At 49.6% G+C, this 53,249-nt stretch carries 47 protein-coding genes, 2 tRNA genes, 1 rRNA gene and 1 other RNA gene (1 of these 51 running past the window's edge); 18 read left to right on the forward strand and 33 right to left on the reverse strand.

The genetic code is table 11. The features are described from left to right. Positions 1-350, reverse strand: partial view of a diaminopimelate epimerase gene (gene dapF, locus ACESOH_RS10005; RefSeq protein ID WP_032093791.1) — the 5' portion only. Its footprint begins 475 nt before the window's first position; 350 of the gene's 825 nt are visible here — the first part of the coding sequence; its start codon is at positions 348-350; the stop codon falls past the left edge of the window. 231 nt (positions 351-581) lie between these two features. Here dapF and clpB point away from each other — a divergent pair, with 231 nt between their 5' ends. Then, positions 582-3,152, forward strand: coding sequence for an ATP-dependent chaperone ClpB (clpB, locus tag ACESOH_RS10010; RefSeq protein ID WP_373100993.1), 2,571 nt, complete (start codon positions 582-584; stop codon positions 3,150-3,152). A gap of 189 nt (positions 3,153-3,341) precedes the next feature. Here the strand turns inward: clpB and ACESOH_RS10015 are convergent, their stop codons facing one another. The 8 genes from ACESOH_RS10015 to kduD form a co-directional block, all read right to left on the reverse strand. Then, complete coding sequence (locus tag ACESOH_RS10015; protein ID WP_373100994.1) at positions 3,342-4,505, reverse strand: oligogalacturonate lyase family protein; 1,164 nt, start codon at positions 4,503-4,505, stop codon at positions 3,342-3,344. A gap of 76 nt (positions 4,506-4,581) precedes the next feature. Then, positions 4,582-6,318, reverse strand: coding sequence for a sodium:solute symporter family protein (locus tag ACESOH_RS10020; RefSeq protein WP_373100995.1), 1,737 nt, complete (start codon positions 6,316-6,318; stop codon positions 4,582-4,584). A 231-nt stretch (positions 6,319-6,549) separates the two neighbouring features. After that, positions 6,550-8,766, reverse strand: a complete 2,217-nt coding sequence (locus ACESOH_RS10025) for a right-handed parallel beta-helix repeat-containing protein (RefSeq protein WP_373100997.1) — start codon at positions 8,764-8,766, stop codon at positions 6,550-6,552. A 400-nt stretch (positions 8,767-9,166) separates the two neighbouring features. Then, positions 9,167-9,490 carry a cupin domain-containing protein gene (locus ACESOH_RS10030; RefSeq protein WP_032093796.1) on the reverse strand — a complete coding sequence of 108 codons (324 nt, stop codon included), beginning with the start codon at positions 9,488-9,490 and terminating at the stop codon, positions 9,167-9,169. Positions 9,491-9,507: 17 nt separating this feature from the next. Then, the gene (locus ACESOH_RS10035; protein ID WP_373100998.1) at positions 9,508-10,149 is read right to left on the reverse strand and encodes a bifunctional 4-hydroxy-2-oxoglutarate aldolase/2-dehydro-3-deoxy-phosphogluconate aldolase; all 642 of its coding nucleotides are present in this window, start codon (positions 10,147-10,149) and stop codon (positions 9,508-9,510) included. Positions 10,150-10,158: 9 nt separating this feature from the next. After that, positions 10,159-11,100 (reverse strand): sugar kinase, encoded by a 942-nt coding sequence (locus tag ACESOH_RS10040; protein WP_373100999.1) that lies wholly within the window; start codon positions 11,098-11,100, stop codon positions 10,159-10,161. 61 nt (positions 11,101-11,161) lie between these two features. After that, positions 11,162-11,803 carry an RpiB/LacA/LacB family sugar-phosphate isomerase gene (locus ACESOH_RS10045; protein WP_032093799.1) on the reverse strand — a complete coding sequence of 214 codons (642 nt, stop codon included), beginning with the start codon at positions 11,801-11,803 and terminating at the stop codon, positions 11,162-11,164. Positions 11,804-11,855: 52 nt separating this feature from the next. Further along, a complete protein-coding gene (gene kduD / locus ACESOH_RS10050; protein WP_032093800.1) occupies positions 11,856-12,611 on the reverse strand; it encodes a 2-dehydro-3-deoxy-D-gluconate 5-dehydrogenase KduD in 756 nt (251 codons plus the stop codon). A 246-nt stretch (positions 12,612-12,857) separates the two neighbouring features. Here kduD and kdgR point away from each other — a divergent pair, with 246 nt between their 5' ends. Beyond that, positions 12,858-13,655: a DNA-binding transcriptional regulator KdgR gene (gene kdgR, locus ACESOH_RS10055; RefSeq protein WP_032093801.1), complete on the forward strand. Its 798-nt coding sequence runs from the start codon at positions 12,858-12,860 to the stop codon at positions 13,653-13,655. 129 nt (positions 13,656-13,784) lie between these two features. Here kdgR and ACESOH_RS10060 read toward each other — a convergent pair whose 3' ends face one another. Together ACESOH_RS10060 and tsaA are read right to left on the reverse strand one after the other, a co-directional pair. Then, positions 13,785-14,819 carry a porin gene (locus ACESOH_RS10060; RefSeq protein ID WP_373101000.1) on the reverse strand — a complete coding sequence of 345 codons (1,035 nt, stop codon included), beginning with the start codon at positions 14,817-14,819 and terminating at the stop codon, positions 13,785-13,787. 469 nt (positions 14,820-15,288) lie between these two features. Then, entirely contained in the window at positions 15,289-16,014 is a 726-nt protein-coding gene (gene tsaA, locus ACESOH_RS10065; protein ID WP_373101001.1) for a tRNA (N6-threonylcarbamoyladenosine(37)-N6)-methyltransferase TrmO, read from the reverse strand. A 108-nt stretch (positions 16,015-16,122) separates the two neighbouring features. Here tsaA and ACESOH_RS10070 point away from each other — a divergent pair, with 108 nt between their 5' ends. The 3 genes from ACESOH_RS10070 to ACESOH_RS10080 all read left to right on the forward strand — a co-directional run bounded on the left by ACESOH_RS10070 (position 16,123) and on the right by ACESOH_RS10080 (position 19,164). Continuing rightward, positions 16,123-17,028 (forward strand): 1,4-dihydroxy-2-naphthoate polyprenyltransferase, encoded by a 906-nt coding sequence (locus ACESOH_RS10070; RefSeq protein ID WP_032093804.1) that lies wholly within the window; start codon positions 16,123-16,125, stop codon positions 17,026-17,028. Between the two features lie 52 nt (positions 17,029-17,080). Then, positions 17,081-17,581: a ribonuclease E activity regulator RraA gene (rraA, locus tag ACESOH_RS10075; RefSeq protein WP_032093805.1), complete on the forward strand. Its 501-nt coding sequence runs from the start codon at positions 17,081-17,083 to the stop codon at positions 17,579-17,581. A gap of 194 nt (positions 17,582-17,775) precedes the next feature. After that, positions 17,776-19,164 carry a DASS family sodium-coupled anion symporter gene (locus ACESOH_RS10080; RefSeq protein WP_032093806.1) on the forward strand — a complete coding sequence of 463 codons (1,389 nt, stop codon included), beginning with the start codon at positions 17,776-17,778 and terminating at the stop codon, positions 19,162-19,164. Positions 19,165-19,240: 76 nt separating this feature from the next. Here the strand turns inward: ACESOH_RS10080 and ACESOH_RS10085 are convergent, their stop codons facing one another. The 5 genes from ACESOH_RS10085 to ACESOH_RS10105 all read right to left on the reverse strand — a co-directional run bounded on the left by ACESOH_RS10085 (position 19,241) and on the right by ACESOH_RS10105 (position 26,326). Further along, positions 19,241-20,830 carry an FAD-binding protein gene (locus tag ACESOH_RS10085; RefSeq protein WP_373101002.1) on the reverse strand — a complete coding sequence of 530 codons (1,590 nt, stop codon included), beginning with the start codon at positions 20,828-20,830 and terminating at the stop codon, positions 19,241-19,243. Positions 20,831-20,882: 52 nt separating this feature from the next. Further along, positions 20,883-21,689 carry an ABC transporter ATP-binding protein gene (locus ACESOH_RS10090; protein ID WP_373101004.1) on the reverse strand — a complete coding sequence of 269 codons (807 nt, stop codon included), beginning with the start codon at positions 21,687-21,689 and terminating at the stop codon, positions 20,883-20,885. Positions 21,690-21,692: 3 nt separating this feature from the next. Further along, positions 21,693-23,648 (reverse strand): dipeptide/oligopeptide/nickel ABC transporter permease/ATP-binding protein, encoded by a 1,956-nt coding sequence (locus tag ACESOH_RS10095; RefSeq protein WP_373101005.1) that lies wholly within the window; start codon positions 23,646-23,648, stop codon positions 21,693-21,695. Beyond that, positions 23,648-24,601, reverse strand: a complete 954-nt coding sequence (locus ACESOH_RS10100; protein ID WP_032093810.1) for an ABC transporter permease — start codon at positions 24,599-24,601, stop codon at positions 23,648-23,650. Before ACESOH_RS10100 ends, ACESOH_RS10095 begins: the two co-directional genes overlap by 1 nt. Before the next feature lie 174 nt (positions 24,602-24,775). Then, positions 24,776-26,326: an ABC transporter substrate-binding protein gene (locus ACESOH_RS10105; protein ID WP_373101029.1), complete on the reverse strand. Its 1,551-nt coding sequence runs from the start codon at positions 26,324-26,326 to the stop codon at positions 24,776-24,778. 396 nt (positions 26,327-26,722) lie between these two features. Here ACESOH_RS10105 and ubiE point away from each other — a divergent pair, with 396 nt between their 5' ends. The 8 genes from ubiE (at position 26,723) to ACESOH_RS10145 (ending at position 32,881) form a co-directional block, all read left to right on the forward strand. After that, positions 26,723-27,511, forward strand: a complete 789-nt coding sequence (gene ubiE, locus ACESOH_RS10110; RefSeq protein WP_373101006.1) for a bifunctional demethylmenaquinone methyltransferase/2-methoxy-6-polyprenyl-1,4-benzoquinol methylase UbiE — start codon at positions 26,723-26,725, stop codon at positions 27,509-27,511. 9 nt (positions 27,512-27,520) lie between these two features. Beyond that, positions 27,521-28,165, forward strand: a complete 645-nt coding sequence (locus tag ACESOH_RS10115; RefSeq protein ID WP_373101030.1) for a ubiquinone biosynthesis accessory factor UbiJ — start codon at positions 27,521-27,523, stop codon at positions 28,163-28,165. Further along, positions 28,162-29,799 (forward strand): ubiquinone biosynthesis regulatory protein kinase UbiB, encoded by a 1,638-nt coding sequence (ubiB, locus tag ACESOH_RS10120; RefSeq protein WP_373101007.1) that lies wholly within the window; start codon positions 28,162-28,164, stop codon positions 29,797-29,799. Before ACESOH_RS10115 ends, ubiB begins: the two co-directional genes overlap by 4 nt. A 101-nt stretch (positions 29,800-29,900) precedes the next feature. Beyond that, entirely contained in the window at positions 29,901-30,131 is a 231-nt protein-coding gene (gene tatA, locus ACESOH_RS10125; protein WP_032093815.1) for a Sec-independent protein translocase subunit TatA, read from the forward strand. 3 nt (positions 30,132-30,134) lie between these two features. Continuing rightward, entirely contained in the window at positions 30,135-30,674 is a 540-nt protein-coding gene (gene tatB, locus ACESOH_RS10130; RefSeq protein WP_032093816.1) for a Sec-independent protein translocase protein TatB, read from the forward strand. 6 nt (positions 30,675-30,680) lie between these two features. Then, complete coding sequence (gene tatC / locus ACESOH_RS10135; RefSeq protein ID WP_032093817.1) at positions 30,681-31,427, forward strand: twin-arginine translocase subunit TatC; 747 nt, start codon at positions 30,681-30,683, stop codon at positions 31,425-31,427. A 53-nt stretch (positions 31,428-31,480) separates the two neighbouring features. Then, a complete protein-coding gene (gene hemB, locus ACESOH_RS10140) occupies positions 31,481-32,503 on the forward strand; it encodes a porphobilinogen synthase (RefSeq protein WP_373101008.1) in 1,023 nt (340 codons plus the stop codon). Positions 32,504-32,512: 9 nt separating this feature from the next. Continuing rightward, complete coding sequence (locus ACESOH_RS10145; protein ID WP_373101009.1) at positions 32,513-32,881, forward strand: DUF4870 family protein; 369 nt, start codon at positions 32,513-32,515, stop codon at positions 32,879-32,881. A gap of 63 nt (positions 32,882-32,944) precedes the next feature. On the opposite strand, the gene ACESOH_RS10150 is transcribed toward ACESOH_RS10145, so the two are convergent. From ACESOH_RS10150 to glyQ, 7 genes are all read right to left on the reverse strand, one after another. Next, positions 32,945-34,210, reverse strand: a complete 1,266-nt coding sequence (locus tag ACESOH_RS10150) for a NupC/NupG family nucleoside CNT transporter (protein ID WP_373101010.1) — start codon at positions 34,208-34,210, stop codon at positions 32,945-32,947. 62 nt (positions 34,211-34,272) lie between these two features. Next, complete coding sequence (locus tag ACESOH_RS10155; protein WP_373101011.1) at positions 34,273-35,187, reverse strand: pseudouridine-5'-phosphate glycosidase; 915 nt, start codon at positions 35,185-35,187, stop codon at positions 34,273-34,275. Then, positions 35,180-36,283: a carbohydrate kinase gene (locus tag ACESOH_RS10160; RefSeq protein WP_373101012.1), complete on the reverse strand. Its 1,104-nt coding sequence runs from the start codon at positions 36,281-36,283 to the stop codon at positions 35,180-35,182. The genes ACESOH_RS10155 and ACESOH_RS10160 overlap by 8 nt, the downstream gene beginning before the upstream one ends. A gap of 231 nt (positions 36,284-36,514) precedes the next feature. Further along, positions 36,515-38,584, reverse strand: a complete 2,070-nt coding sequence (glyS, locus tag ACESOH_RS10165) for a glycine--tRNA ligase subunit beta (RefSeq protein ID WP_373101013.1) — start codon at positions 38,582-38,584, stop codon at positions 36,515-36,517. Positions 38,585-38,804: 220 nt separating this feature from the next. Beyond that, the gene (locus ACESOH_RS10170) at positions 38,805-39,065 is read right to left on the reverse strand and encodes a hypothetical protein (protein WP_373101014.1); all 261 of its coding nucleotides are present in this window, start codon (positions 39,063-39,065) and stop codon (positions 38,805-38,807) included. A 4-nt stretch (positions 39,066-39,069) separates the two neighbouring features. After that, positions 39,070-39,717: an FABP family protein gene (locus tag ACESOH_RS10175; RefSeq protein WP_032093822.1), complete on the reverse strand. Its 648-nt coding sequence runs from the start codon at positions 39,715-39,717 to the stop codon at positions 39,070-39,072. A 53-nt stretch (positions 39,718-39,770) separates the two neighbouring features. Next, positions 39,771-40,679, reverse strand: coding sequence for a glycine--tRNA ligase subunit alpha (gene glyQ / locus ACESOH_RS10180; RefSeq protein WP_032093823.1), 909 nt, complete (start codon positions 40,677-40,679; stop codon positions 39,771-39,773). A gap of 277 nt (positions 40,680-40,956) precedes the next feature. Here glyQ and ACESOH_RS10185 point away from each other — a divergent pair, with 277 nt between their 5' ends. After that, a complete protein-coding gene (locus ACESOH_RS10185) occupies positions 40,957-41,373 on the forward strand; it encodes a nuclear transport factor 2 family protein (RefSeq protein WP_373101015.1) in 417 nt (138 codons plus the stop codon). Between the two features lie 96 nt (positions 41,374-41,469). Here the strand turns inward: ACESOH_RS10185 and polA are convergent, their stop codons facing one another. The 7 genes from polA to ACESOH_RS10220 all read right to left on the reverse strand — a co-directional run bounded on the left by polA (position 41,470) and on the right by ACESOH_RS10220 (position 48,129). After that, the gene (gene polA, locus ACESOH_RS10190; RefSeq protein WP_373101016.1) at positions 41,470-44,343 is read right to left on the reverse strand and encodes a DNA polymerase I; all 2,874 of its coding nucleotides are present in this window, start codon (positions 44,341-44,343) and stop codon (positions 41,470-41,472) included. A 241-nt stretch (positions 44,344-44,584) separates the two neighbouring features. Then, complete coding sequence (locus tag ACESOH_RS10195) at positions 44,585-45,337, reverse strand: amino acid ABC transporter ATP-binding protein (RefSeq protein WP_373101017.1); 753 nt, start codon at positions 45,335-45,337, stop codon at positions 44,585-44,587. Between the two features lie 14 nt (positions 45,338-45,351). Further along, complete coding sequence (locus ACESOH_RS10200) at positions 45,352-46,035, reverse strand: amino acid ABC transporter permease (RefSeq protein ID WP_373101031.1); 684 nt, start codon at positions 46,033-46,035, stop codon at positions 45,352-45,354. A gap of 22 nt (positions 46,036-46,057) precedes the next feature. Continuing rightward, positions 46,058-46,837 (reverse strand): amino acid ABC transporter substrate-binding protein, encoded by a 780-nt coding sequence (locus tag ACESOH_RS10205; protein ID WP_032093827.1) that lies wholly within the window; start codon positions 46,835-46,837, stop codon positions 46,058-46,060. A 119-nt stretch (positions 46,838-46,956) separates the two neighbouring features. After that, entirely contained in the window at positions 46,957-47,526 is a 570-nt protein-coding gene (locus tag ACESOH_RS10210; RefSeq protein ID WP_373101018.1) for a 5-formyltetrahydrofolate cyclo-ligase, read from the reverse strand. Positions 47,527-47,549: 23 nt separating this feature from the next. After that, positions 47,550-47,747: non-coding RNA, 6S RNA (ssrS, locus tag ACESOH_RS10215), on the reverse strand. A 79-nt stretch (positions 47,748-47,826) separates the two neighbouring features. Beyond that, positions 47,827-48,129, reverse strand: coding sequence for a cell division protein ZapA (locus tag ACESOH_RS10220; RefSeq protein WP_032093841.1), 303 nt, complete (start codon positions 48,127-48,129; stop codon positions 47,827-47,829). Between the two features lie 141 nt (positions 48,130-48,270). Between ACESOH_RS10220 and ACESOH_RS10225 the strand changes: the two genes are divergently transcribed. The 4 genes from ACESOH_RS10225 to ACESOH_RS10240 are packed head-to-tail and all read left to right on the forward strand — an operon-like array spanning position 48,271 to position 52,560. After that, positions 48,271-48,828 carry a YecA/YgfB family protein gene (locus tag ACESOH_RS10225; RefSeq protein ID WP_032093829.1) on the forward strand — a complete coding sequence of 186 codons (558 nt, stop codon included), beginning with the start codon at positions 48,271-48,273 and terminating at the stop codon, positions 48,826-48,828. Positions 48,829-48,843: 15 nt separating this feature from the next. Next, positions 48,844-50,169, forward strand: a complete 1,326-nt coding sequence (gene pepP / locus ACESOH_RS10230) for a Xaa-Pro aminopeptidase (RefSeq protein ID WP_373101019.1) — start codon at positions 48,844-48,846, stop codon at positions 50,167-50,169. A gap of 10 nt (positions 50,170-50,179) precedes the next feature. Next, entirely contained in the window at positions 50,180-51,373 is a 1,194-nt protein-coding gene (gene ubiH, locus ACESOH_RS10235; protein WP_373101020.1) for a 2-octaprenyl-6-methoxyphenyl hydroxylase, read from the forward strand. Between the two features lie 17 nt (positions 51,374-51,390). Further along, the gene (locus tag ACESOH_RS10240) at positions 51,391-52,560 is read left to right on the forward strand and encodes an FAD-dependent monooxygenase (protein WP_373101021.1); all 1,170 of its coding nucleotides are present in this window, start codon (positions 51,391-51,393) and stop codon (positions 52,558-52,560) included. A gap of 253 nt (positions 52,561-52,813) precedes the next feature. Here the strand turns inward: ACESOH_RS10240 and ACESOH_RS10245 are convergent. The 3 genes from ACESOH_RS10245 to rrf form a co-directional block, all read right to left on the reverse strand. Then, positions 52,814-52,889: transfer RNA gene (locus ACESOH_RS10245), tRNA-Trp, on the reverse strand. A gap of 32 nt (positions 52,890-52,921) precedes the next feature. Then, positions 52,922-52,998: transfer RNA gene (locus ACESOH_RS10250), tRNA-Asp, on the reverse strand. A 12-nt stretch (positions 52,999-53,010) separates the two neighbouring features. Continuing rightward, a 5S ribosomal RNA gene (gene rrf / locus ACESOH_RS10255) occupies positions 53,011-53,126 on the reverse strand. Between the last annotated feature and the right edge of the window lie 123 nt (positions 53,127-53,249).

Here is a 53,249-nt window from a genome sequence, read left to right on the forward strand (position 1 = left end):
TTAACGCGAACCGTGCCGTCTTCTTTTACGCTGAGCAGCATTTTGCCCTTCGCCGTACTGACCGCAATCTCTTTTTTATTGGTCAGCCCCTTTAACGTGACAAAACGGGCGAAACAGCGTGCGCCGTTGCCGCATTGCGCCACTTCGCTGCCGTCGGCATTGAAAATGCGGTAGTGAAAATCCAGTTCGGGATCATAAGGCGGTTCGACAATCAGCAATTGGTCAAAGCCGATACCGCGGTGGCGATCCGCCAGTTTTTTGATGGTTTCGGTCGGGAAATAAACGTTTTGCGTGACGGCATCCACCACCACAAAATCATTACCCAGCCCGTGCATTTTGGAAAACTGCATGTTTCCGTCCTTAAAAATTCGTCGCGATTGCCCCGCATTATAATCAGCAACCGATAATGAGTAAATAATCATTGCTTTCGATGTAAAGTGTTCCCTATTGAATTTTTCAAATTAATAGATTTTATTTAAAAATATTCGTCACTGTGCCTTGAAATCGGCAAATTAGGTATTACTTACATTCCATCAATGAGACGTCCGTTTATACGGAATGAACATCGAACGGAGGATTTTATGAATATTGAAAAATTTACCACCAAATTTCAACAGGCACTGGCGGAAGCGCAGTCTCTGGCATTGGGGAAGGATAATCAATTTATTGAACCGGTGCATTTAATGAGCGCGCTGCTCAATCAGCAGGGCGGCTCGGTGGCGCCGATTTTAACCGCCGGCGGGGTCAATCTCGCCTTATTGCGTAACGAGTTAAACGCAGAGCTGAATCGTCTGCCGCAGGTTTCGGGCAACGGCGGCGATGTGCAGATTTCACGCGCGCTGCTGAATTTACTCAATCTGTGCGATAAACTGGCGCAGCAAAAGCAGGATAAATTTATTTCTTCCGAGCTGTTTTTATTGGCGGTGCTGGACGATAAAGGCAGTTTGGGCGATATACTGCGCAAGTGCGGTGCAAAAAAAGAACGTTTACAGCAAGCGATTGAACACATACGCGGAGGACAACAGGTGAACGACCAGAATGCGGAAGACAGCCGTCAGGCATTGGAAAAATATACCATTGATTTAACCGCCCGGGCGGAAAGCGGGAAGCTTGATCCGGTGATTGGCCGTGATGAGGAAATCCGCCGCACCATTCAGGTGCTGCAACGCCGTACCAAAAACAATCCGGTGCTTATCGGCGAACCGGGCGTGGGGAAAACCGCCATTGTGGAAGGATTGGCGCAGCGTATCGTCAACGGTGAAGTGCCGGAAGGGCTGAAAAACAAACGGGTGCTGTCGCTGGATATGGGCGCGCTGATCGCCGGGGCGAAATACCGCGGGGAATTTGAGGAACGTTTGAAAGCCGTGTTAAACGAACTGGCGAAAGAAGAAGGCCGGATTATTTTGTTTATCGACGAAATTCACACCATGGTCGGTGCCGGTAAAACCGACGGCGCGATGGATGCGGGCAACCTGCTGAAACCGTCGCTGGCGCGCGGTGAACTGCACTGCGTGGGCGCCACCACATTAGACGAATATCGTCAGTATATTGAAAAAGACGCCGCGCTGGAACGCCGTTTCCAAAAAGTGTTTGTGGACGAACCGAGTGTTGAAGATACCATTGCGATCCTGCGCGGGCTGAAAGAGCGCTATGAAATTCACCATCATGTGCAGATCACCGACCCGGCGATCGTCGCGGCGGCAACCCTTTCTCACCGCTATATTTCCGACCGTCAGCTGCCGGATAAAGCCATCGACTTAATCGACGAAGCGGCCTCCAGTATCCGGATGGAAATCGATTCCAAACCGCAACCGCTGGATCGGCTGGATCGCCGTATTATCCAGTTGAAACTGGAACAGCAGGCATTGCAGAAAGAAGACGATGACGCCAGCCGTAAACGGCTAGACATGCTGGAAAAAGAACTGGCGGAAAAAGAACGGGAATATGCCGAACTGGAAGAGGTGTGGAAAAGTGAAAAAGCCGCCCTATCCGGCACGCAGCATGTTAAGGCGGAACTGGAAAACGCGCGCACCCAACTGGAACAGGCGCGGCGTGCCGGTGATTTAAACCGCATGTCCGAATTGCAATACGGCGTGATTCCGTCACTGGAAAAACAGCTGGCGCAGGCGGAAACCTCCGAAGGTAAGGAGATGACCTTGCTGCGTTATCGTGTCACCGACGAAGAAATCGCCGAGGTGCTCTCCCGCGCCACCGGCATTCCGGTTTCACGCATGATGGAAGGCGAAAAAGAAAAACTGTTGCGCATGGAAAACGAACTGCATAAACGCGTGGTCGGTCAGGACGAAGCCGTCGTGGCGGTGGCAAACGCGATTCGCCGCAGCCGTGCCGGATTATCGGATCCGAACCGTCCGATCGGCTCATTCCTGTTTTTAGGGCCGACCGGGGTGGGTAAAACCGAATTGTGCAAAACCCTGGCGAATTTTATGTTTGACGACGAAAACGCCATGGTGCGGATCGATATGTCCGAGTTTATGGAAAAACACAGCGTTTCCCGTTTAGTGGGCGCGCCTCCGGGCTATGTGGGGTATGAAGAAGGCGGTTATCTGACCGAAGCGGTGCGCCGTCGGCCGTATTCCGTGATTCTGCTTGATGAAGTGGAAAAAGCCCATCACGATGTGTTTAATATTCTGCTGCAAGTGCTGGATGACGGTCGTTTAACCGACGGTCAGGGCAGAACGGTGGATTTCCGCAACACGGTCGTGATCATGACCTCGAATCTGGGTTCCGATTTGATTCAGGGCGGTACCAACGAAACCTACGGCGAAATGAAACAGCTGGTCATGAGCGTGGTCAGTCAGCATTTCCGCCCGGAATTCATCAACCGTATTGATGAAACCGTGGTATTCCACCCGCTTGGTAAAGCCAACATCAAAGCCATTGCGCAGATTCAGCTGGCACGGCTGGTCAAACGGATGGACGGTCACGGCTATCAAATCCGGTTTACCGATAACGCGCTGGATTTCATCAGTGAAATCGGTTACGACCCGGTTTACGGCGCAAGACCGCTTAAACGCGCCATCCAAAACGAGGTGGAAAATCCGCTGGCGCAACAGATTTTATCCGGCAAATTGCTGCCGGGTAAAGCGGTGAGCATTGATGCGGTCGATGGAAAAATCGTTGCCACGCAATAACACAAGCGCATCATTGCGCCATAACTCCGGGCAAAACCTGCCCGGATCGTTGCCAAAAATCTGCGCGTCGCATAACGCATTGTTCACGCGCCGATTTTTTCTGTTATATGCCTCAAAACGCTCGAAAAAACGACCGCACTTGGGTTGAAAAAGTGCGGTCGTTTTTTTCATTATTTTTTCCGTACAGAATTAGCCGGTTATTTGGCTGATATCCGCCAGATAAATTGCCGGTTTACCTTCAAAATCACTGCCGAATAATACGGCGCTATCATCCGGGTTAAATGATGGATGCGGATGGGTGATTTGGCGATCGCCGTCCAGCACTTTCCAGGACGAATTGTGTTTGGCGACTTTAACGATACGTTGTTTGGCGATATCGAACAGATACAGGAACGGATCATTTTCGATATGATAACTGTTGCTGTCATCAACATCGACCGGCGCATCGCAACCGTCGCCAATCAGTAAATTTCCGTTGAAATTACTCATTAAATGTGAGCACGGCGGCATAGTCATCAGACGGGTATTGTCTAAGCTCACCGGATCGACACTGTAAATCACACGTTCGGTTTGCCCTTTAAAATAAGACACATAAATCATTTTCGAGCCGTCCGGTACCCAGAATTCATGGGTGCAGGATTCGCCCGGCCGGTGTGTTTTGGCTTTTCTGAGGTTGCTGCCGTCTTGATCGATAAACCACATGCGGGCATCCACCAAATCATGCGGGCCTTCATGGCAGAATCCGATAATGCTGTCGTCAAACGGGCGATAAGTCGGATGACCGAGCCACACGTTATCCTGATGCACCACAGCCAGTTCGCCGGTTAAAATATCCACTTTAATTAAACGGCAAGTGGGATGCGTATGATAAAAGGCTTTGAATTTATCCCAGTCGGTCAACGGTTGCCAGCAGGATTTCAGAATTTCGATTCCCACCAGTTTCGTGCAGTCGGAATTGGCCACCCAAGTGCCATAACCTTTCCATTTTTCATCCACGGTGTAAATCACCTTTTCTTCCAGCGTGTGCAAATCCACCTGCCGTAAACTGGATTCATTTTTGACATAGAAAAAGGAGTTATCGTCCGCGGCGATAAAACCGCCGAAAGTATTATCGCCCTTTCCTTCGGTCAGTTGGGTTGCCGTTTGCGTCGGCAGATCCAGCAGATAATAATTGCGATTGCCGTCAAAATCACCGGCAAACAGTAACTTATTGCCGTCTTTGGTAAAGCATTTCTGATAGAAATAATTGCGGTGACAGCTGACCGCTTTCGGCGTCAGACGGGTGATTTTAGTTTGCGTATCCGAATCCGTAAACGATTCGAACTGCAAGCGGATTGTGTTTCCTTTAGCCATAAATACGTCCTTAATCTGGTTTATCATCAGGCGGGCAATAAACGAGCCGACGCCGGTTTATTGCCGCAAATGAAATTTATTTGATTGCCGCGCTGCGTTTTAATCCGTAACCGACCGCAAAGATAGCCAACGCACAGCCCGCAAACAGTATTCTGCCCCACATCGGATTCGGAATAAATACCATTAATAATAAACCTGCCGCCATAATCAATACTAACGTACTGAGTTTTTGACGCTGGACACGGTCGATTTCATCCTGACCTTCTACGGCGATACATTCGCGATCCACATCGTTAAAGAAGGCGATTCGTCTTGCTTTGTTGTCATCGTTGTCTTCTTTATAGAACAGCATGGTTAAACAGAAGAAGCCGGCGGTAAAGAATAAATGCGCCGCGATGGTGATGATGACCTTAAGTTCGGAAATTTCCCGTTTGGTTAAATCTTCTACGCCGAACCAGCTTGCGACATATTGCGGAGTGAAGACTTGCACCACCGACCATGACACGAACATCCCGAATACTACGGTGGCCCAAGGCGCCCATTTCGGTGTTTTACGGATAATAATGCCCAAGAATAGCGGCACCAGAATCGGGGATTGCAACAAGGTTGCAACCTGCATCATTAATTCGAATAAGCTCAAATGTTTCAATGAGTTGAAAAATTGTGCCATTAAGATAACCAAAATACCGTTCACAATGCACACAATTTGACCGGCGCGTAATAATTCTTTATCGTCCGCTTTGCCTTTCCGCACAATGGGTGAATAAAAGCTGCGCACAAACACACCGGAGTTGCGGTTTAACGCGGAGTCCATGGATGACATGGTGGCGGCGAATAACCCCGCCATTAATAATCCGACGGTACCGATCGGCATCACATTACGCGCAAAGACCAGATAGACCGCATCCGAGGCTTTTTTGCCCAGTTCCGGATAAGCCTGCGCCGCATCCGGATAAATAATTGCGGTAACCCAAGGGGGAATAAACCAGATAATCGTACCGAATAACATCAGCAGTAAGGCAAAGATCGCGGCTTTGCTGGCGTTGTTGGAATCTTTTGCGTTTAAAAAGCGGTAAGATTCCTGCATATTGTTGATACTTTGTAACTGTTTTACGATAAAAAACAGGAAGGTACACACAAGAATCAACGGATAATTCATATCCGGGCCGGAAACAAAACCGCCCGGGAATTTTTCAATGATTTCACCCGGCCCGCCGACGACGACTAATCCGACGACGGCACAGGCAACGGAAATGACGGCAACCACCAGCATTTGTACAAAATCGGATGCCACCACACCCCAGGCACCGCTGAGCAAAGACACTAATAATACCGAAATACCAGTGACATAAATGGTGACGGTGATATCCGCATCAAATACCGCAGAAGCGAAAACGGATAAACCGTTCAGCCACACTCCGGCATTAATTACGCTGAGCGGGATGATCACCCAAGTAAAGAATTGCTCATTCGTTGCACCGAAACGACGTCCGACGGCTTCTGTCGGCGTATCGACGCGCATTTGTCGAAAGCGTTTGGCAAAATAGAAATACGCGAAAACATAAGCGACCATATTGCCCACAAACACCGCGATAACGGATAAACCGTCGGTAAACGCTTTACCGGCCGCGCCGGTGAAGGTCCAGGCGGAGAACTGGGTCATAAATGCAGTACCGCCGACCATCCACCACAACATTTTACCGCCGCCGCGGAAGTAATCACTGGTACTGTTACTGGCCATTTTTTTAAATACTAAGCTGATTGCCACAATGATACAGAAGTAACCGGCTATCACTAAATAATCAATAGTCATGAGATAACGCCTCCAATAATGTCTTATTACCGGCGTTCAATTTAGCATAGAAGAAAATAAAAAAATGTGATCAATATCTATTATTTAAAACATTGTTTTATTTTTATAGATTCAATGTTTTGTATTTTAATTTTATGTGTTTTGTTTTGTTGATAAAATTTATTGGCGCCCCAAATAAAAACAGGGCAGTAAATCTGATGCCCTGTTATTTTAGCGGAATAACTCGATGAATTAACGCAATAATTGTTGAATTTTCTTCACCTCTTCCAGACCGCTGTTATCGTCAGAAAACGCTATCTGAGTTAATTCCCGCAGTTTTTGCATCACATCGGTTTGCACCGGCGTCATGTCCGTCGTCGCTAAAAAAGCGTTATCGATTACTACGTCACCGTTTACCACATCCGGATACTGACTTGCCTGATGGAAACGGAAAGAACGGTTATGCGTGAAAGTGCCTTGTTTCGGGCCTTTTTCATACGGGCTTTTTCTGAACAGAAAATTAAAGCGTTTATTGTCAATCGCGACGTTATCCGCCACGGTGAACGTGCCCGGATTAAAGTTATCAGTAAAACCGTCCATATTGTTTCGGAAGGCAAGACTGTTTGTGATCACATGCGGCACCGGAATGCCTTCGCCGCCCAGTTTAAAACCGTTACCGATAGAAGCGCTTTTACTTTTCACCGTCAGGGTTTGTCCGTTCATAAACGCGATGGAATCTTTAATCGTGACGACACCGTTCGGGCCGTCTTCCACTTTGTTGAACAGATCCCAGCCGTCGTCAATGTTATGGTGCGAGATACAACGAATAAAAGTATTACCGTCGCCGACCCGCATTTTCGCCGCAAAACCGTCGGCGTTGATTTGGGAATCATCCATATTATTAAAACTGATGCTGTCGGTTACAATGTTATGACTGGCCCATAACGGTCTGCCGATTTTTTCCGGCGACGTAATCTGGAAGCCGGTATCCGGCGCACCGTGCGTAACGATATTGTTGAAATGGTTATAACTGCCGTGAACGATCAGACTGGCGCCGTCCACTTCAATATCTTCCACATTCCAGAAGCTGGCTTTATGCTGTAGTTCGCCGACAAATTTCACCTGATTTTTCACCCCTTTAAGGGTTTTCAACGCGCCTTTTAAGCCGCTGCTCTCGGCACGGATTTCAATGGCGGGATACTCACCCGGCTGTAACTGAATAGTACCGCCCGGCGCTAACAGCTGAAGTGCGGTGCTTAAATCCAACGGTTTTTGTGCCGAGCCGTCGCCGCCCGCCGTACCGTTCGGGGCGACATATAATAAGTCAGGCTGTTTGATATGAGATCGTTCAATGCTGAACGTCGTCTCAAAGCCTTTCTCCTTAAGGTTTGCTTGCGGTATGAATTGCACCCTTATTTCGGTTTTGTTGCGATCCAATTTAAGATTGTGCGGCATAAATTCACCGGCTTTAATTAAGGATGACGTCAATATCCGTTTGCCGTCCTGGGTCAGCACGAACCGTCCGTCATAATTCGCCCGCGCCTGAAAAACATACTCCGTGCCGGACGCCTTGCGAGGCGATTCAATGCTGACAATTAACGGCAATGTTTTTGGCGTAAATTGAGCCGGCGCCACGCTTTTCCCCTCGCTTAACCGCAACTCGACATTCTCCACGGTAATTTTCGCATTGCGGGAGGCAAAGAAGCCCAAATATTGTTTTTGCGCATTCTGATTGGCGAGAATACCCGGATTCACGTTATCCAACACCTTTTTATACTCTTGCTCACCCTGGCGAGAGGTGAGAACAAAACCCTGATCATTTTTTTCCAGCGTTAACCGTAACTGCCGGTGATTAAAATCAATGCCTTCCGCATAATCTTCGCGGACTAATTTATTCCCCGCACTGCCCCACGGTTCTTTAATACCCTCGCGGTAAGAGGCGTTGATATTCACTTTACCGTTATGCTCTCTGGCATTGCTGCGTAATAAATTCATCACCATATTGGACGCGGCGGGAAATTCCTCATAACCGACGGGCTGCGGGACGTCTCTCGGTTTGCCGATAATATCGCGCACCATAATGCCGGCGCCTTCCTGACGGTTCGGTTTGGCGCCGGTTTCCGGCCCGAGCTGATCGAGATACACATCGGCCGAAATCACAAAATTCGTATTAATCGGCAGTTCGGTATAATAATAAGTAACCCCTTCATGAGAATTCGCCAGCTTGCCGCCGCGGCTTTCAATGGTAAAACGGGGCGCTAATGCGCCGTCTTTTACCGGCATGCCGTTTACGGTGGTTTGATTGATGCCGACCTTTTCCGGCAGAATGGTCGAACCGAAGTTTAAATCGGTAGATTGACCGAAAGTGACACTTTTCCATACCAGATCACTCGGGTTGACCGCGGCGCTCATGCCGGATGCCGAGAATAATACGAAATAAAAAAGAGAAGCCAGCGTTTTATTGGACATAAATAATCTCCTGAATTTCCGTTAAATACAACCGATATGCTGATCCTGTAAAAAATCGCCTATCAGCTGTGATGACATAGTGTTTGGCGGTGTGAGGTATTCCTAATCGCATCGGTACAGGAAAACATGGATAACCCTGTTGATAATTCGATTAAGCGCCGACAATGTACCACGGCTAAAAAGGAAAAAATGTGATCACTATCTTAAATTTGAAATATAATTTTATTTTTAAAGAATTGATATTTTAGATTTCACCAAAAAGATAAAAAAAGGCGGTATGATACCGCCCGACAAGTGTTTGTGATTAAATGCAGATATGCACGATCTTACACCCAAAATGTTGTGTGTTTTCGGCAAAATAACAGCGCCCAATGCAAAAGCGAAAAGTGCGGTGTAGTTTTTATTTGATAAAATCCTGTCTCATTGGGGTGAACGTATCCAGCAGCACACCCGGTTGCAGGCAGACACAACCGTGCATCACGTTCGGCGCTTTGTATAACACATCACCGGCATTGACGGTTTTGGTCTCATCACCGATAGTAAATTCAAAACTGCCGGATAACACATAAGTTAATTGTTCGTGCGGGTGATTGTGCATCGCGCCGACGGCACCCTGTTCAAAATGCACTTCCACCGCCATAATATTCTCACTGTAAGCGAGAATTTTACGTTTTACGCCGCCGCCGAGATCCTCAAGCGGAATAGTTTTGTTATAGACAAACATCCTGTCTCCTTATTTCGCTAACATTTCACCAGATTAACCACTTCGCGCACCAGACGTCCGATTTCGTCCCAGTTTTTCGCGGCGATCAACGATTTGTCCACAAACCAGGAGCCGCCGCAGGCAACGATATTTGGGATTGCCAGATAATCGTTAATATTATGCACATTGATCCCACCAGTAGGCATGATTTGTAATTGCGCATAAGGGCCGAGCAGCGCTTTGATCATTTTCACGCCGCCGCTGGCTTCCGCCGGGAAGAATTTGACGGCGCGGATCCCCATTTCCAGCGCCGCTTCAATCGCCATCGGATTGTTCACGCCCGGTGTGACGGGAATATTCAGCGCCTGACACAGCCGTACGATGCGCGGGTTAAAGCCCGGTGTGACGATACAATCCGCACCGGCATTTTTGGCGCGTACCACCTGATCCGGCGTTAGTACCGTACCGGCGGCGATCAAAATGGCCGGATTATGCCGGCGCAGCAGTCGAATCGCCGCTTCCGCCGCCGCGGAACGGAATGTGATTTCCACCACCGGCAAGCCGTTGGCCGCCAAAGTATCGGCAAGCGGCAGAATATCTTCCGCCTGCTCCAGGGCAATCACCGGCACCACTTTCAGCTGCGCCAGTTTGTCAATAAGTTGTGCTGTCGTATCACTCATAACAGGTTCCTAATTAAACTGATGAATAAAATGTGCGGTCGCGGCTTGGTCGATAATCGCGCCCTTATGCCGGATAACCACGCCGGCCAGCGCATTACCTTGCCGGCAGCAGCAAGCTAAGGGTTTATTTTGCAGATAGCCGTTTAAAAATCCGGCGTTAAACGCATCGCCCGCCGAGGTGGTGTCAACCACGTTTTCAACGGTAGCCGCCTCGATATGTTGTTCTTCGCCGCTAAAACTGCTGAAAAACGCACCGCACTTACCTTGTTTCACCACCACGGTTTTGACGCCCGAGGCTTTCAGTCGGCGGACGGTGTGTCGTGCGTTTTCATCCTGCCAGACGGCCTGTTCGTCGTCAAAGGTGACCAATGCCAGACTGACAAAGGGCAAAAGTGCGGTATAAATTTGCTGCGTTTCTTCTAACGACGCCCATAAATTCGGGCGATAATTACTGTCAAACGCAATTTCAACCCCTTGCTGCGCCAGCCGTTTAAGCTGGCCGATGAAGGTGATGCGATCCGGCGGCGGTAAAATGGCCAGCGAAATCCCGCTCAGATAAATCATATCCATCTGTTCCAGCTGTGCCAGAATCCGGGGATAATCGTTATGCTGCAATAAATAGCGGGCGGCGGACTGATTGCGCCAGTAAAGAAACGTGCGTTCGCCCTGCCGGTCGAGCTGAATCAGATACAATCCCGGCTGTCGGCGTTCATCGCGCAAGACCAGATCGGTACGAATATGGTCATCCTGCCAGTGATGAAGCATGCCTTGACTGAGTTTATCCGTGCCCAATACCGACACATAGTGAATGTCAAACTGCCGGCTTGAGCTGACGCGCGCTAAATAAGTCGCCGTATTCAGCGTATCGCCGCCGTAAGTCTGGCGCATCTTGCCGAACGGTTCGCCGTTCAGTTCAATCATACATTCGCCGATAATCGCGATTTTTTTCATTGCCTGCTCCCGATGCAAACAAACCTGCTTATGCGGGATAAACAGGTTTGCTGCACATTGATTAGTTAGCCAGAATATCGCGGACGAACCGTTCGATTTCTTTGTCTTGGCAATGGGCGAAGAAACATTGCTGGAAACGTTCGCCGCTGACCGCCGTTTTCACTAATGCCGGGTCAATGGCGCGTAAGGTATCCAAATAGTTATCTTTTACCACCGCACTTTTGACTTGGTTTAAAATACCGGCGTTGCGCACCTGCGGTTCTTTACGTTCCGCCGGGTAGCCTTCGCCATACACACCGGTAAAGGCTTTTTCGAACATATAACGCACATTTAATTCCGCGCCCCAGCCGAACCCTTTGGCAAAGGCTAAGGCCAACGCATTGCCGTTATTAATCTGGCAGAACAGGAACGCATCGGTGGGGTCGAGGCAGTAGCCGCATACCACGCCCGGATGAATATTAAGCGACATCATCGCGCCTTGGCCGGTGCCGCAGCCGGTAACCACAAAATCCACCGCTTTCGCATTAAGCAGAATGCTGGCCATAATCCCTAAATGAATGTAGGTCAGGTGATGATCATTTTCATCGGACATCCCGACGTTAAACACTTCGTAGCCTTTCGGATCGACCACATTTTTTAATTCTTTCAGTATCATCGCATTTTTGGCTGCCTGACTGTTTTCCATCATTAATGCAATTTTCATTATATTCACCTATTAATTAATTGAATCGAAAACGAATTATTGCGGTGCGGCGTTATCTTGCCAGCCAGCCGCCGTCAACCGCAACGGTATAACCATTCACATAATCCCCCGCGGCGGAAGCCAGAAATACGCACGGGCCGACTAAATCGCTCGGCGTTCCCCAGCGACCGGCAGGAATGCGGTCTAAAATTTCTTTGCTGCGGGCTTCATCGGCACGCAAAGCGGCGGTATTGTCGGTTGCCATATAGCCCGGCGCCACCGCGTTTACATTAATATGATATTTCGCCCATTCGTTCGCCATGGCGCGGGTAATCCCCATCACCGCACTTTTTGAGGCCGTATAGGAAGGCACGCGGATACCGCCCTGGAATGAAAGCATTGACGCAACGTTGATGATTTTACCGCCGTGACCTTGCTTAATAAACTGTTTTGCCGCCAATTGCGACAGGAAGAACACGGTTTTTAAGTTGATATTAATGACGTCGTCCCAGTTTTGTTCGCTGAAATCAATCGCATCTTCACGACGGATAATGCCGGCGTTGTTGACTAAAATATCAATTTTACCGAATGCCGCAACGGCTTTTTCGATGATGCCGGCCAGGTCGTCCTGCTTCATCAGGTTTGCCTCAATATTCACGAATTGACGCCCTGCCGCTTCAATTTTTGCTTTCGTTTCTAACGGCTCGACCAGATTAACACCGACAATATGACAGCCGGCCTGTGCCAAACCTAATGCCATACCTTGTCCGAGGCCGGTGTTGCAACCGGTGACTACGGCGACTTTTCCGGTTAGATCAAATAAGTTCATCTTGTGTCTCCTTTGGGTTGAGTATGTTGAATTCAGGCGAAATAGCATATTCGCTATTTCCTCTGTATGATAGGCATTATACTCAAATAAAAATATATTACAATAAATATGAAACAATATTTCAATTTTAAGATTAATTTTCTGCTCGCGTAAGTTTTTTTCTAAAAAAAACTTTTTATGCTATTATTTGTACCATTTATAGCAGAATTTCGTTCAACCATAATCATATATGACGTGTGGAACACCATGGAAAAAGAAACGCAACCGGAAGCAGTCTCTTCAGTATTAAAGGTTTTTGGAATTATTGAGGCGCTGGCCGAACAAAAAGAAATCGGTATTACCGATCTGGCACAACGATTAATGATGTCTAAAAGTACGACATACCGTTTTTTGCAGACCATGAAAACGCTGGGATTCGTCTCGCAGGAAGGTGAAACGGATAAATACAGCTTAACCTTAAAGCTGTTTGAGGTCGGCGCCAAATCCTTGGAATATGTGGATTTAATCACATTGGCCAATAAGGAAATGGCCCACATTGCCAAGCAAACGAATGAAACGCTGCACTTAGGCATGTTAGAGGGCAATGAAATCATTTATTTGCACAAAATCGATTCCAACTACAGCTTAAGAATGCACTCCCGTATCGGGCGACGCAATCCGTTATACAGTACCGCGATCGGAAAAGTGCTGCTGTCCGATTACAGTAATGCGGAAGTGCAGGAAATACTGAAAGACGTCGTTTTCATCAAACATACCGAAAAAACGCTGGAAAATATCGAGCAGCTCGAGCAGGAACTGGATAAAGTGCGGCGCCAGCATTATGCGGAAGATAATGAAGAACAGGAACCGGGCTTAAGATGTATCGCCGCGCCGGTGTATAACCGGTTCGGGAAAATTATCGCCGGCATTTCTATTTCGTTACCAACCATCCGTTTTAAAGAAGAACAACTGCCGCATCTGGTCAGTCTGCTGCAATATGCCGGTAAAAAAGTGTCCGAACAGTTAGGCTATCATCATTATCCGCCGATTGCGGACGCACTATAGCGCAAACAAATCAGCATTACGGCATAAAAAGGCGGTGAATTTACCGCCTTTGTTATTGTTATGCTAAATAACTTTATGATTTCCATATGAAATTTTAATCTAACAGATCGTTTTGACCGCCAGCGATTATCAGAAATAAACGCGCGATCCCAATGCGATGCGTTTTTCTTTTTCAAGCGTATTGCCCGCCTGTTTGGTTTTGAAAGTACCGCCCTCAACATAAATCACAACATATTGATTAAATTTATGATCGGCGCCCAGAAACCATCCGCTAAAATCGCCGTCGGCCTTTCCTTTTGTCTCGCCGGTGCCCCAAAGGTATTCGGCATAGACTTTATGTTGTTCCGTCAGATGATATTTCATACCCAGCTCAAATTGATTTAATTTTTCAAATTTTGCGCGCCCGATACGAAATCGATGATCAGCATGACCGGCCGGTGATTTGGCGTGCGCCCAGTCAAAACCGATTGCCGCCGGGCCATAAGCGAAACGCACGGATGTGCCGGCCAGTTTTTGCGTATATTCATTACTGGCAAGCTTACCGTCTTTTTTCTCGCCGTATCCGCCGGCGGCTTCAACGGTCAACTGCTCAAATTTCTGCCGGTAGAACAGTGCCAGCGTAAATCCATTGCCTTTATCCGATAATTTTTCCTTGTCGCGATCGTTATCCGCATGTTTGGCGGCGCTGCCGAATAAATAATCGGCGCCGAAACGGAATCCGTTAAATTCTCCGCTCAGAAAACTGACCGATTTATCCGCTGCGGTGGTGAGTTTGGCGATTTTGCCTAATTCGTAAGTAAAATTGGAATAACCGATGCTATCGCCCAGCAATGCCTGTTTACCGAACGTCAGCGTGCCCTGTTTGTGCCGGATACCGGCATATAACCGTTTAGTATGCAGATTGTCACCGATATTGTCATTGCTGAAGCGAAACTCGACATTTGCCAGCGCGCTAAAACCGCTGCCGATATCCTGATAGGCGTGGAGGCGTAAACGCGATCCTCTGTCAATCAGATCCGTCCGTTTATTACTGAAATTTGCGATTTCCAGCGAAAGACGCCCGTCAAGGTTAATTTTTGTTCCGTCTTTATGATAAATCGTCGTCGCGTTTACCGCGCCTGCTGCCGTTGCCATAATACTGAATGCGATAAGTGTTTTTTGCATAGTGCCTCACGTTAAGGGAGTTAGGATTTAATGATATAAACCGCATATCATGGAGAAGTTTTCAGGAAAGAACGGAAATGCTGTTGTTCTCCGCTGCAATGTAGGCAAAGACAGTCTGCTTGTCAACCGAGGGGATAATTATATTTTCTTGATATATCAATAACTTAACAAAATAAAATTCGGTTTCAAAATGTGATCAAACTCATAATTATACAAAAAACTTTTGTTACTGGGTTGTTGTTTAAAAATATAACTCTTTGATTTTAATCGATTATATTTTCCATTAATAATTTAAAATGAAAAAATATAAATACAAATTAAATATTTTTAAAACATTGTTTTAAAATGTGATAAGCGTCACACCGATTAACTCGGCAGACGGTTCGGAACGTGTTTTTTGCGCCGTCATAATATCACCGCTTCATATGCGGAGATAACCACGCTCATCGGCATGTCGCAACGCGCTATTTTATACCCATGGCTCAACCGCCAAAACTTCCGCTATATTGACCGCACTTTTTTTGATTCGCCAGCGAATATTAAATTCATATAAGGCGATGCCGTGCATGCGTTCGCTGGGTTTGCCCTGCAAATAGGCGGGGCGGGGATCCTGCTGGATAATCTGGCGGATAAAACGGATAAAGTGCGGGTATTTTTTCTCCAGTTTCTGCGCACGGTCGAGGGCTTGCGCCGTGAATTCCACCTGCAACCGCGCCTGCGGTTTGCTTTGTGCGAAACCGCATTTTGCCGCCGGTTCACTGTCGGCATAGGCGATGTAGGGTTTGATGTCGAAAATCGGAGTGCCGTCCACTAAATCGACGGCGCCGAGATGCAGCAGAACACGGCCGTTACGGCATTCGATACCGCGCAGTTCCGCTTTGGATAAGCCCAGCGGATTCGGGCGATGGGTGGAACGGGAGGCAAACACGCCGACGCGCTGATTCCCGCCTAAGCGGGGCGGGCGCACGGTCGGCTGCCATTTGCCGGCAGGAATTTTATCAAACCGGAAAATCAGCCAAATGTGAGAAAATTGTTCCAAACCGCGAACCGCCTGCGCCTGATTATAAGGCGGCAGCAATTCGACGATGCCGACTCCGTCCTGCACTAAATCAGGCTGGCGGGGAACGGAGAATTTTTCTTTGTACGGGGTGCGGATAATGGCAACCGGCTGTAATTGAAGGGATGAATCCGACATATTTTCCTTAAAACAGTTAAAAAGCACGCAATAAACTTGTAGAATATGCCATTATTGTACGCAAAGTGCGGTAAAAAAAAGACTTTTTTCTGAAATTAAGTGAACATTATGAACAAAGACACATTTAAAATGTGGATAGAAACGGCAAGACCGAAAACCCTGCCTCTTGCCGCGGCGTCAATTATTATGGGCGCGGCTTTAGCCTATCGCAGCGGGGGATTCAGCTGGCGTATTACTTTATTGTGCCTGTTGACCACGTTGTTATTGCAGGTTTTATCGAATTTCGCCAATGATTACGGCGATTACCAGAAAGGCTCGGATACGGCCGAGCGCATCGGCCCTTTACGCGGCATTCAGCATGGCGTCATCAGCGCCTCACAGCTTAAACTGGGCTTGCTGGCGGTGATTGTTGCCAGTCTTGTCAGCGGCAGTTTACTGCTGGCGGCGGCTTATCGCAATCTGGCGGATCTGATTGCCTTCGGGCTGCTGGGCGGCGCGGCCATTGTGGCGGCAATCACTTATACGGTGGGAGAAAAACCTTACGGTTATTTGGGATTAGGCGATATTTCGGTGTTTGTTTTTTTTGGTTTGCTGGGCGTAGGCGGCAGTTATTATTTGCAGACTCACACGTTGCAACCGGCCGTTTTTTTACCGGCGGCGGCAACCGGATTACTCGCCACGGCGGTGCTGAATATCAATAATCTGCGCGATATTGAGCAGGATCGGAAGGCCGGCAAAAATACGCTGGCGGTGCGTTTGGGTGCACGGCGCGGGCGGCTGTATCATTGCGCCTTATTGGCGGCGGCGGCCGGATGCTATTTGTTGTTTGCGGCGTTGTATTTCCGGCACTGGTTCAGCTTTGCTTTCGTGTGTGCCTTTCCGTTGTTAATCCAACATGCGCGCTTCGTTTACCGCCATGACGATCCGCACCGGTTGCGTCCGATGCTGGCACAAATGTCGTTATTCGCACTGCTGACCAGTCTGTTGTTCAGTTTCGGCTTGCTTGCGGGCTAAAAAAGAGCATATACTAACGGCTGATTTTCAGCTTACATTAAAGGGTACGCTTATGTATATTGATACTTCGGAACTTTGCGATATTTATCTGGATCAGATTGATGTCGTCGAACCTGTTTTTTCAAGCTTTGGCGGTTTGAGTTCGTTTTATGGCAAAATCACGACGGTAAAATGTTTTGAAAGCAACGGACTGATTGCCGAGATTTTGGAAGAGAACGGTGAAGGCCGGGTGTTGCTGATTGACGGCGGCGGTGCCGTGCGCCGGGCATTAATTGACGCGGAGCTGGCACGTCTGGCCGCCGATAACGGCTGGGAAGGCATTATCGTGTACGGCGCGGTGCGCCAGTTGCAGCAGCTGGAAAATATTGATATCGGTATTCAGGCTTTGGCGCCGATTCCGGTCAGCGCAGATGATAATACGGCCGGCGAAGCGGATGTGCCGGTAAATTTCGGCGGGGTGACCTTCTTCCCGGAAGATTATGTCTATGCGGATTTAACCGGTATTATCCTGTCTCAGGAACCGTTGGAGCTGGAAGAGGCGACGGAAGAATAACCTTTACTGCGCGTACTGTCGGATAAAATACGGCCGCTCTGTTTGAGCCGCCGTATTTTTTTGTGATTTTTTCTGATGAAGTTCAAAAAACCATAAAAAAATCATTGCTTTTTTTTAACAACTTGATAACGTCATAAAGTCCGTTTTCGCAGGACAAGGTTTTTATCCGGGTTTATTCGTTTAAGGATATGATTATGAATTCAACTTCACCGACAAAAACAACATTGAATAAAAGTGCGATTATTTTTTTAGTCGATATCGTGTTGTTTATTATTTTACTGAATGTATTGCCGTTTGATCCGAAAGCGAATAAGGGGTTAGCTTTACTCGTCTTCATTGCGGTGTTATGGCTGACCGAGGCGTTACACGTCACCATTACGGCATTGCTGGTTCCGTTGCTGGCAATCGGGCTCGGTCTGGTGGCGACCAAAGATGCGTTGGTGGCGTTCGCCGATCCGACCATCTTTTTATTTTTCGGCGGTTTTGCCCTCGCCACGGCGCTGCATATTCAAAAACTTGATCGCATGATCGCCGGCAAAATCATGACGCTGGCAAAAGGAAATTTATTTGTCGCGGTGATTTATCTGTTTTCCATCACCGCATTTTTATCGATGTGGATGAGTAATACCGCAACGGCCGCGATGATGCTGCCGCTGGCGATGGGGATATTAAGCCAGATGGATAAAACTCAAAATCATAACACCTATGTGTTCGTGCTGTTGGGAATCGCTTACAGCGCCAGTATCGGCGGCATGGGGACGCTGGTCGGCAGCCCGCCGAATGCCATTGTGGCTTCTCAGCTGAAATTAACCTTTTCCGATTGGTTATGGTATGGTCTGCCGGTTGCCATTATTCTGATGCCGGTGATGATCGGTACGCTGTATCTGGTTTTCAGACCGAAACTGAACCTGCGTTTTGAGCAAAGCTTCGAAAAAATCGAAATGAATACGCAGCGAATCACAACGCTGGTCATTTTCATCGTTATCGCCGCCTGCTGGGTGTTCAGCAGTCAGATCAATCCGCTGTTGTCTTCGCTGCTCGGTATGACGAAAAAAATCGGCAGCTTTGACAGCGTGGTGGCATTGCTGGCGGCGGTGATTATTTGTATCACCGGGGTCGCTTCTTGGAAACAGTTGCAGGAAAATACCGATTGGGGCGTATTAATGCTGTTCGGCGGCGGTTTAACTTTAAGTGCGGTGCTGAGAGATTCCGGTGCCAGTAAAATTCTGGCCGATGGTATCGTATTCATGATTGAAGGCGGTCATTTCTATCTTATCGGCTTGCTGGTGGCGGCGTTTATTATTTTCTTAACCGAATTTACTTCAAATACGGCAAGTGCGGCGTTGCTGGTGCCGATTTTTATTTCCATCGCGCAGTCGCTGGGTATGCCGGAACTGGGCTTAGCCTTAATTATCGGTTTAGGGGCTTCCTGTGCCTTTATGCTGCCGGTAGCGACACCGCCGAATGCGATTGTCTTCGGTACCGGTGAAGTGAAACAGAGAGAAATGGTTCGCGCCGGCGTGGTGCTGAATATTTTATGCGTGCTGGTTATCGCGACAACCGCCTACCTGTTCTGGTTTTAGCCGATCGCTAAAATCCGCTTCTCAGACCATAGCGAAGGACACTTCGCTATTTTTTTGCCGCGAAAACGCCAAACCATTAATCCGCAACAATGTGGTGAGCGCCCAGACTTTGCGTCCGGCGACGCATGTGGCGCACCACTTCCTGTGCGGTTTTCAGCGCATTATAAATCTCAATGCCCTGCTCGCCGGCATAATGCAGCGGGCAGTAACGGGTTTCCAGTTCATTCAGTGTTGCCGACAGGCGGGCTAAATTGCCTGGCGTACGGTAAACATTGGCAAACCGCGTCATATTCTCGCGCACGGTGCGCAGCACGGCGGAGCCGGACAGCGCCGGATCGCCGTTCGGCTTGGCTAAACCGGCAAAATAAGCCTGCACGCGATCGGCATAATCAAGATTATCCCCGGCAATATGGCACGCCGGATTTTGTTTGATTTTTTGCACCGCTCTTTTGGCAAACACCAGACTGCCGCCGACGGAATTGCCACCCAGACGATTGGCGCCTTCAATGCAGGCGGACACTTCGCCCACGGCAAATAAGCCGTTTACCGCACTTTGCGCGTAGTGATCGATTTTAATGCCGCCGTTGCAGCTGTGAGCAAAGGGGCGGATGGCAATGTTATCCCGGCACAGATTGATCCCCACTTCCCGTTCGAGCCATTGGAGATACACTGTATAAAATTCCGTGCGATCCTGATAAAGTGCGGGCGAATAATGCAGATAAACGCCCTTTTCCTGCGGGTGGAGCAACAGATGGCGCATCATGGTCAGATCAAATTCCACACCGGGAAAATCCGTACTGAACGGGGCGTAATCGCTGCGCGCGCGCATCAGCGCCTGAAACTGCGGCGCACTGAGGTGAGCAAACAGATCCCGGCCGTGACTGTCGGTAACCTGACGGACATATTTTAAGGTATGTTCACCGAATAACACTTTATATTTAGGTTCGGTGAAAGACGGAATAAACTGAATAAATTCAAGATTAACCAACTGCGCGCCGGCCTGCTGCGCGACATAATGCGTGGAGCCGATAATATCCGCCGGATAAAGATTATCTTTATATAAACCGGCGATCCCGCCGGCGGCTAAAATAATATGCCGGGTGCGGCAAAAAATATAAAAAATCCGACCGCACTTTTGCCGGCATAAAATCGCGCCGCGTACCTGATTATTCTCCGTAACAATGTGTAGCAGCGTGGTGTGTTCATAAAGTGCGGTGTTCGGTTGTGCGGCAATAATTCGGGCGGCTTGTGCAGCCGACGCCTGCCATTGGTCAATCAGATAGATTGGTCGGCTGTATTGAGCAAAACAGGCCGGCCGGTCATCATTGCGCCGCCACGGACGGAAACCGATGCAGGTCAACAATTCGACGGACTGGGCGGATTGTTCAATATAAGCACGGACGATAGCAGGATCGTTCATCCCGTGACTGACGCGGTTAATGTCTTCCTGAAAGCGGGCATAATCCTGCTGACCGCCACTGACCTGAATGCCCAATGTCGCCTTCAGCGGAAAATAACTGGCGCCGCTGCCGAGCACGGTTTTGCAGATTAAGGTTGAATGCAGCTGCCGGCTTTCCGCCTCCACGCAACAGGCCAGCCCGGCGATACCGCCACCGACAATCAGTACATCGGTGTCAATGTATTGTGTAATCTTGCATGCGTGCATAATGACAACCTAACACGGCAGGCGGATAAGCACCTGCCGTCGCCCATCGGCGTTACAGTAAAGACGGCGCCGCATTGAGCAGAATTTGGGTGTAGGCCTGCTGCGGATGATCAAACACCTCCGATGCCTTGCCCTGCTCGACAATCAGACCGCCGTTCATCACGATAATCCGATCGGAAACCTGTCGTACGGTTTGTAAGTCGTGGGAAATGAATACCATCGCAAGGTTTAATTCTTTTTTCAGATCCGACAGCAAATTCAACACCTGGGCACGCACGGAAACATCCAGTGCCGATGTCGGCTCGTCCGCCACGATAAGTTTCGGACTTAACGCCAACGCACGGGCAATGGCCACGCGCTGTTTTTGGCCGCCGGATAAACGGGTCGGTTCCACCAGCGCCGCCGAACGCGGCAATCCGACGCGGGACAGCAGTTCGTAAACCCGTTTTTCCCGTTCGTGGGGTTTCAGCACGTTATGAATATCCATGGGATCTTTTAAAATATCCAGCACCCGCATTCTTGGATTTAATGCGGTGGCCGGGTCCTGAAAAATCACCGAAACCTGACGCCCGAACTGTTTACGGGCTTCCGCACTACCGTATTTCATCTGTAACCCGTTGAACTTGACAATGCCGGCGGTCGGTTTCTGTAAGCCGATGATCACGCCGGCCAAGGTCGATTTGCCGCAGCCGGACTGGCCGACCAGCCCGACGGTTTCGCCCGCGCTGATCGCCAGGCTGACGCCGCCGACTGCGGTGAATTTTTTGGGATTAAACAATGTGCCGTCGCGGGAAGGAAACTGCACCACGATATCTTCCAGTTGAATAATCGGCTGTTCTTTGATGACTTTCATGCTCATTGTTTACTCCTCCAAATGAGATGCCCAGAGATGTTTAGGATGATCGCCGGCCGGAACCAGTTTTAACTGTTGGTGCGGATTAGCATCCGGCCGTAATGAACGGCTGGCGAAGCGGTCGCCGTCCGCAAAATCAAACGGCGAAGGTACACTGCCGGGGATCTGATATAACCGTTCGGCACGGCATTCCGTGGATAACACCGAACCCAGCAGACCGCGCGTATATTCGTGTGTCGGGTTCATCAACAACGGCGTCGTCGGCGCCGCTTCGACCACCTGACCGGCATACATCACCGTGATATGGTGTGCAATCTGCGCCACTAAAGCAAGATCATGGCTGACAAAAACCATGGCAAAACCGAGTTTTTCCCGCAGTTCGTTGAGCAGCTTAATCACCTCCGCCTGTACGGTAACATCCAAGGCGGTAGTCGGTTCATCGGCGATCAGCAATTTCGGTTCGCGCGCCAATGCCATGGCGATCAGTACGCGCTGCCGTTGGCCGCCGGAGAGTTCATGCGGATAACGGTTTAAGGTTTTTTCCGGATCCAGCTTGACCCATTGCAACAGGGTTTCGGCGCTTTGTTTGCCGCCGCGACTGATAAGCTGCGCCATTTGATCTTTAATTCGCATGGACGGATTGAGCGCACTGAGGGCATCCTGATAAATCATGGAAATTTCATGCCCGCGCAAATCATTTAATTTATCGGTCGTTAATAAATTATGCTGATGACCGGCACGGTCGGTAAACAGAATTTCACCGCTGATTTTGGCAGTTTTCGGCAATAATCCCATAATGGAAAATGCCGAAATGGATTTGCCGCAGCCGGATTCGCCCACTAACCCCATGGTTTCCCCTTCGTGTACAGTAAAGCTGATATTATCCACCAGCGGCGTTTCGCCGTAACGGTTCGGGAAACGAATGGACAGATTTTTCACCTGTAAAATCGGTTTGGCGTTCGGATTCAACTGCATGCGATCCGTACGGCTGCTTTCTTTGTCATGCAATTTGAGTAAATAGCGTTTTAACGCCAGCCCTTCCGCCATGGCTTCCTGGACATCGGTGGAAAGCGGTTTTGATACATCGGCTTTCGACGCGGTCGGACTGCGTTTCAGTTTCGGGTTGACTAAAGCGTCGGTTAACCCTTCGGACAGAATATTCAGCGACAAAACGGTTAATAAAATCATTAAGCCGGCAAATGTGGTCGCCCACCAAAAACCGCTCAAGACCAGATTACGTCCTTCGGATAATACGTTACCCCAGGACGGATGCGGCGGCTGCACACCGGCACCGAGGAAAGACAATGAGGCTTCCAGCACGATGGCATCCGCCACCATCACGGTCGCGAAAACCAATACCGGTGCGGCGGTATTGCGTACCACATGCTTCAATAAAATATAGGTACGGCTACCGCCGATAACCCGTTCGGCGCGAATGTAGTCTTCTTCCCATTGAGATACCACGTTAGCACGCACTACGCGGGCAAGTTGCGGAGTATAAACGACGGCGATGGTCAGAATAATCACGGGAACGCTGTTGCCGAAAGTGGCGAGCAGTACCGCTGCCAGCGCAATTCCCGGAAAGGCCATTAAAATATCCATTAAACGCATGATGACTTCATTGCCGAATTTGTTGGCCGTGGCCGCGGTGGCACCTAAAATACTGCCGAAGATAATCGCTGTGCCGACGGCGCCCAAGCCGATAAACAGTGAGGTTTGTGCGCCGTAAACCAGACGGGAAAAAATATCGCGTCCCAAACGGTCGGTACCGAAAAGATACTCACTGCCGGGCGCCTGTACCGGGCGTAATGTTTGCAGCGGATCATAAGGCGCTACCCACGGCGCAAAAATGGCGATTAATGCGATAAACAGAATAAAAATCAGCGCAATTTTGGAGGCGGTCGATAAGGCTTTGAATCTTGCACCGCCTGAGGCAAGTCGATCTGCTAATCCTTGACGAAACATTATAAACTCCGAATTTTTGGATTGATGATAAGATACAGAATATCAACAATGATATTAACCAATACGAAGGTAAATGCGATGGTCAGCACCACACCCTGTACCAGGTGTAAGTCATGGTTTACGATACCGTTGAAAATCAATTTACCCATGCCCGGCAAGTCAAAAATCTGTTCAATAACCACCGCACCTCCGAGTAAATAGCCGACGCGTAAACCGAGCACCGTCACCGGCGTAATCAGCGCATTACGCAGCACATTATGCCGAATGACGGTGGCATAAGGTACGCCGTTGCCGATTGCGGTACGCACATAGTCTTTATCCATTTCTTCCACCATCGTGGTACGCACCACGCGGATTAAAGAGGCGCAAACCGGTACCGCCAGCGCAAGAGAAGGCAGGGTCATGGAACGGAGATAGCCGGCCGGATCTTCACTGAACGGAATAAAACCGCCTGACGGGAACCAATCCAGTTCCAGCGCGAACCATTGAATTAATAAGATCCCCAGCCAGAACGACGGCGTAGCGACGGCCGCCACGGAAAGCAAACGGATAATCTGATCCACCCAGCTGTCGCGGTAAAGTGCGGCGATCACCCCTAAGGTGAAAGAAACGACAGCCGCCAGAAAAACCCCGATAAAAGTGAGCTGTAAAGTCAGCGGGAAGGATTTGGCAATCAATGAGGTAATCGGTTGTTCCGGCGGTGTGGTCATGCCGAAATCAAGCTGAATTGCGTTGCCGATAAAACGAATATACTGCACGATAATCGGATCATTCAAACCGTGCTGTTCGCGATAAAGCTGTTTGGCCGCTTCACTGGCGCTTTCACCCAGCGCGACGGTAGCCGGATCGCCGGGCGTGAATTGCAGAATAATAAATACCAATGCGCTTACGCCGAGCATCATAATCGGTAATGCCATTAAGCGGCGTAATAACAAACGAAGTACGATTTCCATTTTTTTCTCCAACGACAAACGGTTCGTAGGTTAGGATAGCTTGTATAAATAAATTGTATAAAAAACGGCGGATTGATTAATTGCCTGATTAATGGTGCCGCCGTGGAAACATAATGAAGACAGATTACCGAAATTCCCGCCTCAGAACGGTCGAAGCGGGATTTCGGCAAGCGATTACTTACGCCCTACGCCAAGGAAGGACATTCCGGTTGTCGGTAACGGTTGGAAACCGTCCAGCGCTTTGTCACTCCAGGCTGTCGGCAGCTTACGGTGCAGGATCGGATAAAGCGGTACCTGTGCGGCAATAATATTAATCGCTTTTTCCCATGCCGCTTTTGCATCGGCGTTGTCTTTCGCCTTAATGGCCGCATCCAGTAATTCCTGCACTTGTGCGTATTCCGGCGTATCCGACCAGCCGAAACGTTTTTTCGGCCATACATCGCCGCGATACCACCAGCTCAGCAATAAATCCAAATCGTTACTGAATACGGACGGATCGCCCGGTGCCATCACCACTTCATAAGCGCCTTTATCCACATGACCGCCGTATAACGCGCCGGATTGCAGATGTTGCAGCGTGACTTTAACGCCCGGTAATTTATTCCAGGATTCCAGCACCAGCGGCGCACATTCTTTCACCCAGGAATGGTCGGTGGACAGCAGCTGGAAATGCAGCTTATCAACGCCGGCCTCTTTCAGTAATTCCGCCGCTTTTTTCTCATCATAAGCGTATTGGGTCGAGGCTTTCACATATTCAGGATGAGTGGTTTGCACGTAGGAAGTCGCCGCTTCGGCATTACCGAGGAACACCACATCGATCAGTTTCTGCGTATCCAGCGCATAGTGCAGCGCCTGACGAACCTTAGGATTATCAAACGGGGCTTTTTTGCAGTTAAACATTAAGAACAGCAAGCCGAAAGACTGTACGGATTCGACGGTGCCTTTGCGTTTTAAGCGTTCGGCATCCAGATACGGCACGCTTTCCATCGCCTGAGTGCGGCCGGATTCCTGTGCGGTGACACGGGCGGCATCATCGGAAAGCAGGAACCAGTTCATTTTTTCTACCCGAGCCGGATAAGGGCCGTTATAAGCATTGAATGCCTCAAATACGATACGATCGTCTTTGACCGCGGACACGAATTTATACGGGCCGGAACCGACCGGATTGGCATCGAATGCGGTTTGTCCGACGGCTTCGACCACATGTTTCGGCACAATCTTCACAATACCCAGACGCAGTTTCAAAATCGCAAACGGATATTTCAGTTTGAATTCGACAACCTTATCATCCAGCGCTTTGACCGATTCAATAAACGGAATGAACTGAGCGAATAAAGAATTTTTCTCCGGATCCAGCACGCGCTCGTAAGAATACACGACATCTTCGGTAGTGACCGGTTTGCCGTCGTGGAAAGTTGCACCTTCTCGCAGCGTAATCCGCCATGTGGTCTCATCCACCTGTTCCGGTTCTTTGGCGGCCAGCGCCAGATACGGCTGGCGAGTTGCCGGATGCAAATCCACCAACCCTTCAAAAATATGCAGATTCGCCGCCATTGCCGAGGCCCCGCTGGAGGTCGCAGGATCGAAGCCGGTGGAAAGCGGATAAGCGATACCGGCCTGAATAATACTGCCTGCCGCAGGGGCGGCTGCAAAGGCTTTCGGTGCGAATGAACCCAAAGTACCGCTAAATGCAATTCCGGCGCCGACGCCGGCAAGTACTTTCATAAAATTACGGCGAGATTCATTTTCAATATGATTTGTCATAAACGCTCCTTTGGTGATAACTGAGTTTCCAATGAGTAACCGACATCGGAAAGAACATGCTCGAAACAGCCATGGGTTCATTTCAACCGCTCAAAAATGAAGTGAATTTATCAATATTTGAATATGAAATGAATTATTCTTATCATAATATCTTGTATAGTGCTGTCAAGAAGATATCGGCAGGATAATTGATATTTGTGACTTCTATCACGAAAATCAGTCGCTTAGCTAAGGCGATCGAAGATATTGACAGGGCGTTGCCGGCGTAGCGATTTTTCTCGCCCGGCAAAAATAACAAAGAAAAATTTATCTTTTTTTGTTATGCTAACATTCCTTTTTATTTGACGGATAATCCTTATGCACACCGAAAATCTTACGCAAAATCAACCGCACTTTTCCCCCGCGGAGGAAACCACGCATTTCGGTTTTAAAACCGTGGCCAAAGCCGACAAACAAAAGCTGGTGGCCAATGTGTTTCATTCCGTAGCGAGAAAATACGATTTAATGAATGATCTGCTGTCTTTCGGTATTCATCGCTTATGGAAACGGTTTACCATCGATTGCAGCGGCGTGCGCAAAGGGCATAAAGTGCTCGATCTTGCTGGCGGTACCGGCGATTTCAGCGCCAAATTCTCCCGTCTGGTGGGCGAATCGGGCGAGGTGATACTGGCCGATATCAACGCGTCGATGCTGCAAGTCGGGCGCGAAAAATTGCGTAATCTCGGCGTGGTGGGCAATATCAATTATGTGCAGGCCAATGCCGAACAACTGCCGTTTCCCGACAACACCTTCGATTGTGTGATTATCAGCTTCGGGCTGCGCAATGTCACCGATAAAGAAAAGGCGCTGCGTTCCATGTTTCGCGTACTGAAACCGGGCGGCCGTTTGCTGGTGCTGGAATTTTCCAAACCGATTCTGGATCCGTTAAATAAACTCTATAATTTCTATTCCTTTAATATTTTGCCGAAAATCGGCGAAGCGGTGGTTAACGACGGCGACAGTTACCGCTATCTGGCCGAATCCATCCGCATGCACCCCGAACAGAATGTGCTGAAAGCGATGATGGACGACGCCGGCTTTGAGCAGGTGAGTTATTACAATCTGACCGCCGGTATTGTCGCACTGCACCGCGGCTATAAATTTTAGGATGTCATGATGCTGCCGGATTTTGCCCTGCTAAAAACGCAATTAATGCTGCCTCAGTTATTAAACGGCGGTTTGGAAACGCTGTTAAATTACCTGCTGCGGCGCACGGACCAGTGCGAACCCTATTTACGCAAATTGAACGGAAAAGTGCTGGCGCTGCGGCTGCAACACCTTGACCTGCCACTGTATTGTGTATTTTCCACGCAACGGATCGATGTGTTACATCATTATGAGGATGAGGCGGATTGTACGGTGGCGATCGCCGCCGGCTTATTGTTTAATCCGCCGAAAAAATCACAGCTCAGCGCCTGTATTAATGCCAAAACTATTCAGTTGCAGGGCGATTTGCAGGTATTGCAGGATTTTGTCGGTCTGCTCGAATGGCTGGAAAAAGATCCCGCCGAGCTGATTGCGCCTTATGTGGGCGATGTCGCGGCGCATAGTGCGGTCAGTTTTTGCCGCGTTTTAACAACGGCGGTGCAACGGAAATACGCGCAAAGTCAGCGTTATTGCGGGGAACGGTTAACGGAAGAATGGGCGTTGTTGGCGCCGAGTCTGGCGGTCGCGGATTTTTGCGATCAGGTAAAAACGCTGGAAAAACAGACCGCACTTTTGGAACGGAAAATCACCGAACTAGACCTAATCGCTAAATGAACATTAAGAATATCAAACGGTTATATACCATCGTCAAAACCTTTCTGCATTACGGTATCGATGAGATTCTGCCGCACAACCGCTATACCCGCCCGCTTCGCTGCTGGCGCAATACGCTGTTCTGGCTGCGCAATCGGCATCCGCATCAACCGTTCGGGCTGCGGCTGCGACTGGCGTTGCAGGAACTCGGGCCGGTATGGATTAAACTGGGGCAAATGCTGTCCACCCGACGCGATTTGTTCCCGCCGGATATCGCCGACGAACTGGCACTATTGCAGGATCAGGTAGAACCGTTCGACGGCAAAATCGCCCGCGCCCAAATAGAACAGGCCTTGGGCGGTCGGCTGGAAAACTGGTTTGCGGCATTCGACGAAAATGCGCTGGCGTCGGCTTCCATTGCGCAGGTACACACGGCAACCTTCAACGACACTCAGCAATATGCCGGTCAGGATGTGGTGATTAAGGTGCTGCGACCGGGCATCGAGCCGCAAATTGAGGCGGATTTAAGCTGGATGTACAAACTGGCGGGCTGGATTCCGCGCTTATCGGCGGAGGGCTACCGCCTGCGCGCGGTGGAAGTAATCCGCGAATATGAAAAAACCTTGCGCGACGAGCTGGATTTACGCACCGAAATGGCCAATGCCATTCGCTTGCGCAATAATTTTATCGACAGTCCGATGCTGTATATTCCGCAGATGTATCCGCAGTTCTGCCATCAAAATGTAATCGTAATGGAGCGGATTTACGGCATTCCGGTCTCGGATATTGCCGCCCTGACGCGTAACGGCACCGATATGAAACTGCTGGCGGAACGCGGCGTGCAGGTGTTTTTCACCCAAGTATTCCGCGACAGTTTTTTTCATGCGGATATGCATCCCGGCAATATTTTTGTTAACCCGCAACATCCGCAGGATCCGCAATATATCGGCATTGATTGCGGCATTGTGGGCAAACTGAACGATAACGATAAACGCTATCTGGCGGAAAGTTTTGTGGCGTTTTTTAACCGCGATTACCGCCGGGTGGCGCAAATGCATGTGGATGCCGGCTGGACGCCGCGGGATACGGATATCGACGCCTTTGAACAGGCGTTCCGCGAGGTTTGCGAACCGATCTTCGCCAAACCGTTATCCGAGATTTCCTTCGCGCAGGTGTTGCTCAATCTGTTTAATGTGGCACGCGAATTTAATATGCAGGTCCAGCCGCAACTGGTTCTGCTGCAAAAAACCCTGCTGTATATCGAAGGGCTGGGGCGGCAGCTGTATCCGCAGCTGGATTTGTGGGATACGGCGAAACCGTTTTTGCAGGATTGGCTGAATCAACAAATGGGGTTTAAAACCTTAGCCAAAAGAATGGCGGGAAAATTGCCTTATTTGCAGGAACATTTGCCGGATCTGCCGGAAATGCTGATCGGCGCCGTGCAGCAACAGCGGCTAATCAGCGAACAGCTGCGCGCCATCAACCACAAGCTGAACCGGCAGCAGCGCTGGTATAAAAAAGCCTTTGCGCTATTGGCCGGCGGGGTGATTTTTATCGGCACCTTATGGCAATTCAGCGCACTACCCGTCGGGTTAAGCGGCGGATTATTGCTCCTCGGTCTGCTGATTTGGTTAGTCGGATTGTTCCTGCCATAGGTGCAATTTTAAAAAATAATCGCAATTGACTATTGTTCATATAGGGTAAAACAGTTATAGTCAGCGGTGGTTTTATAAATTGATTCCATAGGAGATTAAAAATGGGTCTTGGTGGTGTAAGTATTTGGCAATTATTGATTGTTTTGCTTATCGTATTGGTGTTTTTCGGCACGAAGAAACTGAGAAATATCGGTTCCGATCTGGGAACGGCGGTAAAAGGGTTCAAAGACGCAATGAAAGACGAACCGAAAGATGCCGAGTTTAAAAAAATCAGTGATGAGGCAGACAAAAAAGCGCAGACTGATCATGTAAAAGACAAAGAACAGGCTTAATCCGTGTTTGATATTGGTTTTTCCGAATTAGTTTTAATCCTCATCGTCGGGCTGGTGGTACTCGGTCCGCAGCGTTTGCCGGTGGCGATCCGTACGGTAATGGGCTGGGTGCGTACAATCCGCGGCATGGCGGCGAATGTGCAAAACGAGCTGAATCAGGAGTTAAAACTACAGGAGCTACAGGAAAGTATTAAAAAAGCCGAGCATCTCAATCTTCAGCAATTATCGCCGGAACTTGGTAAAACGGTAGAAGAGCTGAAAGCCTCGGCGCAGAAAATAAAAGCGGATCTGGAGAAAAAAGCGGCGGAAACCAACACGGATTTTCAGCAACAGGTTCAGGCGCTTAAAGATTCCGTCGAAAAAACTGCCGTCGGCGACATGCCGGACACGGAAAGCGCCGAATCACAAAATACGCTTTCGCCGGCGGAACTGGCCGAATTAGCCGAGCAGGATGATCCGATGACCCGCATGGCAAATTATTATCCCGAAGAGGATACCCTTGCCAACGTTAAGCCGGCGGAAAATAAACACTCAGCGAGTTAACTTTTTATGCATGTTGAAGAAACTCAGCCTTTAATCAGCCATCTGATCGAGTTGCGCAATCGCTTATTGCGCTGTGTGATTTTTGTTGCGGTGATTTTTCTGGCGTTGGTTTACTTTGCCAATGATATTTATAATTTTGTGGCGGCACCGCTGCTGGATGTTATGCCGGCAGGCATGAGCATGATCGCCACCAATATTGCGACGCCCTTTTTTACCCCGATTAAGCTGACCGGCGTGGTCGCCGTTTTTCTGTCGGTGCCTTTCCTGCTCTATCAATTGTGGGCATTTATCGCGCCGGCTTTATATCAGAACGAAAAAAAACTGGTTTATCCGCTGCTGTTTTCCAGCACCTTATTGTTTTATCTGGGCGTGGCCTTTGCCTATTATGTGGTTTTCCCGCTGGTGTTCGGTTTTCTGACCAAAACTGCGCCGGAAGGGGTCGCCATTGCGACGGATATCAGCAGTTATCTGGATTTCGTGCTGACCATTTTTCTGGCTTTCGGCGTCTGTTTTGAAGTGCCGGTGGCCATTATCTTACTGTGCTGGACCGGCGTTACGACGGTGGCGGATTTAAAAACCAAGCGGCCTTATATTATCGTCAGCGCATTTGTGATCGGCATGCTGTTAACCCCGCCGGATATTTTCTCGCAGACTTTACTGGCCGTGCCGATGTGCCTGTTATTTGAAGTGGGGTTATTGTTCGCCCGTTTTTATCAGCCGAAAGACGACGCTGATGACAGCGCGTCAGCATAATATAACGGAAAAAATCAGGGGCGCAGGCCCCTTTTGTTTTAGAGGATAACATAATGACAGAACAAATTATCGGCGGATTTCCCGCCCGTCGTTTGCGCCGGATGCGCAAATATGATTTCAGCCGCCGTTTAATGGCGGAACATAAATTAACGGTCGATGATCTGATTTATCCGGTATTTATTATCGAAGGAGAAAACCGGCGCGAACCGGTTCCTTCCATGCCGAAGGTGGAACGCCTGACGATTGATCAGCTCTTGATTGAAGCGGGTTTGCTGGTGAAATACGGCGTGCCGGTGATTGCCCTGTTTCCGGTGGTCGGACAGGCGAAAAAATCGCTTGATGCACAGGAAGCGTACAACCCGGACGGCTTGATTCAGCGTGCCGTGAAAGCGTTAAAGGCGCATTATCCCGAATTGGGCGTATTAACCGATGTGGCATTGGATCCTTATACCGTACACGGTCAGGACGGCATTATTGATGACGACGGCTATGTGCTGAATGACGTCACGACCGACGTGCTGGTAAAACAGGCGTTATCCCATGCCGCCGCCGGTGCCGATATTGTGGCACCAAGCGATATGATGGACGGCAGAATCGGCAAAATTCGCACCGCACTTGAGCAAAACGGCTTCATTAATACCCAGATTATGGCTTACTCGGCAAAATACGCCTCCAATTATTACGGCCCGTTCCGGGATGCGGTCGGTTCCTCTTCCAACCTGAAAGGCGGCGATAAAAAAACCTATCAGCTGGATCCGGCGAACGGCGACGAAGGCTTACAGGAAGTGGCGCAGGATCTGCAGGAAGGCGCGGATATGGTGATGGTTAAACCGGGTATGCCGTATCTGGATATGGTGTACCGCGTCAAACATTATTTCGGCGTACCGACATTCGCCTATCAGGTCTCCGGCGAATATGCCATGCATATGGCGGCCATTCAAAACGGCTGGTTAAAGGAAAAAGAATGTATTATGGAAGGCCTACTCTGCTTCAAACGCGCCGGTGCGGACGGCATTCTGACCTATTTTGCCAAACAGGTGGCCGAATGGTTGTATCTGGACGACAAAAACAAATAGGAACCGCCTATGCCTAAAAACGAAGTGGATTTTTCCAATGTATTTCTGGAAAAAGATAAAAACTATATGCTGATTACCTACCTGACCTTTGCCGGCGGCATTTTTATTCCTTTGCTGCCGATTGTCGGTGTAGTGCTGGCTTACATAAAACGCAGCGAGGTACAGGGCACCGTCTATCACGCGCACTTGACGTATCTGATCCGCACCTTCTGGGGATTTGTCGCCGGCATCATCCTCGGCTCGATATTGCTGCTTATTATTATCGGAAAACTGCTCCTGATCGCCATCTGGATCTGGTTTTTATTCCGCATTATTTACGGCTTTATCAAATTACTGGACAAACAAACGGTAACGACCACCGGGTGGTTTATAAAGTAAAATATCGTCACGTTCCATCGCGCAATGCATAAAGTGCGGTGTTTTTCACCGCACTTTTGCGGGTTAAATAATCTGTCCGCCGATACCAATAAATAAACCGGCGATCGCACCGCTCATAAGGTTTGATAGTGAACCGGCGATAACGGCTTTTAGGCCTAATTTGGCAATATCGCTGCGGCGATTCGGCGCCATACTGCCTAAGCCGCCGATTAAAATGGCAATTGAGCCGAAATTGGCGAAACCGCATAAAGCAAAGGTCACGATCGCGACTGTTTTTGCCTGTAGTTGTATCGCAGAATCCGGACTTAAATATTGGACAAAATCAATATAAGCCACAAATTCGTTCAACACTAATTTTTGTCCGATCATCGAACCGGATAAATGCGCCTCTTGCCAAGGAACGCCGATTGCCCAGGCGATTGGCTGAAAAATATAACCTAAAATAGATTGCAGAGTGACATTCTCAAATCCTACGGCTCCTGCCGCGGCGCCGATAATCCAGTTCAGCATGGCGATTAATGCGATAAACGCAACCAGCATAGCGCCGATATTAATGGCTAACTGTACGCCTGAAATCGCACCACCTGCGGCGGCATCAATGATATTAGCGGGTTTTTCTTCCGTGTAATTATCTGAAATGTCTTCCTGCGGCGTCTCGGTTTGCGGCAAGACAATTTTGGCAAACAATAAGCCGCCGGGCGCCGCCATAAATGAAGCGGCGATCAAATAAGGCAGCGGAATGCCTAAGCCGACATACCCGGCTAAATTTGCACCGGCCACAGAAGCTAAGCCTCCGGTCATCACCGCAAATAATTCGGATGTGGTCATGTTTTTAATATAAGGTCTGACTAATAACGGCGCTTCGGTTTGCCCGACGAAGATATTTGCCGCGGCGGAGGTGGATTCTGTTTTGGAGGTTTTCAGTAGTTTCTGTAATGCACCGCCCAAAATTCTAATCACAAATGACATCACGCCTAAATAATATAATAGCGAGATTAAGGCGGAGAAAAAGATGATGGACGGTAACACATACAATGCGAACACAAAACTGTCGTTGCCAAGTACATCAGCCATTCGTTGGCTGACTAAACCGCCGAATAAGAATTTTATACCTTCGCCGCCAAAACTGATGATCTTGCCCACACCATCAGAGACGCCCATTAACATTGACCGTCCCCAGGGAACATACAAAATCAACGCACCAATACCGATTTGTAAAGCAAAAGCACCGAATACGGTACGAAAATTAATGGCTTTTTTGTTACCGGACAGTAAAAAGGCGATCAATAACAAAATAAAAATACCGAACAGGCTGTTTAAAATGCTCATGTTATGCCCCTTAAAATAAGTCTGATAAAAAATCGGCAGTGAATACTCACTGCCCATTCCGATCATTGCTGATTAAAATATTGCACGGCCAAGGTCGCACCGATTTTTGCATTGTTTTTCACCAGCTTAATGTTGGCTTCCAGGCTTTTACCGCCGCTCATTTCGACGATTTTGCCGAGCAGGAACGGCGTAATGTCCTTGCCTTTAATGCCTTTTTCTTCCGCTTCTTTGACCGCACTTTCGATAATGCCGTTAATATAGTCGGGTGCTAATGCATCCTGCTCCGGAATCGGGTTGGTAACCACGACGCCACCGTTTAATCCTAATTCCCATTTGATTTTGATCATCGCGGCGATGTGCGCAAGATCATCGGAAGAAAGCGCTAACGGTAAACCGCTGTCGCGGGTAAAGAATGCCGGTAAGTTCTGCGTTTGGTAACCGATAACAGGCACACCTTTGGTTTCCAAATATTCCAATGTCGCCGGTAAATCCAAAATAGACTTGGCGCCGGCACAAATCACGGCCACCCCAGTCTGCGCCAATTCATCCAGATCCGCAGAAATATCCAGATTATGTTCCCAGCCGCGGTGTACGCCGCCTAAGCCGCCGGTAACAAAAAATTTAATGCCGGCCAATTGGGCCGCAATCATTGTAGTGGCAACTGTGGTCGCTCCGAGTTTTTGGGAGGCGATGACATCGGCTAAATCGCGGCGCGATACTTTGGCGATACCTTTACTGCTGCCGAACATTTCCAGTTCCTCATCGGACAGCCCGATTTTAATTTTCCCCGCCACTATAGCGATCGTTGCCGGCACGGCGCCGTTATCACGAATAATTTGCTCCACTTCGCGCGCCATAGCCACATTTTGCGGATAAGGCATGCCATGGGAAATAATTGTGGATTCCAGCGCGACAATGGGTAAACCTTTTGCCATACCGGCTTGGACTTCTTCGGATAATACAAGATATTTATTCATAATAATTCTCCATTTCAAGTTCTAATTGCTGTTTGGTGAGATTCGGGCGTACGGTAAATTCTGATTGAATCGTATGATAGGCATTAGTTATTCCGGCCAGAATACAATCATCCACCTTGTGATTGTTCAACCAGGCGGCAATGTAGGCTCCGCTGAATCCGTCTCCGGCACCGGTGACATCCACGATTTTTTCTGCGGCCACTTGTTTGACCGGATACCATTTGCGCGTTTTTGGCGAAGCCGCCAAAACGCCTTTCGAACCGGCGGTTAAAATAATCTGTTTTACTCCGTAACCCAGTACGGTATCGATTGCCTGATCGAGTTTTTCCTCACTGTCCAACACTGAATTCACAAAAGCGCCGAGTTCTCCTTTGTTAATAAACAGGCAATCTACGGCGGATAATTGATGCGGTAAGTGCGCCATTTTCGGTTCGGATACCGCAATAACTGCCAGTTTGATTTGCTGTCTTAACGCATAAGCGCATAAAAATTCCACCGTTTCTTTCGGGCAGTTAAGATCCACTACGATACAGCCGGCATTGCGTAAAATATGCTGTTGTTTCACCAAAAGATCCGGAGTAAACGCATCGTAAATGGACATATCCGCCAAGCCGAGATACATTTCGCCGTCGCGATCCAATAACGCGGTATAACAGCCGGTGGACTGGCCTTCAATAATGATGACACCTTCGGTATCCATAAAAGGGGAAGACAGATTTTTAATTCGCCCCCATTCCGGATCGTTGCCGACAGTCGAAATTAATACCACGTCTTTTTCCAATCGCCCCAGATTTTCCGCCACATTGCGTACTACACCGCCGATAGATACGGTGGAATTCACCGGATTAGAGGTGTAGCCGTACAATTCATGATCGGTTTTAATTTTTTTATCCAAATTGGCCGCGCCGATACAGACGATTTGATTACGGGTATTGACGACATAAGCCCGGCCCAGCAAATCACCGCGTTTGACTAAATTAGAGATAATATTGGCGACAGCCGGGCGGGATAAATCCACTTGTTCGGCAATTTCTTGCTGCGAAATAAATGGATTTTTGCGGATTAAGTCAAAAATAATACGTTCATTTTCGGTCATGGTTAATCCTCCAAAATAAACATAAGTTTATTATTAAAACTTATGTTTGGTATTGTGGGTTACTATTTAACCGATTTCAACGGTTTGATCTCAGAATTGTGATCATCTTCACGAAAATAAAAGCTGGGTGGGCGGGTAATCCGGACGGATAGGAGTGCGGATAATGATTAAAAAAAGCGCCGGATATATCCGACGCTTTATCAATTACAGTTTCACCAGGTTGTTATCCCATTACTGCAATAACGAGATGTCCGCAACTTGTAAAAACAGATTTTGCAGGGTATTTAAAATAGCCAGGCGGTTATTACGCAGTTTTTGATCTTCGGCGTTCACCATTACATTATCAAAGAAATTATCCACCGGCTCGCGCAGTGCGGCTAGGCGATCCAGCGCGGTTCGGTATTCGCCTGCGGCAAATAACGGCTGCAATGCTTGCTGTAAGGTGCCAACCTGTTCGGCGAGGGCGATTTCCGCCGGTTCCACACATAAAGTGCGGTCGATTTTCGCTGCGATTTGGCCGTCTGTTTTCGCCAGAATATTACCGACGCGTTTATTCGCCGCCGCCAGCGCTTCGGCGGAATCCAGCGTGCGGAAATGAGCCACGGCATGAACACGGGCGTCGAAATCCGCCGGTCTGGTCGGCCGGCGTGCCAGTACCGCCTGAATCACATCGACGCTGATGCCTTTGTCCTGATACCAGGCGCGGAAACGGCCGAGCATAAAGTCCACCACGTCGTTGACCACATTCGGGTTGGTTAATTTATTGCCGAAAAGTGCGGTGGATTTTTCGGTTAAATCCGCCAGATCCAACGGCAGTTTTTTCTCCACGATAATCCGTAGCACGCCGAGTGCCGCACGGCGCAGGGCGAAAGGATCGGCGCTGCCTTTCGGCTGCTGGCCGATACCGAAAATACCGGTCAGAGTATCCATTTTATCCGCCAGTGCGAGCGCACAGGCCACCAGCGATCCCGGCAGGCTGTCGCCGGCAAAGCGTGGCATATATTGTTCGTTCAGCGCCACGGCGACCTCTTCGTCTTCACCGTCGTGACGTGCATAATGCATACCCATGACGCCTTGGGTGTCGGTAAACTCAAACACCATATTGGTCATCAGATCGCATTTCGACAATAATCCCGCGCGCGTGGCCTTGTTGACATCGGCGCCGATCTGGGCGGCGATAATCCCGCTTAGCTGTTCAATCCGGTCGGTTTTGTCGCGCAGGGTGCCGAGTTGTTGCTGGAACAGTACGGTTTCCAGACGCGGCAGCTGATCGGCCAGACGCTGTTTTAAATCGGTTTTGAAGAAAAATTCCGCATCGGTCAACCGCGGGCGAACGACTTTTTCATTACCTTCAATAATCGCGCTCGGATCCGCCGGATTGATATTCGAGACGAAGATAAAGTGCGGTAATAATTTGCCGTTTTTATCGTAAATCGGGAAGTATTTTTGGTCGCCTTTCATGGTGTAAACCAGCGCTTCCGCCGGCACGGCAAGAAAACGCTCTTCAAATTTCGCCGTCAGTACGTTCGGATATTCCACCAAGGCGGTCACTTCGTCCAATAAATCCTCTTCAATATCCGCCACGCCGCCAAGTGCGGTGGCTTTTTCCTGCGCATTTGCCCGAATTAACGCTTTGCGCTCGTTAAAGTCGGCAATCACCGAGCCTTTTTCTTTCAGCAGGGCGGGATATTGATCCGCGTGAGTCAGGCGTAATTCGCGTTCGCCGAGGAAACGGTGACCGCGAATCAGGGTATCGCTCGGTATGCCGAGGATGTCGCCGGCAATTAATTGATCGCCGAATAACAGGGTAACGGTATGCACCGGGCGTACGAACTGTTCGGTTTTATCGCCCCAGCGCATGGTTTTCGGAATCGGCAGTTTTGCCAGCGAATCGGCGATCATCTTGCGTAATAAATTTTGCGTCGGCTGACCTTCAATCACGGCGCGGTGTACCAGCCATTCCCCTTTTTCGGTGGTCAGGCGCTGCGCCTGACTGACACTGATCCCGCAGCCGCGCGCCCAGCCTTCCGCCGCTTTAGTCGGGTTGCCGTCGCCGTCAAAGGCCGCCGATACCGCCGGGCCGCGTTTTTCGATTTGCTTGCTCGGCTGGCTGGTGCTCAAGCCTAACACTTTCACCGCCAAACGACGGGGAGCGGCAAACCATTCCACTTTGTCAAAGGCTAAACCGGCCTGCTTTAACTCTTGTTCGACATTGTCGGCAAAGGCAGTGGCTAATTTTTTCAGCGCCTTCGGCGGCAGCTCTTCGGTGCCGATTTCGGCGAGGAAATTTTGTTTTGTCATTGTTTTATCTCTTTGAATTATCTCTTTATATTTTAAAAAATTGCGGATTTCCGTTAAGCGCAAAACGGCTATTTCTAAGCCGACCGAATCGTTTCCTACGCTTTCCAAACACAACTCAAGCCGTTACCCCGGCTTCAATTCAATCTAAACCTCACATGGCAAGCGCATCACGGTAAAAGCAAGTCGATTTTCTGTAATAAATCGTTTAGTTATCCTGCGTTTATCCGAAAATGGCGTCCAGCTCCGCAATATCCAATACCACTTTTTCTTCGTCCAAAACCAATGCCGGAATGCCGATATAGCCGTGCGCTTTGGCATGATCAAACGCGCTGTGGCGATCACGCAATCTTAAAAACGGTTTAAAAGTCGCACCGCTTTGAGTAATATCCAGCGCGTCATAATCCACGCCTAAACGTTGTAATTCGGCGACGAACGGCGCGGTGTCCGGACACCAAGGGGCGAAATATAAAACAGGTTTCATAATATTATCCTTTTTGCGCCGCCAGTGCGGTCGGATTTGGTGTCGGTTCTGCGATTTTGCTTAAGCGGTTGCGATCGGTGTGGTGGAACGGTTCTTTATAATTCGGGATCACCATAACCGTATCCTGTTCGTAAGACCAAGTGCCGTCGTCGTTGATTTTCACCGTAATCGTATAACTTTCGGTTCGGAAAGACTGTTCCAGAAACGGATTGGAAATAATGCCGTTGGTCAGCGAACCGCGTACCGCCGTCAAAGTGAAAGTTTTCGCATCGGCCGGCGCATTGCCGGTTGCCATAACGGTTTGTCCGCGCGGAATGCTCAGGCTCAGTAAAATATTGCCGGTCGCCGGTTCCCACAGCCAGTAACCCACTTGATCATGAAAGGTTTCGACGCCGTCGGGCTCGACGATATGGGTATGATAGCGCAGACCGTAAAACAGCTGCGGGCCGTTGGTTTGCGCGTCAATCGGCTGCAATTCGTAATGTTCGATATAAGGATCTTTCTCCGGCCCGTCTTCCTTCGGATTGGTATCCAGCCCGCGTTTGCCTTCCCAAATCCCCGCCAGCGGCGCAAGCGGCCCCAGATTGGCTAAGGTGTTGACATCGGGTTCGGCCTCGGTATAAATATCCGCCGGGTAGTTATGTGCGTTCATGACGTTCTCCTTACATGGTAAAAGTGCGGTCGTTTTTTAACGGTTTTGTGGGATTATCGTTGACATCCCGGGAAGCCCAGAGCTTCACGACTGGCGTAATAGGCTTCCGCCACGCCTTTGGTTAATGCGCGGATGCGCAGAATATAGCGCTGTCGTTCCGTTACCGAAATGGCTTTGCGCGCATCCAGCAAATTAAAGCTGTGCGCCGCTTTCAAAATGCGTTCATAAGCCGGCAGTGGCAGCGGTTTTGCCAGTGCCAGCAGGTTCTGCGCTTCTTTTTCATATTGATCGAAACATTGAAACAGGAAATCCACATCGGCGTATTCGAAATTGTAGGTGGATTGCTCCACTTCGTTTTGGTGGAACACATCACCGTAAGTGGTTTTGCCCAGCGGGCCGTCGGACCAGACTAAATCATACACGCTGTCCACGCCCTGAATATACATGGCAAGGCGTTCCAGCCCGTACGTGATCTCGCCGGTCACCGGTTTGCATTCCAGTCCGCCCACCTGCTGAAAATAAGTGAACTGCGTCACTTCCATACCGTTCAGCCACACTTCCCAGCCCAGCCCCCAAGCGCCTAATGTCGGGTTTTCCCAGTTGTCTTCCACAAAGCGGATATCGTTTTGGGTCGGGTCGAAACCGAGCATTTTCAGGCTATCCAGATACAGTTCCTGAATATTGTCCGGCGACGGTTTGATCACCACCTGAAACTGATAATAATGCTGCAAACGGTTCGGATTTTCGCCGTAGCGGCCGTCGGTCGGTCGGCGTGACGGCTGCACATAAGCGAAAGCCATCGGCTCCGGCCCCAGCGCGCGCAGAGCCGTCATCGGATGCGATGTACCGGCGCCCACTTCCATATCAAACGGCTGAACCACCGTACAGCCCTGATTCGCCCAGTATTCCTGCAACGCGAGAATCATGCCCTGAAAGGTTTTAATATCGAATGTTGAACTCATAATGACTCTTTAAATGAAAAGCAGTGAAAGAAAATATGCTTAATTATACTGGAAAATACCGCTGTTCTCTACTTTCTTTCGGAAAGTGCGGTCGGTTTTGCGAAAATTTCCGTTACGCTAGTCAACACGGATTAAGCGCAATGCCGACGCCCCGTCGATTGACTTCCGATTTCCTGTGGTGTAAATATGTTTGCGTCGAACCGTGCGCATTTTTTAACCCGGCCGCATGATGGAATCATTCCCGCGATGCCGCCGATAAATTGATTGAGGAAAGACAATGGAACAGATACGACACATTTATGAAAAATGGCATGAATATGCTAAAAGCAGAAATACTGACGGTTTATTAAGTTTATATGCGGATGACGCCGTTTTTGAAAGTCCGTTGGTTCCTGCTATTTTAGACGATAAGCACGACGGGGTTTTACAGGGCAAACCGGAAATCGCGCGTTTTATCAAAGAAGGCACCAAACGCCGCCCTAACGAATTGGTCAAATGGTTCAGAACGGGAGAATATTTAACCGACGGGCGTATATTAGTCTGGGAATATCCGCGACAAACGGATAACGGAGAACAAATTGACATTCTGGAACTGATGGAAATCGAAAACGGCTTAATCTTAAAACACCGTATTTATTGGGGCTGGAAAGGCTGTATGCAAATCAGCGCATCATTGCTGCATAAAGCGCGGTAAAACAACAGCAATCAACGCCTCGATTGAGGCGTTTTTTATGCGCGAGATAATCCGATCGCTATCCGCTCAGTCAGAGACTGAGCCGTCATAACCGGCTTAATGCGCTTCATCCCAGTTATCGCCGATGCCGACATCGACGATTAACGGCACTACCAATTGCGCGGCACTTTCCATTTGGGATTTGATAAGTGCGCCGTATTGTTCGGTTTTTTCCGACCGCACTTCAAACACCAGTTCGTCATGTACCTGCATAATCATCAGGATATCGGGGTCATGCCGGATTGTCTGATCAATGGCGACCATTGCCCGTTTGATAATATCGGCGGCGGTTCCCTGCATCGGCGCATTAATCGCCACCCGTTCCGCCCCTTTGCGCCGCATGGCGCTGGAGGCGTTAATATCCGGCAGATATAAGCGACGCCCGAACAGCGTTTCCACATAACCCTGCGCTTTGGCTTTGGCGCGGATGTCGTGCATAAAGGTTTGCACGCCCGGATAGCGCTGAAAATACAGATCCATATAATTTTGCGCCTCGCCACGCGAAATGCCGAGCTGACGGGAAAGGCCGAAGGCGCTCATGCCGTAAATCAAGCCGAAATTAATCGCTTTGGCGCTGCGCCGTTGTTCGTTGCTCACCTGCTGCAACGACAAACCGAAGATTTCCGCAGCGGTGGAACGGTGAATATCTTTGCCCTCGCTGAACGCGGTAATCAAGCCTTTATCTTGAGATAAATGCGCCATAATCCGCAGTTCAATCTGCGAATAGTCGGCGGCAATGATTTTATAGCCGTCACGCGCAATAAACGCCTGACGAATGCGGCGCCCCTCTTCGTTGCGGATCGGAATATTTTGCAGATTCGGATCGCTGGAGGACAGCCGTCCGGTGGCGGTTACCGCCTGATGATAAGAGGTGTGCACCCGGCCGGTACGCGGATTAATCATCTGCGGCAGTTTATCGGTGTAAGTGGATTTTAACTTCGCCAAACCGCGGTGTTCGATCAGCAGTTTCGGCACCTGATGGCCTTGCTGTGCCAGTTCATCCAGCACCTCTTCATTGGTGGACGGCGCACCTTTCGGCGTTTTGGCGATCACCGGCAGACCCAGTTTATTGAATAACACTTCCTGCAATTGTTTGGTGGACGCCAGATTGAACTGTTCGCCCGCCGCCTGATGAACCTGCGCTTCAAGTGCGGTCAGTCGCGCACTGATTTCCTGCGATTGATTCAGCAGGGTTTGACTGTCGATCAGCACACCGTGCCGTTCCATCCGCGATAATACGCCGACCAACGGCAGTTCGATAGCGCTGAACAACTCCGCCAGCGCCGGGGTTTGTTCCAGTTCATGCCATAATGTTTGATGCAGTTTCATCGTAACATCGGCGTCTTCCGCCGCATATTCGGCGGCCTGTGCGATAGCGATTTTATCAAACGTCAGCTGGTTTTTGCCTTTGCCCGCCAGCGTTTCGAATTCGATCGTCTGATGACCGAGGTAGCGCGCCGACAGGTCATCCATATTGTGACGCCCGGTGCTGTCCAATATGTAGGATTCCAGCATCGTATCAAAGGCCACGCCCTGTAAGTCGATATGGTTATTGGCGAAAATCGTCAGATCATATTTAATATTCTGGCCGATTTTTTGAATTTGCGGATTTTCCAGTAGCGGTTTTAAGCGCGCCAGACAATCCGCCTTATCCAATTGATCCGGCGCGGTTACAAACCGGGTCGGCGGCGGGTTTTCCGTTTCGCCGAATAAATCCGCCTGCCCACTGTCCGCCTCGGCGGCCACTTCACAACGGTGAGCAAGCGGAATATAACAGGCTTCGCCGTTTTCCAGCGCGAAAGAAATACCCACCAGATTGGCCTGCATGGCATCCAGCGAATCGGTTTCCGTGTCCACGGCAATCAATTTCGCCTGCTTGATTTTCTCGATCCACTGCTCGAGTTTTTCCGTCGTATTCACGGTTTGATATAAAGTGCGGTCAATTTTTATCGGATTTTTGACCGCACTTTTCGGCTCGCCGGCCGGCGGTGTCGCCTGATAGTGATTGATCTTAACGGCGTGAGATTTACCGTTCGTTACCGAACTGTCGCCCTTCATGGCATCATTCAGCCAGCGCTTGAATTCATAACGGCCGAAATATTCGATCAGTTTGTCATTCTGAGATTCGCCCAGCGTCAGTTGCGCCGGCTGAATATCCAGCGCCACATCGGTTTTGATCGTCGCCAGCAAATAGGATAATTCGGCCATGGCTTTGGCCGCCAGCAGTTTTTCGCCCAGTTTTTTGGCACCACGAATCGGCAATTCCGCCACTTTGTCCAGATTGGCATAAATCTCCGCCATGCTGCCAATGCCCTGCAACAGTCCCAACGCGGTTTTTTCACCGACGCCCGGCACGCCGGGAATATTGTCCGAACTGTCGCCCATTAAGGCCAGATAATCGATAATCAGTTCCGGCGGAATGCCGTATTTTTCAATCACGCCGTCGCGATCGAGCAAATGGTTGTTCATGGTGTTGATCAGCATAATGTTATCATCCACCAATTGCGCCATATCTTTGTCGCCGGTGCTGATCAGCACTTTCTGCCCGTTTTTTGAGGCCTGAATCGCCAGCGTGCCGATCACATCGTCCGCTTCCACGCCTTCCACCACCAGCAACGGAATACCCAGCGCGCGGATAATATGGTGCAGCGGCTGAATTTGCTTACGCAGATCGTCGGGCATCGGCGGGCGGTGCGATTTATATTGTTCGAACATTTCATCGCGGAAAGTTTTGCCTTTGGCATCGAACACCACCGCAATATGGCTGGGCTGAACTTGCGAAATCAGACTTTTCAGCATATTCAGCACACCGTACATCGCGCCGGTGGGCTCGCCTAAGGAATTGGTTAACGGCGGAAAGGCGTGAAAAGCGCGGTATAAATAAGACGAACCGTCCACCAGGACGAGCGGGTTTTCTGCAATGTTAGCCATACTGTTCTCGTATTGTGCGTTAATAATCTGCGCCACATTATAGACCAAACGCCCCGTTTAACCTAATGTCTCAAGCGGCCCGACGCCCCAAACGCGAAACCGTTTTGCGGTTTGTGCGTGATGGTGATGAACGGCGAACCGGCCTAAACGAAAAGGACTGAGCCCGATATTATCTCGGCATCAGTCCTTTCTATTGGCTGTGGCGAAGCGCTCAAAACTTTTCGTTTTTTCACCGCACTTTTTACTCATCCGCCCTTAACTGATGCAAAAACGCTTTCGTCCGTTCGTGCTGCGGATTGGCGAATAACGCCTGCGGTGAGCCCTGTTCGACGATTATGCCGCCATCCATCACCACCACCAAATCCGCCACATCCAGAGCAAATTTAATTTCATGGGTGACGACCAGCATGGTTCGGCCTTCGTTGGCCAATTCTTTCATGGTATTCAGCACATCCTGCACCAATTCCGGATCTAAGGCGGATGTCGGTTCGTCAAACAGCATTAATTCCGGCTGAATCGCCAAGGCGCGGGCAATGCCGACCCGTTGCTGCTGTCCGCCGGAAAGCTGATAAGGATACAGATTGATTTTGTCCGATAAGCCCACTTTGCACAGCAATTGTTCCGCTTCCGCCCGCACTGTGGCGGGATCACGTTTTTGCACCTGAACCGGGCCTTCCATCACATTTTCCAGCGCGGTTTTATGCGGGAACAGATTATATTGCTGAAATACCATGCCCGAACGGCGGCGCAGGGCTAAAATATCCTTACGCACGGATTTCGCCGAGAAATCAATCTTAAACGGCGGTTCGCTCTGAAACGTAATAGTGCCCTGCTCCGGCAGCTCTAAGGCGTTCAGACAACGCAGAAATGTGGTTTTCCCCGACCCGGACGGCCCGAGAATCACCACTACTTCCCCTTTTTTAATATCCAGATCCACGCCGCGCAGCACCGGATGGTGATCAAAACTTTTATGAATATGACGAATTTGAATCATGCGTTATTTCTCCCTCAGCGCGCCACATAGCGGTTGAGGCGTTTTTCCACCCGCGCTTGAATCACAAACAAGACAAAGCAAAAACACCAGTAAATCAGGCCGGCTTCAATATATACCGGCAGAAAATCATAAGAAGAATTGGCAATTTGCTGCGCCACCCGGAACATTTCCGTCACCGTCACCACGGACGCCAGCGAGGTATCTTTAAACAACCCGATAAAGCTGTTGCTCAGCGGCGGCACGGCAACGCGAAAGGCCTGCGGTGCAATAATCCGGCGAAAGGTCTGCATATAATTCATGCCGATAGTAAAACCGGCTTCCCACTGCCCTTTCGGCACGGATTGGATCGCCGCGCGCACCGTTTCCGAACCGTAAGCGCCCACATTCAGAGAAAAACCGATCACCGCGGCGGGAATCGGATCAATAAATACGCCGATCGCCGGCAAGCCGTAAAACACCACGGAAATCTGCACCAGCATCGGGGTGCCGCGAATAATGGAAATATAGATTTTGGCGACGGCGAGCAAAATACGGTGAAAAAGGCCGTTCACCGGCGTTACCCGCAGCAGCGCGACGGCAACGGCAATGATCATGCCGAAGAAAAAAGACACCACCGCCAGCGGAATGGAAACCAGCACCGCCGCACTGACCATCGGAAAAAAGCCGTTTATCACCAAATCCGCGCGGGCTTCGGTCATAAACGGCAATGCAGTCAATAAACTAGTTAACACTGATATCCTTACCGAAGAATTGTTCGCCCAACTGTTTTAAGGTGCCGTCCTGACGCAGCTGTTCAATCGCGGCATTGATTTTTGCCAGCGCTTCCTGATTGCCTTTATTAACAATCAATCCGGCGCCGACTTTATCATCGGATTCCCAGAACGGCTTCAAACCGGCATTCGGATTTTTCTTCAGGTAATCCAATAAGGCTAACGAATCGTTAAAAGTCACATCCGCACGGTTTTGCTGAATCAGCAGCAATCCCTGCGCCATACCGTCTATCGGCACAATTTTCGCGCCGTATTTCACCGCCAGTTCCCCGTAATTGGAACTGAGCGTCTGGGCGGCGCGCAGATTTTTTACATCCTCCACCTTGTGCAGGCGGGTTTCATCGCTGCGGGCAAGTAACATGGCGCCCGACCAGCTGTAAGGCTCGGATTTGTCAAAGGTCGCCTGACGTTCCGGCGTGGTCAGCGCAACCTGATTGGCCACCAAATCGAAACGGCCGCCCTTTAATCCCGCCAACATCGCATCCCACTGGGTTTCTTTAAAATCCACCTTAACACCTAATTTTTCCGCCACCGCGCGGGTAACTTCCACATCATAACCGGTCAGCTTGCCGCCGGCGTCGTGATAAGTGAAAGGCGCGTAAGTGCCTTCCGTGCCGACCGTGATAGTTCCTTTCTGATTAATTCTGTCCAATAAGCTATCACCGGCAGCCTGCGCAACGGCAGACAGGGCGAAAACCGAGAAGGCTAAAACAGCTAATTTTTTCAACATAATTTTTCCTTAAAAATAAACAAAACGGGGACATCCCCATAAAAGATGCGGGAAATTGTAAAAGAAAAAACATTTTTTACCAATAACTTTCCGGAATATGTTATGCCAAGGAAGGTGATTTAACCGATCAAAATCCGTGCCAGCGGGATATCCCAGCTTTCCGTCGGCAGGCTTTCCACCTGTTGACAACGGTGCGCCAGACCGACGGACATAACGTTGTTCCGCTGTAAGGTGCGATCATAAAATCCGCCGCCCATGCCCAAACGGTTACCGGCTTGATCAAAGGCCACCAACGGCGTAAAAATCATATCCAGTTTATCGGTCGGTAAGACATGCAGCACGTTTAAGTGCGGTTCAAAAATGCCGAATTTATTGACTGTCATGCGGCTTTGCGGCTGATAGCGCAGAAACAGCAGATGCCCGCGACAAAAGGGGTGCAGCACCGGCAAATAAACGCCGATATTCCGCTGCCATAACCGGTGAATCAGTAACCGGGTTGAAATCTCACCGTCAAACGATAAATAAAGCGCCACATGCTGCGCACGGTTGCGTTCGATTAACGCCAATGCCTGTTCGGTGATGCGCTGTTCTGCCTGTGCCTGCTCAAGTGCGGTCAGTTTATTGCGCATTTTTCGCATTTGCTCACGAATCTGACGGCGCTGCTGTAAACCTGATTGAAATGAAAGCATGGAATATCCGGGGATAGAAAAAGAAGGGACCCGAGGTGCCGCTGTGAATGGTCGGTCCTTGAACCCTACGGTTCAAGGGAACCGGTTATAATCGTTTTCAGGCTTCTTACATCAGGACCGGAGGTCAAGTTAAGCATGCACACCAACAATAGGAAACCGATTCATAAAGTTTAAAGTATCGGCTCAGGGACGTAATCCACTGGCGAACACCTCAGGTAAACTTTGAAATAATACTAACTTAATTTGCGTTGATTGACCAGACTAATTTTGCAATTGTGATGCTAAACCGTCATTATTTATTCAAAAATTCGCTTTCTGCGCCAAAATATTTTCCAGCGAATTATCCAGCTGCTGAATGCGCGTCGCCACGACATTTTCGATTAATTGCGCTTTCTGCTGTTCCTGAATTAATTCGTAACTGAGATTCAGCGCCACAATCGACAGCACTTTTTCCAGCTGCAGGATACCGGTGCGCTCCTTCATTTCCGACACCCGCTGATCCAGCGCTCTGGCGGCCTGACGCAGCGCCTCGTGCTGTTCTTCCGGACAATTGAGGCGCAGCACCTGCCCCAAGACGGGCAATTCTATACTTTTAGACGACATAAGCTCCCCTACTTCGGTCTGTTTGCTCTGCCGGCTATTATGCCATAGCAAACATTTTTCGTCATAAAAAATCAAACTGATTGGTGGTTGCATAACCGGAACGGTGTTAAACTATTGATATCGTTACATAGGAAAAATAATATGACAGAACAGCTCCTTTCTTACACGGAATTACAACAAAAATTAACCCATTCGGGTATCGACCTGTCTTGTGCCGAACTGCACGGCTTTTTAAGCGGATTACTCTGCGGCGGCGTTGATGATCAGCGCTGGCAGCCGCTGCTTTATCAGTTTACCAATGATAATCACGCCTATCCGGCCGCACTGTTACAGGATATTGACAAACTGTATCAACATATCGGGCAAATGCTGGCGGATATCGACGGTTTCAATTTTGAGCTTTGGCTGCCGGAAGAGGACGATGTTTTTTCGCGCGCCGACGCCTTATCGGAATGGAGCAACAACTTTTTACTCGGCTTAGGGCTTAATCAGCCGCATCTGGACAAAGAAAAAGGCGAAATCGGCGAAGCGCTGGACGATCTGCAGGATATCGCCCAACTGGGATATGACGAAAATGATAACCCGGAAGAACTGGCCGAAGCACTGGAAGAAATTATCGAATATGTCAGAACGGTAGCGGCGCTGCTTTACACCCATTTCCGCCCGCGCCCGGCAGCCGCCAAACCGCGGCTGCACTAATAGCGGAGTACGGCTATGGATCTCGCTTACGCAACACAAATAGCGCCGGAAGAATTCGTTCAGCGCCGTCGCCGAAGCCTCGCCCAAATGCAGGAGAATTCCGTCGCGGTGATTTTTTCCGCCCGGGAACAGGTGCGTAACAATGACAACTGCTATCCGTTCCGGCAGGACAGCTATTTCTGGTATCTGACCGGTTTTAACGAACCCGACGCGGTTCTGCTGTTGCTGAAAACCGACAATCAAACGCGCAGCATACTTTTCTTACGCCCCGCCGACCCCTTACAGGAAATCTGGCACGGTCGCCGGCTGGGGGTGGCAAACGCCCCGACAGCGCTGAATGTCGATGCCGCCTATGAGATAGACGAATTTGCCCCGCGCTTTGCCGAATTAACCCGAAATCTCACCGCACTTTATCATAAAGCGGCGCAACAGCCTTGGGGCGATCAGCTGCTGACACAAAGTGCGGTGCATTTTGCACAAGTTTTATGCTGGGCGCCGATACTGGATGAACTGCGCCTGTTCAAATCCCGCTGCGAAACGGCATTAATGCAGCAAGCGGGGCAGATTTCCGCCCTTGCGCATATCCGCGCAATGCGGCAGACCCGCCCCAATCGCTTAGAATATGAAATCGAAAGCGAAATGCTGCACGAATTCGCCCGCTTCGGCGCCCGTTACCCCGCTTACAACAGCATTGTCGCCAGCGGCTCGAACGCCTGCATTCTGCATTACACGGAAAACGATCAAGCATTAAAAGACGGCGAACTGGTGCTGATTGATGCCGGTTGCGAATTTGCCATGTACGCCGGCGATATTACCCGCACATTTCCGGTGAACGGAAAATTCAGCCCGGCACAGCGGGATATTTACCAACTGGTGTTAGCCGCGCAGAAACGGGCGATCGAATTATTAGTGGCGGGAAATACCATTCAGCAGGCCAACGATGAAGTGATTCGAATCAAAGTACGCGGTTTAATTGAACTGGGCATTCTGCACGGCGATGAAACTATGCTGATCGAAAATCAGGCTTACCGCCGCTTCTATATGCACGGTTTAGGTCACTGGCTCGGTCTGGATGTACACGATGTCGGCCGCTATCACAACCGGCATCATCCCGATGCCGACCGAAGCCTGCGCGATCGCCCGCTGGAAAGCGGAATGGTGCTGACCGTCGAGCCCGGTTTATATATTCCTGCCGATGCCGATATTCCGGCGCAATACCGCGGCATCGGGGTTCGCATTGAGGATAATATTCTGATCACGGAATACGGCAATAAAATCCTCACCGGCGCGGCACCGAAGGAAATAGAGGATATTGAACGATTAATGGCGGAAACACGATAATCCACAGGCTATGCATTACGATCTGATTATTATGGGCGGTGCGATGACCGGTTCGACCCTGGCGCTGGCGTTAAGCGCCCGAAGCCAAGGTCGAATCCGCATCGCGGTACTGGAAAAACAGGTGCCGCATCAGCATCTGAACAGCGGTTTCGATGCGCGTACCATCGCGTTATCACACGGCAGCTGCCGGCAATTCGACAGCATCCGACTGCCCGACGGACAAACCCTGTGGCAGCAACTTCAGCCGTTTGCCACGCCAATTAAACGGATTCATGTTTCTGACAAAGGACACAGCGGTATCGTCGAATTCAATGCCGACGAATTCCAACTCGCACAGCTCGGAGCAGTGATCGAACTCAGCCGCGCCGGTGATGTGCTGCTCAACGCCATGGCACAATACCCGAATATCGATTATCTTGCGCCGGCGGATATTGACCGGATCGCCCGTTCACAAACGGGCGTTGAAATCTCGCTAAAAAACGACCGCACTTTAAGCGCGCAATTACTGGTCGGGGCGGACGGCACGCAATCGACGGCGGCCAGTGCTGCGGGCATTCAGATGGATTTGCTTCATGCTTACGGGCAAACGGCGATCATCAGTAACATTCAAGTACAGCAATCGCATAATCAGCGAGCGTTTGAGCGCTTTACCGATGAAGGGCCGATCGCACTATTGCCCATGCGGGATAACCTCATGTCGCTGGTGTGGTGCGTAAAACGGCCGCAGCCATTATTACAGTTGGACGATCAGGCGTTTCTGGCGGCGCTGCAACGGCGGTTCGGCTGGCGGCTCGGCAAATTGCAGCAATGCGGCCAACGCGCCGCCTATCCGTTAAATCTTTATCGAGCCAGTCAGCATATTCAATCCCGGATTGCGTTAATCGGTAATGCGGCACAAACATTACACCCTATCGCCGGTCAGGGATTTAATTTAGCGATTCGCGATGTGATGTCTCTGGCAGAAATACTCGCACGGCAATACTCAGTGCAACAGGATATCGGTGATTATCACGGCTTACAGCAATACCAACAAAACCGTATCGCCGATCAACAGCAAATGATGCGCCTGACTGACGGGTTATTATCGGTTTTTGCCAATCAGTTATTGCCGCTTCAGATCGGGCGGAATCTGGGATTAATGGCATTATCGCAGTCCGCATTATTAAGACGGCATTTCGCCAAACCGGCATTAGGGTGGCGTTAAGCATAAGGTGACAAAAAATGAAAAATGTTGATCTCGCCATTATCGGCGGCGGAATGGTCGGTCTGGCACTGGCGGCAAGTCTGGAAAAAAGCGCGTTAACCATTGCCGTGATTGAAGGTTATCCACCGCAAACGCCGATAGAACAGGTCTCATTCCGGGTCAGTGCAATCAATCCGGCAAGCCAAAACCTGCTGCATGAACTGGGCGTGTGGCAGCCATTGCTGCAATTACGCGCCACAAGCTATGATCGCATGGCGGTTCGCGAAAAAGACAGTTTCGCCCAGATCCAATTTGACACGCAGGGATTAGGCATTCCGCATCTCGGGCATATTGTCGAAAATCATCTGATTCAACATGTTCTGTGGCAAAAAGTGCGGCAACAAAAAAATGCCGAAATTATCACCGCACTTCCGCAAACGCTGGGCGTTGCGGAAAACAGCGCCGTACTGACGTTGAATAACGGCGAGATACTTTCGGCAAAACTGGTGGCCGGCGCGGACGGCGCTAACTCATGGCTTCGACAACAGGCGGATATTCCGCTGATGTTTCGTGATTACGGCCATTGCGCGCTGGTTTGTAATGTAAAAACCGCTGAACCGCACGGCCATTGCGCCCGACAGATATTTGCCGGCGACAGCATTCTGGCCTTTTTACCGCTGCATCAAGAAAACCTGTGTGCTATCGTGTGGTCATTACCGCCGGAACAGGCGCAGAAGCTGGTACACTGTTCCGAAGAAACATTTAATAAGCGCTTAACCGTCGCCTTTGATAATCAGCTCGGCCTGTGCCGCCTGCAATCGGAACGGCAGTCGATTACGCTGACCGCCCGCTATGCCCGTGACTTTGCCCAAAACCGGATCGCACTGCTCGGCGATGCCGCCCACACCATTCACCCGCTTGCCGGACTGGGAGTTAATCTCGGTTTTCAGGATGCGGCCGCCCTCGCACAGGAAATACAGAAAAATCTGGCGCTTGGCGTTAATATCGGCGAATATCGTCACCTGCGTCACTATGAACGCTGGCGTAAAACCGATGCGGTAAAAATGCTGCTTGCCATGCAAGGTCTGAAAGATTTATTTTCCGGCAATAATCCGCTGAAAAAACTTATCCGCGGTATCGGATTGAACACCACCAATCACCTGAGCCTATTAAAAGAACAATTGATTAAAGAAGCGACAGGAATATAAATTATTGATGGTAAACGTAGAATAAATCTGCATCGCAAAACTCACGACTTCCTCCCAACCTATTAAGGTGCAGATTTCTCGCAATTTTTACTGACCCCAAAAACCGGCAAACCGCCGACCTAGTTAGATTCAGATACACAAAAATAATGACAATATCCGACATCAGCCCTTGAAATAATAAGCTGATTTTGGGCAGAAATATATTGGTTATATTTGATTAATTAAATAGAAAAGAATTGAAATATAGAAATGATGGCAGGGGCGGAGAGGCTCGAACTCCCAACACCCGGTTTTGGAGACCGGTGCTCTACCAATTGAACTACGCCCCTGGAGAATCTACCTGTAGTAGAATTGAATAAATTGGCGGAATGGACGGGACTCGAACCCGCGACCCCCTGCGTGACAGGCAGGTATTCTAACCAGCTGAACTACCACTCCGCTAAAAATGGTATTTGGCAGTGCCCTACTCTCACATGGGGAAGCCCCACACTACCATCGGCGTTACAGCGTTTCACTTCTAAGTTCGGCATGGGGTTAGGTGGGCCCACTGCACTATCGCTGCCAAAAAAATTTATTTTGTTAATCTGCTTAATTAAACAGATTAATAAAATAATTAAAACCCGGCGGTGTCCTACTCTCACATGGGGAAACCCCACACTACCATCGGCGTTACAGCGTTTCACTTCTAA

The organism is Necropsobacter rosorum (assembly GCF_964241405.1).
In the GTDB taxonomy this organism is placed as follows: domain Bacteria; phylum Pseudomonadota; class Gammaproteobacteria; order Enterobacterales; family Pasteurellaceae; genus Necropsobacter; species Necropsobacter rosorum.

Excerpts from the sequence above, each read along its gene's own strand:
- clpB (WP_373100993.1), top strand. The coding sequence starts at position 582 with ATGAATATTGAAAAATTTACCACCAAATTTCAACAGGCACTGGCGGAA.
- ACESOH_RS10015 (WP_373100994.1), bottom strand. The coding sequence starts at position 4,505 with ATGGCTAAAGGAAACACAATCCGCTTGCAGTTCGAATCGTTTACGGAT.
- ACESOH_RS10020 (WP_373100995.1), bottom strand. The coding sequence starts at position 6,318 with ATGACTATTGATTATTTAGTGATAGCCGGTTACTTCTGTATCATTGTG.
- ACESOH_RS10025 (WP_373100997.1), bottom strand. The coding sequence starts at position 8,766 with ATGTCCAATAAAACGCTGGCTTCTCTTTTTTATTTCGTATTATTCTCG.
- ACESOH_RS10030 (WP_032093796.1), bottom strand. The coding sequence starts at position 9,490 with ATGTTTGTCTATAACAAAACTATTCCGCTTGAGGATCTCGGCGGCGGC.
- ACESOH_RS10035 (WP_373100998.1), bottom strand. The coding sequence starts at position 10,149 with ATGAGTGATACGACAGCACAACTTATTGACAAACTGGCGCAGCTGAAA.
- ACESOH_RS10040 (WP_373100999.1), bottom strand. The coding sequence starts at position 11,100 with ATGAAAAAAATCGCGATTATCGGCGAATGTATGATTGAACTGAACGGC.
- ACESOH_RS10045 (WP_032093799.1), bottom strand. The coding sequence starts at position 11,803 with ATGAAAATTGCATTAATGATGGAAAACAGTCAGGCAGCCAAAAATGCG.
- kduD (WP_032093800.1), bottom strand. The coding sequence starts at position 12,611 with ATGAACTTATTTGATCTAACCGGAAAAGTCGCCGTAGTCACCGGTTGC.
- kdgR (WP_032093801.1), top strand. The coding sequence starts at position 12,858 with ATGGAAAAAGAAACGCAACCGGAAGCAGTCTCTTCAGTATTAAAGGTT.
- ACESOH_RS10060 (WP_373101000.1), bottom strand. The coding sequence starts at position 14,819 with ATGCAAAAAACACTTATCGCATTCAGTATTATGGCAACGGCAGCAGGC.
- tsaA (WP_373101001.1), bottom strand. The coding sequence starts at position 16,014 with ATGTCGGATTCATCCCTTCAATTACAGCCGGTTGCCATTATCCGCACC.
- ACESOH_RS10070 (WP_032093804.1), top strand. The coding sequence starts at position 16,123 with ATGAACAAAGACACATTTAAAATGTGGATAGAAACGGCAAGACCGAAA.
- rraA (WP_032093805.1), top strand. The coding sequence starts at position 17,081 with ATGTATATTGATACTTCGGAACTTTGCGATATTTATCTGGATCAGATT.
- ACESOH_RS10080 (WP_032093806.1), top strand. The coding sequence starts at position 17,776 with ATGAATTCAACTTCACCGACAAAAACAACATTGAATAAAAGTGCGATT.
- ACESOH_RS10085 (WP_373101002.1), bottom strand. The coding sequence starts at position 20,830 with ATGCACGCATGCAAGATTACACAATACATTGACACCGATGTACTGATT.
- ACESOH_RS10090 (WP_373101004.1), bottom strand. The coding sequence starts at position 21,689 with ATGAGCATGAAAGTCATCAAAGAACAGCCGATTATTCAACTGGAAGAT.
- ACESOH_RS10095 (WP_373101005.1), bottom strand. The coding sequence starts at position 23,648 with ATGTTTCGTCAAGGATTAGCAGATCGACTTGCCTCAGGCGGTGCAAGA.
- ACESOH_RS10100 (WP_032093810.1), bottom strand. The coding sequence starts at position 24,601 with ATGGAAATCGTACTTCGTTTGTTATTACGCCGCTTAATGGCATTACCG.
- ACESOH_RS10105 (WP_373101029.1), bottom strand. The coding sequence starts at position 26,326 with ATGAAAGTACTTGCCGGCGTCGGCGCCGGAATTGCATTTAGCGGTACT.
- ubiE (WP_373101006.1), top strand. The coding sequence starts at position 26,723 with ATGCACACCGAAAATCTTACGCAAAATCAACCGCACTTTTCCCCCGCG.
- ACESOH_RS10115 (WP_373101030.1), top strand. The coding sequence starts at position 27,521 with ATGCTGCCGGATTTTGCCCTGCTAAAAACGCAATTAATGCTGCCTCAG.
- ubiB (WP_373101007.1), top strand. The coding sequence starts at position 28,162 with ATGAACATTAAGAATATCAAACGGTTATATACCATCGTCAAAACCTTT.
- tatA (WP_032093815.1), top strand. The coding sequence starts at position 29,901 with ATGGGTCTTGGTGGTGTAAGTATTTGGCAATTATTGATTGTTTTGCTT.
- tatC (WP_032093817.1), top strand. The coding sequence starts at position 30,681 with ATGCATGTTGAAGAAACTCAGCCTTTAATCAGCCATCTGATCGAGTTG.
- hemB (WP_373101008.1), top strand. The coding sequence starts at position 31,481 with ATGACAGAACAAATTATCGGCGGATTTCCCGCCCGTCGTTTGCGCCGG.
- ACESOH_RS10145 (WP_373101009.1), top strand. The coding sequence starts at position 32,513 with ATGCCTAAAAACGAAGTGGATTTTTCCAATGTATTTCTGGAAAAAGAT.
- ACESOH_RS10150 (WP_373101010.1), bottom strand. The coding sequence starts at position 34,210 with ATGAGCATTTTAAACAGCCTGTTCGGTATTTTTATTTTGTTATTGATC.
- ACESOH_RS10155 (WP_373101011.1), bottom strand. The coding sequence starts at position 35,187 with ATGAATAAATATCTTGTATTATCCGAAGAAGTCCAAGCCGGTATGGCA.
- ACESOH_RS10160 (WP_373101012.1), bottom strand. The coding sequence starts at position 36,283 with ATGACCGAAAATGAACGTATTATTTTTGACTTAATCCGCAAAAATCCA.
- glyS (WP_373101013.1), bottom strand. The coding sequence starts at position 38,584 with ATGACAAAACAAAATTTCCTCGCCGAAATCGGCACCGAAGAGCTGCCG.
- ACESOH_RS10170 (WP_373101014.1), bottom strand. The coding sequence starts at position 39,065 with ATGAAACCTGTTTTATATTTCGCCCCTTGGTGTCCGGACACCGCGCCG.
- ACESOH_RS10175 (WP_032093822.1), bottom strand. The coding sequence starts at position 39,717 with ATGAACGCACATAACTACCCGGCGGATATTTATACCGAGGCCGAACCC.
- glyQ (WP_032093823.1), bottom strand. The coding sequence starts at position 40,679 with ATGAGTTCAACATTCGATATTAAAACCTTTCAGGGCATGATTCTCGCG.
- ACESOH_RS10185 (WP_373101015.1), top strand. The coding sequence starts at position 40,957 with ATGGAACAGATACGACACATTTATGAAAAATGGCATGAATATGCTAAA.
- polA (WP_373101016.1), bottom strand. The coding sequence starts at position 44,343 with ATGGCTAACATTGCAGAAAACCCGCTCGTCCTGGTGGACGGTTCGTCT.
- ACESOH_RS10195 (WP_373101017.1), bottom strand. The coding sequence starts at position 45,337 with ATGATTCAAATTCGTCATATTCATAAAAGTTTTGATCACCATCCGGTG.
- ACESOH_RS10200 (WP_373101031.1), bottom strand. The coding sequence starts at position 46,035 with ATGACCGAAGCCCGCGCGGATTTGGTGATAAACGGCTTTTTTCCGATG.
- ACESOH_RS10205 (WP_032093827.1), bottom strand. The coding sequence starts at position 46,837 with ATGTTGAAAAAATTAGCTGTTTTAGCCTTCTCGGTTTTCGCCCTGTCT.
- ACESOH_RS10210 (WP_373101018.1), bottom strand. The coding sequence starts at position 47,526 with ATGCTTTCATTTCAATCAGGTTTACAGCAGCGCCGTCAGATTCGTGAG.
- ACESOH_RS10220 (WP_032093841.1), bottom strand. The coding sequence starts at position 48,129 with ATGTCGTCTAAAAGTATAGAATTGCCCGTCTTGGGGCAGGTGCTGCGC.
- ACESOH_RS10225 (WP_032093829.1), top strand. The coding sequence starts at position 48,271 with ATGACAGAACAGCTCCTTTCTTACACGGAATTACAACAAAAATTAACC.
- pepP (WP_373101019.1), top strand. The coding sequence starts at position 48,844 with ATGGATCTCGCTTACGCAACACAAATAGCGCCGGAAGAATTCGTTCAG.
- ubiH (WP_373101020.1), top strand. The coding sequence starts at position 50,180 with ATGCATTACGATCTGATTATTATGGGCGGTGCGATGACCGGTTCGACC.
- ACESOH_RS10240 (WP_373101021.1), top strand. The coding sequence starts at position 51,391 with ATGAAAAATGTTGATCTCGCCATTATCGGCGGCGGAATGGTCGGTCTG.